At 63.4% G+C, this 55,076-nt stretch carries 46 protein-coding genes (1 of these 46 only partly in view); 13 read left to right on the top strand and 33 right to left on the bottom strand.

What is annotated here, in order from left to right; genetic code table 11:
• From F6X39_RS20610 to nirB, 5 genes are all read right to left on the bottom strand, one after another.
• On the bottom strand, positions 1 to 358 hold the 5' portion of the coding sequence (locus F6X39_RS20610) for an SRPBCC family protein (protein ID WP_187617912.1). The gene continues 104 nt to the left of window position 1, outside the view; the window shows 358 of its 462 coding nt (coding positions 1–358); the start codon lies at positions 356 to 358; its stop codon lies off the left edge, out of view.
• 118 nt (positions 359 to 476) lie between these two features.
• Positions 477 to 1,844 carry an MFS transporter gene (locus F6X39_RS20615; protein ID WP_184074054.1) on the bottom strand — a complete coding sequence of 456 codons (1,368 nt, stop codon included), beginning with the start codon at positions 1,842 to 1,844 and terminating at the stop codon, positions 477 to 479.
• Between the two features lie 169 nt (positions 1,845 to 2,013).
• Entirely contained in the window at positions 2,014 to 6,198 is a 4,185-nt protein-coding gene (locus tag F6X39_RS20620; RefSeq protein ID WP_187617913.1) for a bifunctional nitrate reductase/sulfite reductase flavoprotein subunit alpha, read from the bottom strand.
• Between the two features lie 56 nt (positions 6,199 to 6,254).
• Complete coding sequence (gene nirD / locus F6X39_RS20625) at positions 6,255 to 6,620, bottom strand: nitrite reductase small subunit NirD (protein WP_187617914.1); 366 nt, start codon at positions 6,618 to 6,620, stop codon at positions 6,255 to 6,257.
• A gap of 39 nt (positions 6,621 to 6,659) precedes the next feature.
• Positions 6,660 to 9,200 carry a nitrite reductase large subunit NirB gene (gene nirB / locus F6X39_RS20630; RefSeq protein ID WP_187617915.1) on the bottom strand — a complete coding sequence of 847 codons (2,541 nt, stop codon included), beginning with the start codon at positions 9,198 to 9,200 and terminating at the stop codon, positions 6,660 to 6,662.
• 592 nt (positions 9,201 to 9,792) lie between these two features.
• On the opposite strand from nirB, the gene cobA reads away from it, so the two are divergent.
• Positions 9,793 to 10,593 (top strand): uroporphyrinogen-III C-methyltransferase, encoded by an 801-nt coding sequence (gene cobA / locus F6X39_RS20635; protein WP_187617916.1) that lies wholly within the window; start codon positions 9,793 to 9,795, stop codon positions 10,591 to 10,593.
• A 38-nt stretch (positions 10,594 to 10,631) separates the two neighbouring features.
• On the opposite strand, the gene F6X39_RS20640 is transcribed toward cobA, so the two are convergent.
• Positions 10,632 to 11,513, bottom strand: coding sequence for an MOSC domain-containing protein (locus F6X39_RS20640; protein WP_187617917.1), 882 nt, complete (start codon positions 11,511 to 11,513; stop codon positions 10,632 to 10,634).
• A 238-nt stretch (positions 11,514 to 11,751) separates the two neighbouring features.
• On the opposite strand from F6X39_RS20640, the gene F6X39_RS20645 reads away from it, so the two are divergent.
• The 3 genes from F6X39_RS20645 to petA all read left to right on the top strand — a co-directional run bounded on the left by F6X39_RS20645 (position 11,752) and on the right by petA (position 14,464).
• On the top strand, positions 11,752 to 13,209 hold the full coding sequence (locus tag F6X39_RS20645) for a PDZ domain-containing protein (protein WP_262414754.1): 1,458 nt from the start codon (positions 11,752 to 11,754) through the stop codon (positions 13,207 to 13,209).
• A 64-nt stretch (positions 13,210 to 13,273) separates the two neighbouring features.
• Positions 13,274 to 13,705 (top strand): carboxypeptidase regulatory-like domain-containing protein, encoded by a 432-nt coding sequence (locus F6X39_RS20650; RefSeq protein WP_187617918.1) that lies wholly within the window; start codon positions 13,274 to 13,276, stop codon positions 13,703 to 13,705.
• A 135-nt stretch (positions 13,706 to 13,840) separates the two neighbouring features.
• Positions 13,841 to 14,464: a ubiquinol-cytochrome c reductase iron-sulfur subunit gene (petA, locus tag F6X39_RS20655; RefSeq protein ID WP_187617919.1), complete on the top strand. Its 624-nt coding sequence runs from the start codon at positions 13,841 to 13,843 to the stop codon at positions 14,462 to 14,464.
• 142 nt (positions 14,465 to 14,606) lie between these two features.
• On the opposite strand, the gene F6X39_RS37630 is transcribed toward petA, so the two are convergent.
• Positions 14,607 to 15,224, bottom strand: a complete 618-nt coding sequence (locus F6X39_RS37630; RefSeq protein WP_187617920.1) for a hypothetical protein — start codon at positions 15,222 to 15,224, stop codon at positions 14,607 to 14,609.
• A 279-nt stretch (positions 15,225 to 15,503) separates the two neighbouring features.
• Positions 15,504 to 15,635, bottom strand: coding sequence for a hypothetical protein (locus tag F6X39_RS20665; RefSeq protein ID WP_262414755.1), 132 nt, complete (start codon positions 15,633 to 15,635; stop codon positions 15,504 to 15,506).
• 1,095 nt (positions 15,636 to 16,730) lie between these two features.
• On the opposite strand from F6X39_RS20665, the gene F6X39_RS20670 reads away from it, so the two are divergent.
• The gene (locus F6X39_RS20670; RefSeq protein ID WP_184033654.1) at positions 16,731 to 17,135 is read left to right on the top strand and encodes a heme-binding protein; all 405 of its coding nucleotides are present in this window, start codon (positions 16,731 to 16,733) and stop codon (positions 17,133 to 17,135) included.
• A gap of 80 nt (positions 17,136 to 17,215) precedes the next feature.
• Positions 17,216 to 19,390, top strand: a complete 2,175-nt coding sequence (locus F6X39_RS20675; RefSeq protein ID WP_187617921.1) for a malate synthase G — start codon at positions 17,216 to 17,218, stop codon at positions 19,388 to 19,390.
• Between the two features lie 71 nt (positions 19,391 to 19,461).
• On the opposite strand, the gene galU is transcribed toward F6X39_RS20675, so the two are convergent.
• Together galU and F6X39_RS20685 are read right to left on the bottom strand one after the other, a co-directional pair.
• Positions 19,462 to 20,379, bottom strand: a complete 918-nt coding sequence (galU, locus tag F6X39_RS20680) for a UTP--glucose-1-phosphate uridylyltransferase GalU (protein ID WP_184033648.1) — start codon at positions 20,377 to 20,379, stop codon at positions 19,462 to 19,464.
• Between the two features lie 284 nt (positions 20,380 to 20,663).
• Entirely contained in the window at positions 20,664 to 20,807 is a 144-nt protein-coding gene (locus tag F6X39_RS20685) for a hypothetical protein (protein WP_013089470.1), read from the bottom strand.
• 259 nt (positions 20,808 to 21,066) lie between these two features.
• Between F6X39_RS20685 and F6X39_RS20690 the strand changes: the two genes are divergently transcribed.
• On the top strand, positions 21,067 to 22,314 hold the full coding sequence (locus tag F6X39_RS20690) for an acyltransferase family protein (RefSeq protein WP_187617922.1): 1,248 nt from the start codon (positions 21,067 to 21,069) through the stop codon (positions 22,312 to 22,314).
• A gap of 47 nt (positions 22,315 to 22,361) precedes the next feature.
• On the opposite strand, the gene F6X39_RS20695 is transcribed toward F6X39_RS20690, so the two are convergent.
• The 5 genes from F6X39_RS20695 to F6X39_RS20715 all read right to left on the bottom strand — a co-directional run bounded on the left by F6X39_RS20695 (position 22,362) and on the right by F6X39_RS20715 (position 25,254).
• The gene (locus F6X39_RS20695; protein WP_187617923.1) at positions 22,362 to 23,126 is read right to left on the bottom strand and encodes a hypothetical protein; all 765 of its coding nucleotides are present in this window, start codon (positions 23,124 to 23,126) and stop codon (positions 22,362 to 22,364) included.
• Between the two features lie 300 nt (positions 23,127 to 23,426).
• Complete coding sequence (locus F6X39_RS20700; RefSeq protein WP_187617924.1) at positions 23,427 to 23,876, bottom strand: hypothetical protein; 450 nt, start codon at positions 23,874 to 23,876, stop codon at positions 23,427 to 23,429.
• Positions 23,863 to 24,279 (bottom strand): lysozyme, encoded by a 417-nt coding sequence (locus F6X39_RS37635; protein ID WP_187617925.1) that lies wholly within the window; start codon positions 24,277 to 24,279, stop codon positions 23,863 to 23,865. Before F6X39_RS37635 ends, F6X39_RS20700 begins: the two co-directional genes overlap by 14 nt.
• A 427-nt stretch (positions 24,280 to 24,706) precedes the next feature.
• Positions 24,707 to 24,838, bottom strand: coding sequence for a hypothetical protein (locus F6X39_RS37395; protein WP_316251704.1), 132 nt, complete (start codon positions 24,836 to 24,838; stop codon positions 24,707 to 24,709).
• Positions 24,839 to 24,939: 101 nt separating this feature from the next.
• A complete protein-coding gene (locus tag F6X39_RS20715; protein ID WP_187617926.1) occupies positions 24,940 to 25,254 on the bottom strand; it encodes a hypothetical protein in 315 nt (104 codons plus the stop codon).
• 70 nt (positions 25,255 to 25,324) lie between these two features.
• On the opposite strand from F6X39_RS20715, the gene F6X39_RS20720 reads away from it, so the two are divergent.
• Positions 25,325 to 25,795, top strand: a complete 471-nt coding sequence (locus tag F6X39_RS20720) for an RNase A-like domain-containing protein (protein WP_187617927.1) — start codon at positions 25,325 to 25,327, stop codon at positions 25,793 to 25,795.
• Positions 25,796 to 25,977: 182 nt separating this feature from the next.
• The gene (locus F6X39_RS37400) at positions 25,978 to 26,118 is read left to right on the top strand and encodes a contact-dependent growth inhibition system immunity protein (protein ID WP_316251705.1); all 141 of its coding nucleotides are present in this window, start codon (positions 25,978 to 25,980) and stop codon (positions 26,116 to 26,118) included.
• Positions 26,119 to 26,238: 120 nt separating this feature from the next.
• Here F6X39_RS37400 and F6X39_RS20730 read toward each other — a convergent pair whose 3' ends face one another.
• From F6X39_RS20730 to F6X39_RS20740, 3 genes are all read right to left on the bottom strand, one after another.
• Positions 26,239 to 28,692 carry a glycosyltransferase family 4 protein gene (locus F6X39_RS20730; RefSeq protein ID WP_187617928.1) on the bottom strand — a complete coding sequence of 818 codons (2,454 nt, stop codon included), beginning with the start codon at positions 28,690 to 28,692 and terminating at the stop codon, positions 26,239 to 26,241.
• Positions 28,689 to 30,155, bottom strand: a complete 1,467-nt coding sequence (locus tag F6X39_RS20735) for a flippase (protein WP_187617929.1) — start codon at positions 30,153 to 30,155, stop codon at positions 28,689 to 28,691. The genes F6X39_RS20730 and F6X39_RS20735 overlap by 4 nt, the downstream gene beginning before the upstream one ends.
• Before the next feature lie 62 nt (positions 30,156 to 30,217).
• Complete coding sequence (locus F6X39_RS20740; RefSeq protein ID WP_187617930.1) at positions 30,218 to 32,419, bottom strand: hypothetical protein; 2,202 nt, start codon at positions 32,417 to 32,419, stop codon at positions 30,218 to 30,220.
• Between the two features lie 33 nt (positions 32,420 to 32,452).
• Between F6X39_RS20740 and F6X39_RS20745 the strand changes: the two genes are divergently transcribed.
• The 4 genes from F6X39_RS20745 to gmd all read left to right on the top strand — a co-directional run bounded on the left by F6X39_RS20745 (position 32,453) and on the right by gmd (position 35,905).
• The gene (locus F6X39_RS20745; RefSeq protein WP_187617931.1) at positions 32,453 to 32,719 is read left to right on the top strand and encodes a hypothetical protein; all 267 of its coding nucleotides are present in this window, start codon (positions 32,453 to 32,455) and stop codon (positions 32,717 to 32,719) included.
• Between the two features lie 257 nt (positions 32,720 to 32,976).
• Positions 32,977 to 34,059 carry an acyltransferase family protein gene (locus F6X39_RS20750; protein WP_187617932.1) on the top strand — a complete coding sequence of 361 codons (1,083 nt, stop codon included), beginning with the start codon at positions 32,977 to 32,979 and terminating at the stop codon, positions 34,057 to 34,059.
• The gene (locus F6X39_RS20755; RefSeq protein ID WP_187617933.1) at positions 34,056 to 34,805 is read left to right on the top strand and encodes an SGNH/GDSL hydrolase family protein; all 750 of its coding nucleotides are present in this window, start codon (positions 34,056 to 34,058) and stop codon (positions 34,803 to 34,805) included. The genes F6X39_RS20750 and F6X39_RS20755 overlap by 4 nt, the downstream gene beginning before the upstream one ends.
• Positions 34,806 to 34,861: 56 nt before the next feature.
• Positions 34,862 to 35,905 carry a GDP-mannose 4,6-dehydratase gene (gmd, locus tag F6X39_RS20760; protein ID WP_090804840.1) on the top strand — a complete coding sequence of 348 codons (1,044 nt, stop codon included), beginning with the start codon at positions 34,862 to 34,864 and terminating at the stop codon, positions 35,903 to 35,905.
• A 42-nt stretch (positions 35,906 to 35,947) separates the two neighbouring features.
• On the opposite strand, the gene F6X39_RS20765 is transcribed toward gmd, so the two are convergent.
• From F6X39_RS20765 to F6X39_RS20835, 15 genes are all read right to left on the bottom strand, one after another.
• Positions 35,948 to 36,313 carry a response regulator gene (locus tag F6X39_RS20765; RefSeq protein ID WP_018418019.1) on the bottom strand — a complete coding sequence of 122 codons (366 nt, stop codon included), beginning with the start codon at positions 36,311 to 36,313 and terminating at the stop codon, positions 35,948 to 35,950.
• 31 nt (positions 36,314 to 36,344) lie between these two features.
• Positions 36,345 to 37,325, bottom strand: a complete 981-nt coding sequence (locus F6X39_RS20770) for a chemotaxis protein CheX (RefSeq protein WP_187617934.1) — start codon at positions 37,323 to 37,325, stop codon at positions 36,345 to 36,347.
• Positions 37,326 to 37,358: 33 nt separating this feature from the next.
• Positions 37,359 to 37,898 (bottom strand): hypothetical protein, encoded by a 540-nt coding sequence (locus F6X39_RS20775; RefSeq protein ID WP_090804836.1) that lies wholly within the window; start codon positions 37,896 to 37,898, stop codon positions 37,359 to 37,361.
• Positions 37,895 to 38,626, bottom strand: coding sequence for a methyl-accepting chemotaxis protein (locus tag F6X39_RS20780; RefSeq protein ID WP_187617935.1), 732 nt, complete (start codon positions 38,624 to 38,626; stop codon positions 37,895 to 37,897). The genes F6X39_RS20775 and F6X39_RS20780 overlap by 4 nt, the downstream gene beginning before the upstream one ends.
• Before the next feature lie 40 nt (positions 38,627 to 38,666).
• On the bottom strand, positions 38,667 to 41,045 hold the full coding sequence (locus F6X39_RS20785) for an ATP-binding protein (RefSeq protein WP_187617936.1): 2,379 nt from the start codon (positions 41,043 to 41,045) through the stop codon (positions 38,667 to 38,669).
• Positions 41,046 to 41,375: 330 nt separating this feature from the next.
• Entirely contained in the window at positions 41,376 to 42,542 is a 1,167-nt protein-coding gene (locus F6X39_RS20790; RefSeq protein ID WP_018418024.1) for a glycosyltransferase family 4 protein, read from the bottom strand.
• 70 nt (positions 42,543 to 42,612) lie between these two features.
• Complete coding sequence (locus F6X39_RS20795; protein ID WP_184033600.1) at positions 42,613 to 43,842, bottom strand: glycosyltransferase family 4 protein; 1,230 nt, start codon at positions 43,840 to 43,842, stop codon at positions 42,613 to 42,615.
• Positions 43,839 to 45,341, bottom strand: a complete 1,503-nt coding sequence (locus F6X39_RS20800; RefSeq protein WP_187617937.1) for a glucose-6-phosphate isomerase — start codon at positions 45,339 to 45,341, stop codon at positions 43,839 to 43,841. The genes F6X39_RS20795 and F6X39_RS20800 overlap by 4 nt, the downstream gene beginning before the upstream one ends.
• A 3-nt stretch (positions 45,342 to 45,344) precedes the next feature.
• Positions 45,345 to 46,505 carry a glycosyltransferase family 4 protein gene (locus F6X39_RS20805; RefSeq protein WP_187617938.1) on the bottom strand — a complete coding sequence of 387 codons (1,161 nt, stop codon included), beginning with the start codon at positions 46,503 to 46,505 and terminating at the stop codon, positions 45,345 to 45,347.
• Positions 46,502 to 47,443, bottom strand: coding sequence for a glycosyltransferase family 2 protein (locus F6X39_RS20810; protein WP_187610089.1), 942 nt, complete (start codon positions 47,441 to 47,443; stop codon positions 46,502 to 46,504). The genes F6X39_RS20805 and F6X39_RS20810 overlap by 4 nt, the downstream gene beginning before the upstream one ends.
• 56 nt (positions 47,444 to 47,499) lie before the next feature.
• Entirely contained in the window at positions 47,500 to 49,698 is a 2,199-nt protein-coding gene (locus F6X39_RS20815) for a polysaccharide biosynthesis tyrosine autokinase (RefSeq protein WP_187617941.1), read from the bottom strand.
• A 136-nt stretch (positions 49,699 to 49,834) separates the two neighbouring features.
• Positions 49,835 to 51,040 carry a polysaccharide biosynthesis/export family protein gene (locus tag F6X39_RS20820; RefSeq protein ID WP_187617939.1) on the bottom strand — a complete coding sequence of 402 codons (1,206 nt, stop codon included), beginning with the start codon at positions 51,038 to 51,040 and terminating at the stop codon, positions 49,835 to 49,837.
• Positions 51,034 to 51,489 (bottom strand): exopolysaccharide biosynthesis protein, encoded by a 456-nt coding sequence (locus F6X39_RS20825; protein WP_090804816.1) that lies wholly within the window; start codon positions 51,487 to 51,489, stop codon positions 51,034 to 51,036. The genes F6X39_RS20820 and F6X39_RS20825 overlap by 7 nt, the downstream gene beginning before the upstream one ends.
• Before the next feature lie 33 nt (positions 51,490 to 51,522).
• On the bottom strand, positions 51,523 to 52,968 hold the full coding sequence (locus F6X39_RS20830; RefSeq protein WP_184063491.1) for a UDP-glucose dehydrogenase family protein: 1,446 nt from the start codon (positions 52,966 to 52,968) through the stop codon (positions 51,523 to 51,525).
• Positions 52,969 to 53,048: 80 nt separating this feature from the next.
• Positions 53,049 to 54,446, bottom strand: a complete 1,398-nt coding sequence (locus tag F6X39_RS20835) for an undecaprenyl-phosphate glucose phosphotransferase (RefSeq protein ID WP_184033583.1) — start codon at positions 54,444 to 54,446, stop codon at positions 53,049 to 53,051.
• Positions 54,447 to 55,076: the final 630 nt, after the last annotated feature.

Here is a 55,076-nt window from a genome sequence, read left to right on the forward strand (position 1 = left end):
AGCCCGATTCGACGACGCGCAGCAGCGTGCCCGACTCGACGTCGCTCAGATCGAATTCCACGAGCGTGGTCGGCTCAGGCGTGTAGTCGATCGTGATGTCGATCGCGGCCGGATGCCAGCGCCACGACAGATGATGCTCGGGCTCGACACGCTCGACCAGCACGTTCATCAGCAGATGCTCGTAGCCTGGATAGGTGATGTGCCCCTGCGTGGATTGCCCCGCGACGAACTGCTTGCCGGTGAGATTCACGCCGAACCATTTGCCGAATTCCTCGGCGTTGGACAGCGCACGCCAGACGCGCGAGCGCGGCGCCTTCAACAGAACCTGCTTTTCGATGCGATCGGTCGATGAGTTCATATGCAGCCTCCTGACTGCATATTAGAAGCACCGCCTCCGATATGCAAGCATTCGACTGCGCTTTGTTCAGAGCGCGATGCGTGCGGTGCCGGCACGACCGGACGCCGCGCGCCGCGCCTTACTCCGTCGCATGCGCGTGCATGACGCCGGTTTGCATCGACCACGCCATCCACGGCCGGCGCAGCGCGACGATCGCAAGGAACGCGCAAGCCGACAGCGTGCCGAACGTCGCGAAGCCCATCTGGTAGCTGCCGGTGCTTTCCTTCGCGATGCCCATCACGACCGGCAGATAGAAGCCGCCGATGCCGCCCGCCGCGCCGACGATGCCGGACATCAGCCCGGTGCGGCCGGCCCAGCGATGCGGCACGAGCTGGAACGTCGCGCCATTGCCGAGTCCGAACGCGACATAGAGGCACAGCAGCAACGCAATGCCGCCCGCGAGCGACGGCATCGCCGCCGCGAACAGGAAATCGCAAACCGCGATGATCGCCAGCAGCACGGTCAGCGCGCGCACGCCCGACACGCGGTCGGCAATCAGACCGCCGAGCGGGCGCACCATCGCGCCGGTCGCGGCGAGCAGCGCCATGAACAGGCCCGCGTCGATCTTCGACAGTTGATACAGGTTGGTCAGCAGCAGCGACACATACGAGGACATGCCGACGAAACCGCCGAACGTGATGCTATAGACGAACATGATGACCCACGTATCGCGCTCGGCGAGCACCGAGCGGTAGCGTTGCGGCAGCACCGCGATCGCCAGCAGCGCACCGATCACCGGCAGCAGCAGCACGCCGGCCTTGCCCGCGCCGAATAGCCCTGCTTCGACGAGCAGCACGAGCGCGATCAGGCCGACCAGCGTCGTCGCGAAACTGCCGAAGGCGCGCAGCACGCTGCCGGTTTTGACGCCCGCGTCGTTAGCCCAGAAGTACAGCGTGATCGCGGCGATCGCGAGCAGCGGCAAGGCGCCGCCCGCGGCGAGTTGCCAACCGTAGCGCGTCGCCAGTTGCGGGAACAGGAAGCCGTCGAGCACCGCGCCGATGTTGCCGGCCGCGGCCAGCCCCAACACGAGGCCCTGCACTTTCGGCGGATAGTTGCTGCCGGCCATCGGCAGCGCGACCGCGAAGCTGGCGCCGCCGACGCCAAGGAACACGCCGAGCACCAGCAGCATTTCGTACGACGGCACCGATTGCAGCAACGGCAGCACGATCGTCGGCACCGCCGACAGCAACACACCCATCAACGCAATGCGTTTGCCATGCGCGGACTGATACAGATTGCCGAGCGTCACGCGCAGAATCGCCGCGGACAACACCGGCACCGCGACGAGCAGACCCTGCTGCGCGGGCGTCATCGCGATGCTCTTGCTGATGAACGGCGCGAGCGGCCCATACAGCACCCAGACGGTGAAGCCCGTGTCGAAATACAGAAAGCAGGCGACGAGTGCGCGCCAATCACCGCTTCGCAGGGAGTGCATCACGTTTTTCATCAGAGATCCTCAGTAAATAAAATGCCTGGTAGTCCAGTTGCTGCGTTACTTGTGTTTTGCACCGACACGTCGCCCGGAGTTTTCACCGGGATCGACACGCAAGCGTCATGCCATCATGCTGTCTGTTACGAGGCCTTTTTAAAGGCATCTTCTGAAACGCATCGGCGGCTCAATACACGTCGCGTGCATAACGCTTTTCGCGCGTCAGACGGCTCACGTATTCGAGTGCTTTCTCTTCGCTCATGCCACCGTGAGTCGTGATGACGTCCTTCAGCGCCGCATCGACATCGCGCGCCATCCGGTTCGCGTCGCCGCATACATAGAAATGCGCACCGTCTTCGAGCCATGCCCACAGTTGCGCACCGTGTTCGCGCATGCGGTCCTGCACATAGATTTTGTCGGCCTGGTCACGCGAGAACGCGACGTCGAGCCGGGTCAGCAGACCGCTCGCGCGCATCGCTTCGAGTTCGTCGCGATAGTAGAAGTCGGTCGCGGCATGCTGTTCGCCGAAGAACAACCAGTTGCGTCCGCGCTCGCCGCGAGCCTGCCGTTCGTGCAGAAAGCCGCGAAACGGTGCGATGCCGGTGCCCGGCCCGACCATGATCATCGGCGTGTCCGATTGATGAGGAGGACGAAAGTGCGCGGACTTCTGCACGAACACGGGCACGTCGGTGTCGCGTGCGCGATCCGCGAGAAACGTCGACGACACGCCCTTGCGGTGCCGCCGCCCATTCGTATACCGCACCGCCGATACCGTCAGATGCACTTCGCCCGGATGCGCCTTCGGGCTCGATGCGATCGAATACAGACGCGGCTGCAGGCGTTTCAGCATGCCGGTCAGCTCGGCGGCCGAGAGGCTCACCGGAAACTCGTGCAATACGTCGGCGAGCTGCTGTCCCCATAGCCATTGCTTCAGATCCGCCTTGCGTTCGGGCGCGAGCAGATCGCCCAGCGCGCCATTGCCGCTGCGCGCGGCGACGAACGCGAGCGCCTCCGCGCTCGGCCGCGCGATCTCGTAGTGCTTGCCGAGCGCATCGGCGAGCCGCATGTCGCCGATACCCGCGACGTGCACCGATGCCTCCGCGTGCAAACCGCTCAGCGTGATCAGTTCGTCGACGAGTTCGGGGCAGTTGCTCGGCCACACGCCGAGCGCATCGCCCGCTTCGTATTCGAGGTTCGTCTCGCCCGTTTGCAGCGACACGTAGCGCGTATCCTTCGCGGCGCCCTGCCGGTTCAGGCGCAGATTGCCGACGACGCGCGACGCGGCCGGCCGCGCCTTGGTCGGCACCGCGCCCACCACCGCGTTGATCATGCCGCCCGGCGGCACCGCGTACAGCGCGGCATCCGCCTGCTTGATGCAGACGATCACGCGTTCGAGCCATGCATCGGCGCTTTGCTGATATTCAATATCGCAATCGACGCGCTCGGTCAGACGCAGCGCACCCTGCGCGGCGAGCCGCTCGTCCAGACGGCGGCCGTGACCGCAAAACTGATCGTAGTTGCGATCGCCGAGCGCGAGCACCGCGAAACGCACGCCGTCGAGGCGCGGCGCCGTGGCGGCGTTCAGTTGCGTCCAGAAGTCCTGCGCGTTGTCGGGCGCATCGCCGTCGCCGAACGTGCTCGTCATCAGCAGCACGTACTGCGCCTTCGCGAGCGTCGCGAACGAATAGTCGGCCATGCACGCGGTGCGGATTTCGAAGCCCGATTCCATCAGACGCGTCGCGTAACGCTCGGTCAGCGATTCGGTGTTGCCGGTTTGCGAGGCCCACAACAGCGTGACCTTCGGCCGCGCGCGCACGATGCGCACGCCCGATTCGCGTGGCTCTTCCTGTGCGAGATTCGGCCGCAAGGCAGCGGTCGACGTCTGGGCTGTCGTCGCGCTGCGGCTATACAGTCCCGCAAGCAGACCATCGACATAGAGCCGCTTCACCGCATCGAACGGTGCGCTGTGCGGCAGCACCGGCACGTTGACGAGACCTTGCGCTTCGGCCGAACGCAGGCCACTGACGAAACCTGCCAGATACGCGCGCTCCGCATCGCTGAGCGACGGCATGGGCGCGGGCTCGGGCGGCAGTTGCAGCAAAGTGGTGAGGGCTTCGATACGAGGCATGGGTTGATCCTTGGCGCTAGGCGCTAAAACCGCTGCGTCGGCGGGGGTAGAGAGCGCATCGTCGTCATTGCAAGCGCTCGCGTCGCGATCCACCGTCACCAAACTCAGCGCGACCGCGCAGACTTTCAGTTCGGGCTGCAGAGAAACCGGATCGACCGCGTCGTTGGTCACCGCATTGATGCACAGTTCGTCGCCGAACACGTCGTTCCAGTGCATCGGCGCGAAGCACTGACCCGCGCTCACACGGTCGGTGACGACGGCGGGCAGGACCGCGCGGCCGCGCCGCGAACGGATCTCGACCGCGTCCTTCGCGCGAATCCCGAGTTCGGCCGCGTCGTCCGGATGAATTTCGACGAAGGGTCCCGGGTTCAGCTTGTTCAGCATCGCGACCTTGCCGGTCTTGGTCATCGTGTGCCACTGATGCTGCAGACGGCCCGTGTTCAACACGATCGGAAACTCGCGATCGGGCAACTCGGCCGCGGGCTGATACGCATGCGCGAAAAACTTCGCCCTGCCGCTCGCGGTCGGAAAAGCAATGCGCGGGTGGCCGCCATCTTCCGACTCCCTGAGTGTCTGGCTCACGCCGTCATTCAGATAGCGAAGCGGATTGCGCTCGGACGAATCGGCCGACGCGATCGGCCACTGCAGTGGCGAGTCCTTCAAGCGGCGATGGCTCGCGCCGCGCAGGTCGTAGCCGGTCGCCGGATTCGCCGCGCGCGTGAGTTCGGCGAACACTTCGTCGGCGCTCGCATAACTGAACGCATCGGCAAAGCCCATTTCACACGCGATGCGCGCGATGATCTGCCAGTCGGGCAGCGCCGCGCCGGGCGGTTCGATGGCCTGCTGCATCAGCGTCAGATTGCGCTCCGAATTGACCATCACGCCTTCGGCTTCGGCCCACAATGCGCCCGGCAGCAGCACGTCGGCGTAGCGGTTCGTTTCGGTATCGAGGAACGCGTCCTGTGCGATCACGAGTTCGGCCGCGCGCAAACCGGCGATCGCGGTCTGCCGGTTCGCGACGGTCGCGACCGGATTCGTGCAGATGATCCAGCACGCCTTGATGTCGCCCGCGGCCATGCGCGCGAACATGTCGATCGTGCCGTTGCCCGCGTCCGCTTTGAGCGTGCCCGGTGCGATGCCCCACAGTGCTTCGACGAACGCGCGATCTGCGGCGACCAGCGCCGAACGCTGCCCCGGCAGACCAGCGCCCATATAGCCCATTTCGCGACCGCCCATCGCGTTCGGTTGGCCCGTCAGCGAGAACGGTCCACTGCCGCGCCGGCAGATGCGGCCCGTCGCCAGATGCAGATTGCACAGCGCGTTGGTGTGCCACGTGCCGTGCGTGCTCTGGTTCAGGCCCATCGTCCAGCAACTCATCCAGTCTTTGGCTGACGCGATCATCTGCGCGGCGCGACGGATGTCGTCGGCGGCGAGGCCCGTGATGCGGGCGACGTTCTCCGGCGTGTACCCGGCCAGAAACGCGGGCATCGCGTCCCAGCCTTCGGTGTGTTCGGCGATAAAAGCCGCATCCGTTGCGCCGTTTTCGTGCAGCAGATGCAGCAGACCGTTCAGCAGCGCGAGGTCGGTGCCGGGTTTGATCTGTAGGAACAGATCGGCTTTCACGGCGGTCGTGTTGCGGCGCGGATCGACGACGATCAGCTTCGCGCCTGCCTTCACGCGATCCATCATGCGCAGGAACAGGATCGGGTGGCAGTCGGCCATATTCGCGCCGCTGACGAAAAACAGATCCGCGTGATCGAAGTCTTCGTACGAGCCGGGCGGGCCGTCCGCGCCGAGCGACAGCTTGTAGCCGCTCGCCGCGCTCGCCATGCACAGGCGCGAATTCGCTTCGATATTGTTCGTGCCGATAAAGCCCTTCGCGAGCTTGTTGACCAGATACTGCGCTTCGAGCGACATCTGCCCCGACACGTAAAACGACAGCGCATCGGGACCATGCTCATCGAGCACACGCCGCAGACGCGCGGCGGTATCGCTCAGCGCCTGCGCCATCGGCAGCGGCACCGGGTCTTCGTCGCGCGCACGACGCACGAACGCGCCTTCGAGACGCCCCGACTTGCGCAGCGCGACGTGGGCCGACTGCCCTTTGGTGCAGAGCCGGCCCAGGTTGGCCGGATGCTCCTTGTCGCCAGCGATCTTCACGACCTGGCCGTCCTCGACGTGCAGCACCATGCCGCAGCCGACGCCGCAATATGGACACACGCTCTTTACACTGGTAGCAGACATGCGCGAATGATCGGGTTGAAATATCTGAACGATGGACAAAGACAAAGGCCGCTACCTCAAACGGCGACCCACACCTGGCCGTTTTCGACGCGCGTGGCAAATGCGCTGACCGAATACGACGGCGTTTCGAGGCATTCGCCGGTGCGCAGATCGAAGTGATGCTTGTAGATCGGCGACGCGACCACGATGCGCTCGCCGAGGCTGCCGACGAGTCCGCGCGACAGCACCGCCGCGTGCGAACCCGGATCGAAGTTTTCGATCGCGTAGACCGTGGGCTCGGCCGGCGACTCGACTTGGCCGCCATCGACGTGAAACACGGCCACCTGTTCGCCATTGACGAGCGCGCAAACGCCGGTGTTCGGCACGATGTCGTCGAGTGCGCAGACCGCGGTCCAGGCGCGGGGCAAGCGTTCGTTCTTCATGACTGGGCTCCTTTTGAGTTAAGCGGGAATCGGATGAGGTCAAACCGTCTCGACGACAACGGGAATCCCGATGCGCTGCACCTGCCGCTCGGCGAGCGTTGCCGGCCGGATCTGTCCGCGCTCCTCGACGAACGCGACGTTGCTGTCGGACTCGACGCTGTTGACGAAATGGCGGAAGCGCTTGCGCGTTTCGGGATCGGTGACGGCCTTTTTCCATTCGCACTCGTACGTGTCGACCACATGCTGCATCTCCACTTCGAGCTCGGTGGCGACGCCAAGGCGATCGTCGACGATCACGTCGATCAGATAGTCGAGCCCGCCTTCGAGGTTGTCGCGCCACACGCTGGTGCGTTGCAGTCGGTCGGCGGTGCGCACGTAGAACATCAGGAAGCGGTCGATATAGCGCACGAGCGTCGCCTTATCGAGGTCCGCGGCGAGCAGTTCCGCGTGACGCGGCTTCATGCCGCCGTTGCCGCACACGTACAGATTCCAGCCCTTCTCGGTCGCGATCACGCCGACGTCCTTGCCCTGCGCTTCCGCGCATTCGCGGGTACAGCCCGACACGCCGAACTTGATCTTGTGCGGCGTGCGCAGGCCCTTGTAGCGATTCTCGAGTTCGACCGCGAGACCGACCGAATCGCCGACGCCATAGCGGCACCACGTCGAGCCGACGCACGACTTCACCGTACGCAGCGATTTGCCGTACGCGTGACCCGATTCGAAGCCGGCCGCGATCAGCTCTTCCCAGATCGACGGCAATTGCTCGACGCGCGCGCCGAACAGATCGACACGCTGGCCGCCGGTGATCTTCGTGTAGAGGCCATATTTCTTCGCGACCTGCGCGACCGCGATCAGGCCGTCGGGCGTCACTTCGCCGCCCGGCATGCGCGGCACGACCGAATAGGTGCCGTCGCGCTGGATGTTCGCGAGGTAGTAGTCGTTGGTGTCCTGCAGCGACGCGTGCTCCTTCTTCAGCACGAATTCGTTCCAGCACGACGCGAGAATGCTCGCGACCGCCGGCTTGCAGATGTCGCAACCGAGCCCGCGGCCATGCTTCGCGAGCAGCGCGCCGAAACTGCGCACTCCCTCGACGCGCACGAGGTGATACAGCTCCTGGCGCGAATACGGGAAGTGCTCGCAGACGTGGTTGTTCACCGCGAGGCCCTGCTTCTTCATCTCGGCCTTCATCACCTGCGTGACGAGCGGCACGCAGCCGCCGCACGAGGTGCCCGCGCCGGTCGCGCTCTTCAACGCGCCGATGTCGGTCGCGCCCGCGCACACGGCTGCGCACAGCTCGCCCTTCGACACGTTGTTGCACGAGCAGATCTGTGCGGCCGCGGGCAACGCCTCGACGCCAAGCGCCGGCTTCGCGCTGCCGTCCGCTTGCGGCAGGATCAGGAATTCGGGGGACGCTGGCAGCTCGATGCGGTTCAGCATCATCTGCAGCAGCGTGCCGTATTCGCTCGCGTCGCCGACCATCACGCCGCCGAGCAGATGCTTGCCACAATCGGACACGACGAGCTTCTTGTAGATCTGCTTGCGTTCGTCGCTGAACTGGTAGGTGCGGCTGCCCGGCGTATTGCCGTGCGCGTCGCCGATGCTGGCGACGTCGACGCCCATCAGCTTCAGCTTCGTGCTCATGTCGGCGCCGGCGAATTCGGCCGGGTCGCCGAGCAACTGCTTCGCGACCACGCGCGCCATCTCGTAGCCGGGCGCGACGAGCCCGAACAGCTGGCCGTGCCACAGCGCGCATTCGCCGATCGCATAGATGTGCGGATCGCTGGTGCGGCACGCGTCGTCGATGGCGATGCCGCCGCGCGCGCCGAGTTCGAGGCCGCATGCGCGCGCGAGATCGTCGCGCGGACGGATGCCGGCGGAGAACACGATCATGTCGGTGTCGAGATGGCTGCCGTCGGCGAACTGCATGCGGTGCGTGCCCGCTTCGCCGTCGACGATCGCCGTCGTGTTCTTCTGCGTGTGCACCGTGACGCCAAGCTCTTCGATCCGGCCGCGCAATACGCGGCCGCCGCCGTCGTCGACCTGCACCGCCATCAGGCGCGGCGCGAATTCGACCACGTGCGTTTGCAGACCCATGTCGCGCAGCGCCTTCGCGCATTCGAGACCGAGCAGGCCACCGCCCACGACCGTGCCCGTTTTCGAGCGCGCGCCGCATTCGCGCATTGCTTCGAGATCGTCGATCGTTCGATAGACGAAGCAGTCGCCGCGCTCGCGGCCCGGCACCGGCGGCACGAACGGATAGGAGCCGGTCGCGAACACGAGGCGGTCGTACGGCAGCGTTTCGCCGGTCTCGACCGTCACCGTGCGCGCGTCGCGATCGACCGCGACCGCCCGCGCGTTCAGCTTCAGTTGCACGCCGTGGCGCTCGAAGAAGCCCGGCTCGACGAGCGACAGGTCATCGGCGGTCTTGCCCGAGAAGAACTCGGACAGATGCACGCGATCGTAGGCCGGTCGCGATTCTTCGCCCAGCACCGTGATGTCGAGATCGTGCGCGGCCCGTTGCGCCAGGCATTCGACCAGTTTGTGGCCGACCATCCCGTGACCGATAACGATGATTTTCATGAGCGCGCTGTCCTCTGGTGTCTGGCGAAAGCGATTGCGGAAATAAAAACGGCGTCCCGCGAATTCAGCCGAGGGGCCGAATTCGGGGGACGCCGTTGTCCTGTTGGGTGCTGCGGGGCGCGTGCAGTTGTGCTGCAAGCGCGACGAACCCACGTTGGTCCGATGGCAACGCTTATTGCAAGGGCTGTGCCAATTTCGATAAATGCGCCCGAAAGCGCGGTGTGGCCGGGATTTGCGGCAAGTCGCGCGGCGTCGGACCGGATCCCCCGCGCGACGCGTTTTGAGGCGGCCAGGCACAGGGATGGTGCGACGCAGCACTGTCGACGTGCGAAACGAAGGCGCACGGGCGTGCGATCGCCGTCATGTTTTCCGCGTGAATCGCAATGTGTGCAACGGCTTGCGCGCCTTGATCGGATCGATGGCGTGGTCCTTGCCTTGCTCTTGCGCAACGTCATCGCGGCAACGTCGTCGCGACGCGCAGACTCAACCGTCGACAGGCAATGCAATGGACAACGGCGTCCCCTCGTGATCTTCACGGGCGGGCGCCGTTTTCGTTTCGGGCCACGGAAACCAACGGCATAAGGACACCAACATGAACACCAACACCGGCAAGGTCACGCTGCTGAGTGCGGGCCCGGGCGACCTCGACTTGCTGACGCTGAAGGCCGTCAAGGCGCTCGCGGCCGCCGACGTCGTGCTGCTCGACGACCTCGCGAATCCCGACATCGTGACGCTCGCGCCGCAGGCGCGCGTGATTCGCGTCGGCAAACGCGGCGGCTGCCGCTCGACGCCGCAGGCGTTCATCGAGCGGCTGATGCGGCGTTATGCGCTCAAGGGTCTGCACGTGGTGCGCGTCAAAGGCGGCGAAGCGCTGCTGTTCGGTCGCGCGGGTGAGGAACTCGCGGTGCTGCGCGATGCGGGCCTCGCGGTCGAGATCGTCAACGGCATCTCGTCGGGCTTCGCGGCCGCCGCAGGCCTCGGCATCTCGCTCACGCATCGGCGGCATTGCCACGGCGTGAGCTTCGTCACCGCGCACACCGAAGATCACGGCGAGCCGGACTGGGGCGCCCTTGCCGCGACGCGCACGACGCTCGCGATCTATATGGGCATGCGGCGCATCGACGGCATCGCCGCTGCGTTGCTCGCGCACCTGCCGGCCGAAACGCCGGCCGCGGTCGTGCAGTGGGCCGGCGGCGGCGGCGAGCGGCGCCTGCTGACGCGGCTCGATCGGCTCGCCGCCGATGCGCTCGGCGCGGGCTTCGGCAGTCCGGCGGTGATTCTGGTGGGCAATGCGGTTGGCGAGAGCGCTGAAGCGCCTCGCTGGGAACGCGAAGCTCGCGGCAATCGAGATGGGCAAACACTATCCGCGTCGGCCATGGCGCGGGCAGCCTGATCGGCGCTCGAAGCGGGCCTCGCCCGCCTTTCATCCCATCAATCGCCGAACCCGAGCTCCGCGTCGACCTGCTGCCCGACACGCAGCCAGGCCCCCGCCCCGCTCGCGACCAGCGCGTTGTTGCCGAACGTGACCGCGCCGTCGAAGCGCTCGCTGACTCGGTAACCGAGCATCGTGTCGGTCGGCTCGTTCGGCCAGTCGGGATCGGGCGCGCCGCGCGCCTGATCGATGGTCGGCATCGGACAGCGCGAGCACAGCTTGACGAGCCGTAACTCGACGCGCGCGCTCGAGTCCGCATTCGCGCCGACGGCGAGTGTCTCGACATAGTCCTCTTCATAGGCATCGAGGCCGCTGAGCACGATATTGGGCCTGAAGCGATCGATTCTGATCGACGGTGCGCCTTTGCCGTTCAGGCGCGCGTTCAGATCGTCGAGCGAGGCCTGGCCGACCACCAGCAGCGGAAAGCCATCGGCAAAAAAGGTCGTGGCGCCCCCCGTGCTGTCCGTATAGTCCGGATCGACGACGCGTTCCCGCTCGGGATCGAAGCGCAGCAAGCGCGCGGGCAGACCGAGGAACTCCGTGAACCAGGCCGCCGTTTCCTCGCCGGTGTCGAGCCCGTAGGCCGCGTCGCGCCACACCGCGGTAGCGACCCTGGGTGCCGCGGCGAGCCGCGCGGCATCGAGCGGCGTGCGCAGCTCACGCATGCCCGGCGCGCTGACGATCAGCTCCTCTGCGCCGAGTTCGACCTTGATCAGCGCCATGCGCGGATACGCGCGCTGCGTGAACATCGCGCCTTCGGGATCGACGATCATCCAGTTGCGGTCGTATTCGAGGCCCGTCGCCAACAGCCGCGCCTCGGTGAGCGCGATGCCCGCGCAGGATTTGATCGGATAGACGAATAGTTCGTTGATGGTAGGCATGGTTGCACGCGCGTCGGGAGCGCAGTTCCGGCGAAAATCGGGGACTGAAAAGTAGATCCGTATAGTACCGAAATTAGCGTTGACGTGGACGTGCGAGCCGGACCCTCTCATCGGGCTTTTTTTAAGCTTGTTTTAAAAGTGGCGACCTAGAGTCGAATCACAGCAGCATGGAGAACGCATCGGACAGACGCGTTACTCCGACTCAACCGACTCAGCTGCTCGTGTCGGGGGGCATGTGATGCGACGCGACAACCTCAAGTACTTCCTGATCGTGGAATGTCTGACCGTGGCGGTGTCCGCGGGCTGCATGGCGCAATCCCCTCCGAACAACGTAAGCTCTGGCGCGAATGTGCCGGCTGCCAGGCTTCCAGGCCACGACACGGCGCCCGCGATAGTGACGGACTTCTCGCGCCTCGTCAGCGAAGAAGGCAAAGCAGTCGTCAATATCAGCGTGACAGCGGCTCAACCCGTCGCCACCTTCACTCCCCTCTGGCCGCCGGCCGGCAGCGAAGACGATCCTTTTACCCGGCAGTTCCAGCCGTTCGCCTACGCCCCTTCTGGCGCGACAGGCCTGGCTTCGCAACGCAGCGGCTCTGGATTCATCATCGCCGCCGATGGTTACATTCTCACCGACTCCAGCCTGATAACCAAAGCAACCCGAATCAGCGTGACGCTAAAGGACGGTCGCAAGTTCAAGGCCACGGTGGTCGGCGACGACCCAGCGAGCGGTATCGCGCTGCTCAAGACTGCCGCCACCAAACTGCCGACAGTCAAAATTGGCTCACCGTCCGCGAACAAGGCCGGTCAGTGGGTCGTCTCGATCGGCTCCCCTTATGGACTGAACGACACGGTGACGGCAGGCATCATCAGCAACATGTCGCGGCCTTTGCCAGGCGAGTCGTATGTACCGCTTATCCAGACTGACGTGACCGAAAATGCGGGCGATGCAGGCAGCCCGGTGTTCAGTCTGAACGGCAACGTCATTGGGATCGAAATGCCTATCACGAAAGAGATCGGCGACGTTGAAGGAGCCGCGTTCGTGCTGCCGATCGATGAAGCGATGAAAGTTGCCCGACAGTTGCAACTGCATCACGAGGCGGAACACGGACGCCTCGGCATCACGATTCAGGATGTCAGCTGGCCGCTTGCGCAATCTTTCGGTCTGAACAGGCCGCAAGGGGCGCTCGTCAGCTCGGTCGACCCGCGAGGACCGGCTGCCAGGTCCGGTCTCAGACCAGGCGACGTCATCATGAAGATCAATGGCGTTGATATTCCAGATTCGACCCAGTTGCCCGTCACAGTAGCCGATCTCAAACCGGGCACATCCGTCCATCTCGTGTACTGGCGCGATAACGCCACGCACGATACGACAGTCGCGCTTGGCAGTCTGAATGCCACTCCTGCCGAGACCCCGGCCATTGCGCAGGTCGCAGCTCCCGATGGGCTGACCGTGCGCGGTTTGACCGCACAGGAGCGACACGACGCAGGTGTCGAAGGTGGTGTCCTGGTCGAAAAAAGCACGGGGGCCGGCGCGCTCGCCGGCATCGAACCGGGAGACATCATCCTGATGGTCGACAGCACTCATGTAGCAAGTCCCGCCCAGTTCCGGCGGAAAGCGGCGAACAGCGGTAACGCGGTCGCGCTATTGGTCCAACGCGACGGACAGCGCATGTTCGTCACCATCGACATGGGCTAGGGACAGACCTTGACAGCGCAGTGGCGACGCGTACCTCATCGCCACACTTTACGAGGAGCTCGAAATGAACCAGCACGCAATCGTCAAAGTTGGCTTGACGGCACTCGCACTGAGTGCAAGCGTCCAATACGCGTTCGCGGCAACTCAGCCTTTACCCGCGGTACAGCACGAGGGTGAGGTTACGTTCCTGAGCGGCGGGATCGGCCTTGGCCAATCCACCGCTATCAAGGAGGTCATGCCAAGGTATCCACTCACGCTCGAGTTTGCGGGCAAGGCGACTAGCGGCAACGAATACCTTGCGAATATCCCGGTGACGCTATCCGACATGCACGGCAATACGATATTGCAGACCACCGCAAAGGGTCCTTTCCTGTTGGCGTCGCTGCCTCACGGCCGGTATAGCGTAAGCGCCACATATAACGGCAAGACGGAGCGCAGGGACGTGAATATCGCTCCGTCGTCGCATGTGCATGAAGTGTTCCTGTGGTCGATGTAGACCGGCGTTTCGCCTTTCTGGCCGCACGCGATCCGATTCGCCGGCTTTCCAGCGCGTGACGATCGCGGCGGTGCATTCGGTAACCGGTACTCGTGAAAAGTCGCGATGGGCAACCGAACCGACTCGGAGCTTGCCATGAAAAACGGTTCCAGCGAGCCTCTCGACGAAACCCGCCGCAGATGGCTCATCGCCACATCGGCCGTCGGCGCCATAGGAGGCGTGGCGGTCGTCGTTCCTTTTGTCGACTCGTTTGCGCCGCCAGCGAGTGCGAGGGCAGCCGGAGCGCCAGTCAGCGCCGACATCGGCAGACTCGAGCCCGGCAGCATGATGACCGTGGCGTGGCGCGGCAAGCCGATTTTCATCGTCAACAGAACCAACGAGATGCTGGCGGCCGTGCTCAAGGCCAACCCGATGGTCGCCGACCCGCATACCGCGCATCCGTTCTCGATACCGCTGCCGGCCTACTGCAACAACGAATACCGGTCGCGCCCGGATCATCGCAACATACTCGTTGTGATCGGCGTGTGCACCCATCTCGGCTGCACCCCGCTGCCCCGCTTCCAGCCCGGGCCGCAACCCAGTCTGCCCGACGATTGGCCCGGGGGCTTTCTGTGCCCTTGTCACGGCTCGACTTACGACCTGGCCGGTCGAGTGTTCAAAGACAAACCCGCGCCCCAGAATCTGGATGTGCCGCGTTATATGTTTGCGTCGTCGACGAGCATCGTGATCGGACAGGATGAAAAAGGCGAGGAGGCATAGCCGCGGCATACGGTCGAGGACGCCGGAAGTTCCTGCTACGGTCACGCAATACCAGCCCGCCTCGCTACCGCTACATCGATCCGTGGCGGGCGGTCGAGCGCGCGATGTCGCGCCGGTCGCCTATCACCTACCGAGATCGAGATCACCAATTGATGCGCGAAGCCGCGAAACCCAAGGCGCTGAGCGCGAAACTGCCTGCGCCGAAAGAAGTGCGCGACTTGAAGTGCTCCTCGGCGCGGTCCGCATACCATCGCGCCATGGGACACGCAACGGCCGCCGCGCACGAGCCGCTCGACAAGCTCATCCCGGCCCAGGGACCCGATGAATCCGGCGGCATCAAGTCCTCAGCAATCCGATCGCCCACCGTTGCATTCACGCTACCGCAAATGAACGCCGCCGACAGGCCTGCGGCGGCACCGGCGAGGGCGAGCCTGCGTTCGAGATCGAACCCGCGGATTGCCCGAAAGCGCGCTGGATAGGAATGCCGCTGCCTTTCGCGCCGGGAATGGAACCGCCTCGTGATCCATACGCTGGCCGCGCCGATAGCCGGCGTGAGCAGGAAAGGCAGCCACCAGCGGACGGCGGTAACGCGCCGAAATATATCATAACATGCGTCAATAAGGTGCGCGTAAAGAACTGCGACGAGACCCGTGGCCACCGCGCCCAGCCAGAAAATCCCATAGCGGAACGACAGCCGCCGAGCATGTTGCAGCGTTCTTCTGTCAAGGAATCGAAAGAAAGCGGCGAACGGATTCACCATCACGTATGGGTCAATTTAAAAAAAAGCCCAGCCGTGAAGCTGGGCGGAGGGAATCGCCTTCTGTCGCCTGAAGACGAGTGGACGTTCTCTCGGACCCTATGCAACAACCAGCAATATCGCCGTACGGTGTTCCGCACCACTCGCCGCGAGGATAGGCATGTTGTGACATAAATTCAAGTGAATCCTGCATTCTTCGATAAAACGTCAATCGGGGCAGTTCGACACCAATTCATTCAGACGAAGGCCTGCAATCGCGCAGCGCACGACGCGCGGACCAGTTCAAAGCCCGAAGTACCAGAGCCGCACGTCCTCTTCCTCCGACCATATCTGCACGTCCAGCATCTCGTCGAATTCGACCGGCTCGCCCCGGTACATGCAGCAGAACCCGCGCTCGGTGCGATAGACGATCACCCACTCGCGCGGGTCGAGGTCGCGTCGGGCGAACGGTCAGGCACCTGCCACAAGGCGTCCCCGCACGGTGGAGAGAACGGGCGATCATCATCGTGCCGGCACGGGGAAAGCCTTTAAGCCTGCTTTAATCGCCACTGCATAGATTGAAAGCGTACCAGGCCTGTCGTGCCTTCAACGAGCCAACGATCGATCCGCCACTGCCGACGCGGAGCAAGGTTGATCGCTGCAATGCCCCACTGATCGAAGCTGACAGACAGTTGACTGGCACTCTACTGGTTCTCTCGCACAAGGAGGACACACCATGCGTACGCTGCCTGCACTATGCGCTGGAATATGTTTGGGCTTCGCCCACCTTGCCATCGCGCACCCGACCTCGGACGTCGCCCCGAAAACTGGGTGCAAGGATTTCTCCGCGATCGCCATTCATCAACGCCCCCCGCTCGCTGACTGGGTCGCACCGCCGAGCCGTCATCGTGTGGTCCGGACTGACAGCGCGATCATAGTCAATGCTGCTGCCCCGGTTGGCCTCATTGTCGGCGAGTGCGGGAAACCGACCTGAACAGGTCGAACGCAGATCGAACGTTTCTTCGGGCGTATCAGCCAGTTTCGGCTGCCTTCCACTGGTTTCGGCTGGTTCGTGGGCGGCTAACCGGTGTTCGCGTCCCCCATGCGCGGGTCTGGATCACTCGTGAAAGCGTGAACCGGGCCTGGTCCGCTTGCCGCTGTCATCCAACGATGAACCGAAGCCGTCGCCCCCGCTACGGCTCGCGGCGCGACCATTGTCTGGCCGCAATGAATGCTTCGAAAACCAGCTCATCTGCTGGTCTACCTCGTTATTTCTGAACCAGGCCGCGCTTGTGGACCGCCCGGCGCGTGGCGTTGCGGCGGCACTGTCGAGCGCACGGGCAGAGCCGCCTGACGAGGCCGCCGTTTCGCGCTGCCTCGCGCCGAAGTAAAATCGTCGAATCAGGCGCGCGCCGGAGAGCCGCAAGAAGGTTGCAACGCAGCCCCGAGGATCTCCTGAAGCGCCGCATCGCCGGTTACCGAAAGAAGCTGTAGAAGCCACCTTCCCATCACCGAGACAGGAAATTCATTATGTTGACCAAACCCATGTTGACCGTCGCCGAGACGACCCGCATTGTCGATGCCGCCCGTGCGGAAGCCGAGAAAAACAAATGGCCTGTCGCGATCGTCGTCGCGGACGACGGCGGCCATCCGCTCGCGGTGCTGCGTCTCGACGGCGCGGCGCCCTCCACCTCGTATATCGCGACCGAAAAAGCGCGCACCGCGGCGCTCGGCCGGCGCGAAACCAAGGTCTATGAAGACATGATCAACAACGGCCGCACCGCGTTCCTCAGCGCACCGCTGCAGGGCACGCTCGAAGGCGGGGTGCCGGTGATCGTCGACGGCCACGTGGTCGGCGCGGTCGGCGTGTCGGGCGTCAAGTCGGAGCAGGATGCGCAGATCGCGAAAGCCGGCATTCAGGCGCTCGGCGTGTAAAGCGCCGAGCGCCAAAGCAATCCCGAGACACAACGCGGACCGATGCCCCCTCGTCGGTCCCATAACAGATGGAGCAGTCGATGACTCAGATGAACCCGCGCGGCGGACTGCAGGTCGCCGCCAACCTCGACCAGTTCGTTGAATCCGAAGCCCTGCCCGGCACCGGAATCGACAGCGCCGCCTTCTGGTCGGGATTCGACGCCCTCGTGCACGAGCTGGCGCCCAAAAATCGGGCGTTGCTCGCCGAGCGCGACCGCCTGCAACGCGAACTCGACAACTGGCATCAGGCCAATCCCGGCCCGGTGCGGGATCTGCGCGCGTATCGTGCGTTTCTCGAAGGCATCGGCTACATCGTGCCCGTGCCCACCAGCGTCCAGGCCGCGACCGACCACGTGGACAGCGAGATCTCCGGACAGGCCGGCCCGCAGCTCGTCGTGCCGCTGTCGAACCAGCGCTACGCGCTGAACGCCGCAAACGCGCGCTGGGGCAGCCTGTACGACGCGCTGTACGGCACCGACGCGATCCCCGAAACGGACGGCGCGGAAAAGCAGAAGGGCTTCAACCCGGTGCGCGGCGCAGCTGTGATCGCGTACGCGCGCAAGTTCCTCGATCAGGCTGCGCCGCTCGCGAACGGCTCGCACGCGGACGCAACGCGCTATAGCGTCGAGAACGGCCAACTGGTCGTCGCGCTGAAGAGCGGCACCACGGCGCTGAAGACACCTGCGCAGTTGGTCGGCTATCAGGGCGACGCGAGCACGCCGTCGGCGGTGCTGCTCAAGCACAACGGCCTGCACGTCGAGATCCAGATCGATGCGAACGATTCGATCGGCAAGACCGATGCCGCCCATGTGAAGGACATCGTCGTCGAAGCGGCGGTCACGACGATCATCGATTGCGAAGACTCGGTCGCAGCCGTCGACGCCGATGACAAGGTGCAGCTCTATCGCAACTGGCTCGGCCTGATGAACGGCGACCTGACCGAACAGGTCACGAAGAACGGCAAGACCTTCACGCGCCGGCTCAATGCCGATCGCGAATACATCGGCGCCGACGGCAAGTCGCAGGTCAAGCTGCATGGCCGCTCGCTGCTGTTCATCCGCAACGTCGGCCATCTGATGACGAACCCGGCCGTATTGACGAAAGACGGCCACGAGATTCCGGAAGGCATTCTCGACGCGGTGATCACGACGCTGTGCGCGCTGCGCGACCGCCAGAACAAGCTGAACTCGCGCACCGGCTCGATCTATATCGTGAAGCCGAAGATGCACGGACCGGCGGAAGTCGCGTTCGCGAGCGAACTGTTCGCGCGCGTCGAAGACCTGCTGAAGCTGCCGCGCAACACGATCAAGATGGGCATCATGGACGAGGAGCGCCGCACCAGCGTGAACCTGCTCGCCTGTATCGCCGAAGCGTCGGCGCGCGTCGCGTTCATCAACACGGGCTTCCTCGATCGCACCGGAGACGAGATGCACTCGGCGATGGAAGCGGGCCCGATGATGCGCAAGGGCGACATGAAGTCGAGCAAGTGGATCACGTCGTACGAGCGCAGCAACGTGCTGGTCGGTTTGAGCGCTGGCTTGCGCAGCCGCTCGCAGATCGGCAAGGGCATGTGGGCGATGCCCGACCTGATGCACGCCATGCTGGAGCAGAAGATCGGCCATCCGAAGGCCGGCGCGAACACCGCGTGGGTGCCCTCGCCGACCGCGGCGACGCTGCACGCGCTGCACTATCACCAGGTCGACGTGCAGGCGGTCCAGCAGGAACTCGAACGCACCGACTATGCGACGGTGCGCGACGAACTGCTCGACGGCCTGCTGACAATTCCGGTCGTCGAACAGGCGCAATGGAGCGACGACGAAATCCGCGCCGAGCTCGACAACAACGCGCAGGGCATTCTCGGCTATGTGGTGCGCTGGATCGACCAGGGCGTCGGCTGCTCGAAAGTGCCGGACATTCACAACGTCGGCCTGATGGAAGACCGCGCGACGCTGCGTATTTCGAGCCAGCACATCGCCAACTGGCTGTATCACGGTGTGATCAAGCGCGAGCTCGTCGAGGAGACGTTCAAGCGCATGGCCAAGGTGGTGGACGCGCAAAACGCCGGTGATCCGCTCTACCAGCCGATGGCGCCGGGCTTCGACACGATCGCGTTCAAGGCCGCGCAGGCGCTCGTCTTCGAGGGGCGCCAGCAGCCGAGCGGATATACCGAGCCGTTGCTGCACAAGTTCCGGCTCGAGGTGAAGAAGCAGGGTTGAGGCCGTCCGGCCGAAACGACGACGGGCGCCGTGCAATGCGGCGCCCGTTTTTCCTTCCAGGTCGTGTCACTTCACGCGGCTTCTGCCGTCAATTGCGCCGCCTCGCCACCTGACGCTTCGTTCTTCATATAGGCTTGCAGATATGCCTCGAATTCAGCCTTCACCTCGGGATGGCGCAGTGCGAATTCGACGGTCGCCTTCAGATAGCCGAGCTTGCTGCCGCAATCGAAGCGCGTGCCGAAGTAGCGATACGCTAGCACCTGCTCCTCGGTCAGCAACGACTGCACCGCGTCGGTCAGTTGCAGCTCGCCGCCCGCGCCCGGCTTCAGCGCGCGGATATGCTTGAAGATCGTCGGCATCAGCACGTAGCGGCCCACCACGCCGAGATTCGACGGCGCCTCGTCCGGCGCTGGCTTCTCGACGATGCCCGACAGCTTGATCACGTTGTCTTCCCACTCGCGGCCATCGACGACGCCGTACGAGCGGCTGTCCTCGCGCGCGATCGTTTCGACGCCGATCACCGAGCTGTGATAGTGGTTGAAGGTATCGACGAGCTGGCTCATCACGGGCTTCGCGCTATGCAGCAGGTCGTCGGCGAGAATCACCGCGAACGGGCTGTCGCCCACCAGTTTTTCGGCGCACAGCACCGCATGGCCGAGACCGAGTGCTTCGGCCTGGCGCACGTAAAAGCAGTCGACGTTGGCCGGCTTGATGCTGCGCACGAGGTCGAGCAGCTTCTGCTTGTTGCGCGCTTCGAGTTCGGACTCGATCTCATAGGATTTATCGAAGTGATCTTCGATCGCGCGCTTGCTGCGGCCCGTCACGAAGATCATTTCAGTGATGCCGGCGTCGATCGCTTCTTCGACCGCGTACTGGATCAGCGGCTTGTCGACGATCGGCAACATTTCCTTCGGACTTGCTTTGGTAGCCGGCAGGAATCGTGTCCCGAGGCCCGCTACGGGAAACACGGCTTTGGTGACTTTCAGCATGGTAGGCATTCCCACATCGGTTAGAAATTGGTGTGTTCGCGGACCTGGCGGCCAATCAATGCCGGCGCAAGACTAGCAGAAAAACTGCGAGGTTCACGGAAGCGGTTTTTCTCCGATTTAATTCGGATAATTTACGCATTAATCGCAATGCGATATTGTGAAAAATTGAGGAAATTATTACGTATCTATTGCCAGTTGGTGATCGAGCAAATCCGAAAGTCTTACCTTTCGGACGCCCCTGGCACGGGTACCTGGCGACCCGATGACCCGGCTTCGGCAGCACGTCATTCCTGTTCGTCGACCGGTGGCAGCTTGCCTGGGTTCATCCGGAAACGACGGATCGGCTCGTTGCGCAAGGCATCGCGGTAGGCGGAGGCGGCCACCAGGATCAGCAGGACGGCCACGCCGGCCAGTAAATGCAGGTTCATGACTTCACCTCGGGGTGAGAAAATCCTTGCTTTAAATTAGCACGACAAAAGCGATAAATAATTCGATACCCCATACGTCGACTCGCAATTACAATTCGTCACAAAATCGATGTCGGATTCAATGCGAAATGGAATTTTTTAATCATTTTTCAGGATTGCGGTGCTCTAGCATGGATGCGTCGCGGGTGCGCAAGACGCCCGCTCGAAGGCCTGTTCCGCGTCAATTTTTTCTCTTTTCCGCTTCAGATAAGGACCGCGTATGAGCGACCCAGCACTGGATGCCGCCGGCTCATCCCTGCCCCTCTCCCCGCTGCCGCGCCCGGAGAAAAACCCGGCCGCGGCGCATGCGCGCAGCGACGCGCGTGTCGATAGCGCCAGCAAGGAGCACGCGATCGACGCGATGCGAGGTTTCGCCGCGCTGCTGGTCGCCTACTTTCATTGCCGCCAGATCGTGTGGGTCGGCATGCAGGCGTTTCATCAGAGCGTCGGACATTCGTTGAGTCCCAGTAGTCTCGCCGCGTATCTGACGTTTCCGATCGCATGGGGCTCGGCCGGTGTGCCGATGTTCTTCGTCATCAGCGGCTACTGCATCCATCGCGGCGGCGCGCTGCGGCTCGCGGGCAATCCCGCTTACCGACTCGATGGAGGCAACTTCTGGCTGCGGCGCTTCGCGCGCATCTACCCGGTGCTGCTCGCGGCGCTCGTACTGACCTTCGCGCTCGATTCGTTGAGCCTGCAATTGCCGCCCGTCAGTCACAAGATTCGCGACATCGGCTGGCATCCGTTTCTGGTCAACCTGTTTTCGCTGCAGGGTGTGGCGGGTAAAACGTATGGCTCGAACGGCGCGCTGTGGACGCTGTCGCTCGAAGTGCAGTTCTATGCGATTTATCCGCTGCTGTTCGCGCTACGCAGACGCATCGGCATGAACGCTGTGCTCGCGCTCGTCGGCGCGATCAACGTTGCGTCCGCGTACGGGCTGGAGCACCACGATCTGCAGTTTTTCACGTCGTACTGGTTCTCCTGGACGCTTGGTGTGTGGATCGCCGACGCCAAAGCGCGCAGTGTGCGAGCGGCGCGTGCGCCGGCATTGCTGTATGTGCTCGCGGCGGCCTTGATCGCGGCCGGTTGCGTCGCGTTTCACTTCGGCCAGTACGGCGCGTTCCAGATATGGGCGCTCGGCTTCGCGTGCTATCTGTACAAGACACTCGATGCGCGCAAGGACCCGCAACGCGAAGCGAGCGGCGTGCTCGCACTGCTTCGCGCAGGGTCGCACGCGCTGTCGCGCCTGCTGTCGCGCGTCGGCGACTTCAGCTTCTCGCTGTATCTGATCCATCTGCCGATCTTCGTACTGCTGTCGGCGTGGCTGTTTCGTTCGTCGCTGCAGATGTCGATCTGGCCGTCGTTCGGCTATATGCTGGTCGCGGTGCCGGCCGCCTATGTGTTCTATCGGCTCGTTGAGTTGCCTGCGATGAAGTGGTCGGGGAGTTTTAAGCCTAAAGGGCGCTGATAGAACGTTGACATTGGATCAATCCCGCGCGTTCGGGTGCTTCACCATCATTTGATCTCGTTGAATAGCAACGTCGATACCTGGTGCTCGTCCTGAACGGAAAATTGAAACGGTATCTCTGGATGCGTAAATTTGAGCCGGAGTTGCTTTAGAGCCGGGACCGGGACAAATCGCTGATTCTTAAACGTGTAGTACGACACTGACAGGCCAACGCGGGATGCCTGTGCATCGTCGAATACGTAACTGTTATTCGGAAAGGCAAGCTTCCCTTCCTTCGTCGCCACGACGGCCCGACATGACGAAAGTAAACTCGGCAGATGAAGAAACGTCGGCTTGCGCGCTAGAGGGTTGACCAGCAGCGAGATCTGCCGGTATCGACTTCCGGCTTCGCCCGAACCGTTGCCGTGCCCTTCCACGCAGAGTAAGGGCGGATGCGGATCGGTTCGCGCTGCAATGAATACGTTGGCTGATTGCGGAACGATTTCCGACACATGCTCTCCGGGGAATGTCGTAGCGTGCGCAAAGCGATAGGATTTGCCGTCGACTGCCAGGCGATCCTTCCAGAGCTCAATGTTTAGCGTTTTCCGTTCCAGTTTGGCTTGCAGCTTCATAAAGGTGCCTGGCTCGCCTGGGTAGGAATAGACCACGCCGGCGTTTTGATCGGTCGGGTCACCGTTTTGTTTGATCGGGTCGCCAAACACTGCCCCCGCTTGGGCAACGTACAAGGCTTCGTAGCTGTCGTAAGCCTGAGCCGCATGTGCGCTGCCAGATAGGGCGGCCATAGCCGCCACCAGTATCGTAGTGATTCTCATCGGTATGCTTTGGCGCCTGTCGCTTTCAGATAGTCGGGGTTAAGCGTCCAGAAAATCGTGCTTCCGCGGGCAGCACTGGAAAAGCAATCGCAGATCCTTATTGATCGGATCACTCATCGCCCATCCCCTGCACGCCAAGCCACGACGATCAAATTCGGATGATCCTTCACCGGAAATGAACGCGTTTTCCCTTCTGCAAGCGGCACGTCCTCAACGAGCGTGCGTACGCAGTTCAACAGCTTGTAGCACATCCACGCGCAGTTCCCTCTCGTTACAGATCGGACTCAACTCAATTTCGATTTATTTCTTGCGTCCAAGAATCGTTTTAACCGTTAAGCATTTCGGATGCTCCGACGATTCCATATCGTCCGGACAAGACAACCATTCATAAAATTCGAGCCTCTGTTTTGCTGCATCCTGCCTGCAGGCCGCCACCTGGAAGTTTGTATCAGGCATATAATCGCCTTTCCAGTCGTTGAATGCCATCCCAAATAACTTGCAATCGGATTGCAATTTTTCTTCCCACAGCTTGTGATTTTTCGCGAGTTCCGCGAGCGCTTCGCCCCTAGCGTTGGCGTGGAGATTTCGATAGAGTTTTTCAGCGTCACTTAGCATGCCCTTCGTGTCTGCATTTGTACACGCCAGATAGTCATCGCGCGTTTTCGCGGATGCCTCGCAAGTCGCGTCTGCAAAGGCGGCCGACGTGCCGCATGATAGGATCACTGCAACCGTTATCTTAGTGAGTCGCATCATAATTCCCCGTAGCAAACAGTCGGCCCTCAGCACGACGGCGCCTGACCAACCCCAGTGGATGTTTGCCATGCGCCGCTGTGTATTGCAGAAATTTCGACGGCGCTTGATCGTAATGACCGGTATTAACGAGCGCGAAAAACTCGTTATTTCCACTTCTATGATTGAAGATGAAATCAACAACCACATCGTACTCGTACTGAAACAACGGAACAAAAATTCTGCTATTTACAATTCGCTCGGCTTTGCGTAGATCATGATGAAGCAGTTTCAGCGCCTGCGGTTCGGTAATTCCATTTACGTAAAGCGCTTCGGAAGGTGCACCGGATATTGGTCCGATATGGACCAGATGTCCGTATCCGATCGTGGCATTTCCGCCGCCACCTCCATCCTTATCGTACAAATGCGACCGAAAGGCCTCCCACTGCGCATTGAACTGAACTCCAGCCTGGGAAACATTCCACGCTTGCCGATCCTGTCCGACTGGAGAATTACAAGTGAATTCGGGTTTGTATCTGTTAGTGCTGCTCCCAGTGCATCAGGCATTACGCCTCCCTATGACCAATAAAGACGTGAATGGATCGCGCGCCATGTGTCTGATAGCGCTTGGAGCGTCCCTGCAAATCGGTAATGCCGTGAACAAGTGCGCCCGATGGAAGTTGGGCGGTGTAATACGTATTAGGGAGTGCATTACCTCCAGCATCGGTTAGCGTGAACCGCTGATCGAAACGATTTCGTGAGCGTCCGCGACAATCGCACACCCGTGCGTAACCGAGGGCTTCGGCCATGTCGTAACCGTTTGAATACGACTTCAACCTATCGAACGGAAATCATTCGCCGGTTTCGGCGTTCAGCGCCATTGCACACGGCATTGGCGAGAAGCTTGAGTAGATTGAATAGGTGATACGGCAAACTTGGCACTCTTTTTCGTCCATGGCACTTTTCTGATTCTGTTGTTCCATTTGACCTCTGCTGATTTTCCAGAACACACCCGACGAATTAATCATCCAAAGCAGCCACGGTCAACACCTTTAATTTGAGATTGAGTCTTTTTGACAAATGTTCACGATGATTTCGCGTATCTCATTTTCAATGCATATTTTCGCAATCGCGGTTCAACAAAAAAGGGCGGCGTTGAGCCACCTTTACCGTCAGGAATCGATGCCGGCCGGGGTTCGGCCGGTGTGCCGGTGTTCTGCGTGATCAGCGCTATTGCATCCATTGCAGCGGCGCGCTGCGGCTCGCGGATAATCCTGCGTGCCAGCTTGATGCGGGCAACTTGTGGCTGAGGCGCTTCGCGCGCATGCCGAAGTCTCGATTTCGACCGCCACTCGCCGCGCGCCGTTTGATTGACACAGGCAAAGCCCCCTAAAATCATCCGTCGCCCATTCCATCTCCCTGTAGTCGCCTGCTAGCGTGGCAGCCCAACAACTCCAGGGGACATCGTAATGTCGTATCAACACGATCCGGATGGCGTGCGAGTGGTACTCAGTGCGCCTCAACTGGCGGCGGTGCTCTCCCGGCAGTCGATCAGCTCCACCGAAATGCCTTCCAACCGGCTATGGGGCGGTTTGCAGGCCATTAATCCAAGGCTCGGCGGGCATACCATTCTGAAGCATGTTGAGAAGGATGAGGCATGGCTACGGGAGCGCCTTAAACGGGAACCCCAAAAAAAGGTTGTTTCATCGTTTTATAATCTTCAGGTGGCAGAGTTGGCGATATCTGATGTAATGAACTCAAATTCCTTGAAAATACAGAGCTGGATACAATCTCCGAAAAACCGCATTCCCTTTACATTGGTCAAGAAGGTTTGTGGCGATATAGGATACGGGGTAACGAGAAAAACCAACGAACTGACCAAGATGAACGAAGTCACCGTAATTTTGAAGTTTCACGAATATAATAAGATGCCGTATTAAATATTAACCGCCCACGTGGGCTAAGGATAGCCAATGCTATCAGATCGCTACCCTAGAATGTACGAGCTTTTCGGTGCGTATTTCAATGAGGATTTTGATTTGTGGGGAAACGCAATCCCTGAATTGTCTCATGCTATAGAAATGATAGCCCACTGGAATATCAAAAGGAAATAGTTGATGAAATAAATTCATTCATGAATGAGCATCCGTCCGACCTCGATTCTGCGTTCGAAAGAGATTACGGCGCAGGGATTGATCCCAATCTGTGGGGCCACACTACTGCTTCATTCCTTGACGAACTCAAGCGCCTTCTGAGCGAGTAATTAACCTGTCGCCGCGCGAGGAATAAAAAAACGGAGCGAAAGTCGTTCGAGACTTTCGCTCCGCTACGCCAAGCAAGGACTGGCCAAGCCCTCGTCTATCCTCGCGTAAAAATCACCTCGTCACCGCGCTGCCACGCCGGTCAGAATCTGCGCAACCCCATCCACATAGCTGCGCGTGCCGAAGCGCTCCTGCGCGGTCCGATAGCCGTTCCTGACCAGTTTGTCGCGCAAATCGCCGTTCGAGCGCAATTCGGCGAGCGTATCGGCGAGCGCATGCGCGTCGCCCGGCGTACACAGCACGCCGTTCTCGTAGTCGTCGATGATTTCGAGCACGCCGCCTGCGCGCGACGCCACGACCGGCCGCTGCGCGAGCATCCCCTCGACGATCACGCGACCGAACGGCTCCGGGGTGATCGACGTATGCACGACCGCGTCGACCGCGCACATGCAGGCCGGAATATCGTGCTGGAAGCCGAGAAAATGCACGCGCTCGCCAAGCTTGTGCGCGGCGACGAAGGCGCGTAGTTCGCTCTCGTACTGGTCCTCGCCGAACAGCGCCGCGCCGACCAGCACCGCATGCATCTGCGGATTGAGCACCATCGCTTCGAGCAGCACATGCTGCCCCTTCCAACGCGCAAGCCGGCTGAACGAGCCGACGAGAAACGCGTCGCGCGGCAGACTCAGGCGCTCGCGCAGCACCGCTTGGGGCACCGTGCGCAATGCGTCGAACGGTTCCGCGGCGATCCCGTTGAACACGACGTCGATGCGCTTGCTGTCGAACCGCGTAAGCTTCGCAAACGCCTGCGCCGACGCAGCCGAATTGGCGATCACGTGCGTGAGGCCGAGCCGCGCGCACCACTTGATGATCGCAAGCTGCTTGCCGCCGAAATGCTCGGCGCTGACGATGTCGCGCAAATGCCAGACCACCGGCCGTCTCGCGAGCTTGCCGGCCACGGCGCCGATCACCATCGCACGCTGCGTGTTCGCGTAGATCACATCCACCTTGCGCGCGCGTTTCGCGGTGGCACGCACGAGCGAGATGAGTCCCTTCAACGCCTGACCTCTCGGCATCGAACCGCCCTGCTTGCGCACATTTTTGAGCGCGCCGGCATCGAGTACAGTGACCTCGACGCCGGTTTTCGCGAGTGCGGTGTTGAACGGCCCGTCGTCGAACAGCACGACCTCGATGCGCGAGCGCAGCGCCTTGACGATTTCGAGCAGCGACAGTTCGGCGCCGCCGAGCACGCCGCTCTGATCGACGGCGAGAATGCGCGGCACGTTCGCGGCGCCCTGCACGGCCGGCCGATACGGCGTATAGGCCGGCAGCGTCGCCGTGCGCAACGCGGGCACCGCCGCGCGCACCTGCGAGAAAAAGCGCTCGCGGAAATGCGCGGCCGAAAACTGCTCGGCGTTGCCGCGGCAATTCTCCGGCAGGAACCGGTGCCGAAGCTCGTCGAAACGATTCACGGCAGCGATGATCGAGTCGGTATCCTGTTCATCGAAGAACATGCCGGTCGGCTTCGGCTCCGACAGATCGCGCACCGTTTCGAGCGCCCCACCCTTGCCGTATGCGATCACCGGCGTGCCGCAAGCCTGCGCTTCGACCACCGAAATGCCGAAGTCCTCTTCGGCCGCGAACACGAATGCCTTCGCGCGGCTCATGCGGTCCTTCAGCACCTCGAACGGTTGATAGCCCATGATCTCGACGTTCGGCCCCGCCTTCGCGCGGATCTTCGCCATGTCGGGTCCGTCGCCGATCACGACGAGCTTGCGCTCGGGCATCCGCGCGAACGCCTCGACGATCAGATCGATTTTCTTGTACGGCACCATGCGCGAGGCGGTCAGATAAAAGTCTTGCTTCTCCGTGCACAGCGTGAACGCCTCGACATCGACCGGCGGGAAGATCACCTGCGCGTCGCGCTGATACACCTTCTTGATGCGTCGCGCGATGAACGCCGAGTTCGCGACGAAGCCGTCGACCGAGTTGGACGTGCGGATATCCCAGTTGCGCATGTAATGCAGAATCAGCCGCGCCAGCGCCGACTTCGGGCCGTTGGTCAGCTTCGACTGCTGCAGATACTGATGCTGCAAATCCCACGCATAGCGGATCGGCGAATGCACGTAGCTGATATGCACCTGATCGGGACCGGTCAGAATGCCCTTGGCGACCGCGTGACTGCTCGAGATCACGACGTCGTACGCCGACACGTCGAGTTGCTCGATCGCGAGCGGCATCAGCGGCAGATACGAGCGGTACTTGCTGCGCGCGAGCGGCAACTTCTGGATGAACGAGGTCGTCACCGGCTTGCCGCGCAGGAAGCGGCGATCGTCGAGAAAGTCCACGAGGCTGAACAGGTCCGCATCGGGAAAGCACGCGATGATCTGCTCGAGCACTTTCTCCGCGCCCGCGTAGGTGACGAGCCAGTCGTGCACGATCGCGATGCGCACGCTTTTGCTCGCGCGCGGTGCGGTACGGCGCGGTGCCGGCTGGATGCCGGGCACGCTCGTCAGTTCGTCGAGCGCGCTGCGCGTCGCGGGCCTCAACAGTTTTTTTTCAAGGACGTCGTGATTCATGCGCTTTTCCTCGGATTCAGTCGCAATAGCAGTGAACGCGCAAGATTGCGCAAGGCGGGCGTCATCGTGATCGACCACGCGACGTTCGCGCCGACCATCAGCACACCGGCGGCGATCGCGAGCGCGAGGCTCGGCAGGAAGCTGGCGAGCCACAGGCTGGCGAGCAGGAAGGCGAGATGGGCGAGCATGTCGAGCACGATCTGGCGCGCGCGGATCGCGGCGAAACGCAGCAGCACCGCGTAGTCGAACAGCGCGCGGGCAGCGACCGCGACCGCCGCGCCCGTCAGCCCGAAATGCGTGATACCGAGCCACAACGCGCCGGCGAAAAGCGGCAACTCGACGAGGCCGATGCGCGCGGCGGTGGCTGGATTGACCTGCGACTGAATCAGGATGCGCGTCACGTTCGCCTGGCCGACGAGCCACACGGCGACGATCATGATGCGGCCCACGGGCGCCGCGACCGTCGCGATCTCGTTGCCGACCCACAGATGCAGGAACGGTTCGAGCACCAGCATCGCGATGAGCGCGACCGGCGTGAACACGCCGTTCAGAAATTCGAGCGATTGCTGCGTGATCGTGTCGGCGTCGGCGCGGCCGACTGCGGAAAGCCGCGGAAACAGCGTGCGTACCAGCGCGGTCGGCACGATGTTCAGACGCGTGACGAGGTTCTGCGGCACCGTGTAGTACGTGACGAAACGCGCGCCGAGCCGTGAACCGAGCATGACGCGATCGAGCGAATCGGCGACCATCGTCGTCATGCTCGCGATCAGCATCCAGCCACCGAAGTTGAACAGCCCCTTTGCGACGCCGAGCCGCGGCGGCTGAATGCTGCGTATTTCAAGCACTTTCAGCGCGTAGCGGCCGAGCAGCAACGCCGCGAGAATCCGCGCGACGACTGCCGCGGCGAGTACGTTCTGCAAAGTCGCGCCGAGCCACAACGCGGCACCGAGCGGCAGCAGCTGGAACAGGAACGTGCCGATCGTCTGGTTCGTGTTGTAGACGCCGAAGCGTTCCGCGCCATTGATCGCGCCCGCGAACACCCACGACACGTTCGCGATCGGAATCGCGACCGCGAGCCACGGCAGCGCCATATAGACTTCGTGCTGCAGCTCGGGCGATACCTTCGTGAAATACGCGGTGTACAGGAACGCGCCGAAGTAGATGATCAGACCGCCCACCACGCCGGTCGTCAGATTGAGCCAGGTTGCGCTCCAGAACACGCGCGCGCTTTCCTGCTGATCGCCCGACGCGCGCGCCTTCGAAATATGGTTCTGCGCGGCCATGCTCATGCCGAGATCGAGAATCCCGAAGTAGCCGATCAGCGTCCACACGAGACTGATCACACCGTAGCGCTCCACGCCGAGCAGCCGGATATACGACGGCACGGTCACGAGCGACACGAACGTCGGCAGCACGAGCCCGAAAAAGTTGATCGCTACGTTCCTGAGAATGCCCTTGTCCATCGAATCCCTTCGGTTTTGCGGTTAGATTGCGTGCGGGGCTGCGTCAGCGAGGCCAACGCACCTCAAGGCTTCCAGCGATACATCAGCACCTTGCCGCGCGCGTCTTCCTCGACGAACACGAGGTACTCGCCATCGCCGCGCTTCGTCGCGCTGATACCGTTCGGCACGTCGACCCAACCCGACGCGCGGCCCACTTCGGGGCCCGGCCGGATCACGCCGAGTTCCTTGCCGCTGTCCTTGTCCCACACGTGCACCGCGCCGACCGGCTCGACGCCGAACACGTATTGCCCCTCGACCGTGACGCCGATGATCGTCGCGATGGGCTTGCTCTGCGTCTGCCACGGCAGCGTGATCGCGTAGCGCTGCACCGGCTTGCCGCTCGACCACTTGTCATAGCGCACCAGCACGCGCCCCACTTCCTTCCAGAAGCCCTGCGCGGTCGGCATATCGGCCGTATAGCCGCTCACGTACATCGTGTCGGTGTCCGATTCATAGATCGCGCGATGCAGTTCGCTGAACGGTGCCGGCACCGGGTACTGCGTCAGGTTCGAGTACGAGTAGACCGGGTTGCCCTTCGCATCGAGTCCGCCGAAACGGAAGCGATAGATGCCCTTCGTATCCCGGGTACGCCAGATGTCGCCGGCCATATCGACCCACCAGCCCCAGCCTCCGGCGAGCTTCGTGCCGCTCGTGTTCAGCGCGTATTCGTCGCGATCGAAGCGCCCGTCGCCATTCGTGTCGCGCCAGATCCAGTCACCGCCTGGCGGTGCATTCGGCACCTTCGCGACCGCGCGCTCGCGACCTGCGATAAATCCCGAGGGAATCGCGGTCTCGCCGTCATGCTGCGGATCGAAGCGATAGATCTTCAGATGATCCGCATACATGTCGGTCAGATAGAGGAACGTGTGCCCCTTCAACCGCCGCGCGATCGGCAGACCCGGATACTGGTCGGTATGGAACACCGGATCGTCCGGGTACTTGAACCGATTCGACAGGAACCCCGCGTATTTCCAGTCCTGTCCAGACGGCTTCGACAAATCGAGTTCGAAGCGCTTGTTGCCGGTATAGACGCTGTCGGGCCGGGCCGGATCGATCCACGCGCCGTCGACGAACAGCAGCCCCTCGACCTGCCAGTTGCGCTTGCCGTTCGGCGCATAACTTTCGAGCGTCGCGCCGAGGCCCGCGCCGATCGGCTCGTAACGCGGACCGATGCCATTGGTCGACACGTACACGTTGCCGCGCGCATCGACACCCACGCCGGTCAACCCGTTGAATCGCAACGGTCCGGGCTTGCCCGCGACGCCGCTGAAAATGCCGCCGCGCTCGCCGAGCGTGCCCGACTCCGTGTAGCGGCCGTCGCGCTTCGTGAAGAACAGCACCTGCTGGCGCGGCCCGTTATCGGCGATCAGGAGGCGGCCTTGCGCATCGACGGCGAGGCCGACCGCGACCGTATCGGCCGGCAGCGTGATGGGCTCGTCGATGCGCTGACCGGTCGCCGTGTAATGCTCGATACCCGGCGCGCGATCGCCGCGCGTGCCGCTGAGCACCCATAGCGTGCCGTCGGGCGCGAGCGCGATACGTCCAGGCTCGTGCACGTTCCACGTCGCTTTCTGCTGCATCGATTCGGCATCGTAGACTTCGATGCGATTGCGCGCGGTATTGGCCGCGAACAGCGTCGTGTCGTTCGCGGCGAGCCCGCCGATCTCGGCGTTCGTGCCGGTCGGCACTTCGTTCATCATCAGAAAGCCGGCCGCGAGCTGCGCGTGCGGGTCCGCGTTTTTAGCCGCGGGCTGAAACGGTGCCACGCGCTTCGGCTCGTCGATCAGGCGCCGCGAGATACCAAACCATTGCTTGCCTTTGTCCGGCCACACGCCCGGCTCGACCAGATGCCCCTTCTCATTGCCGACCGCGATCGCAACGAACGCATATTTGCGGTTGACCGCGATCGCATTGCCGCCGGCGTTGCCCCAGCCATGCGTGCCGCCCGCGAAGCCGAACATCTTGCCGTCCTGATAGACGCTCGCTTCGGCGCCGCTTTCGTCCCACGGCGCGTTCGTATAGACCTTGCCGTCGGGCGTGACCGCGATCGCGGTGATATTGATCTGCGTCCATGTGCCATCGCCAAAGCCGAAGCTGTTGCCGATCCATGAGGTCTTCGCGTTCAAAGCGGTTTCGGCGCGAGCCGGCAGACTGGCCGATGCGGCGACGACACCGGCAGCGCAGGCCGTCAGGGCGAACCAGCTTTTGAACGTGATACGGCGCAAGGCGGAACCTCCAGTCGATGTCCGGTCAACGCGATGCACGCGGACCCGCGCCCGCTCGGGGCGAAATTCAGTGATGTGGCAAAGCGAAACGAAGCGCAGCCGATTGAAGCGCGGCGCCTGAAGGCAGCCGTCCGCACGGCTAAGTTACGCGGAAAAAATGCGGTGACGAAAATCGAAAATAATTCAAAAATATTCGTCCGCTTATACGTCGCAAAAGAAACGATTTTAAAAATCGATAAAAGCGCAAGGCTCGCCGTCAGTCGCCTCTGTCGCGACGATCCCCCGTTCCTACCGATGTGATATCACGCAATCCGCATTTATTACGGATTGCCGATGCTCACCACATAAACATATAAATCTTTCGAGAATGGCCAAAGAAATACCCTGTTTCAATCTGATTCAATTAGCCCATTCCAACGGGTTTTTTCTCGAGTTTCTTTTCCCTAGAATCGATTGCACTTCAGTTGCGACGCGAAGCGCGCGGCTGTTCGCTGGCAATCCGTGGCGAACCGCGCGGCCCTTCGCCCGGCTCATCCGCTTTACACCATGGACGGTTCATGACAGCCAGCGCATTGCCCCTCGCGCCCTCCCATTCCCGCATCGTGCAGCTCGACGGTCTGCGCGCGATCGCCGTGCTCGCGGTGTTCGCGCAGCACGCGTTGAAAGCGCCGCTATGGATGGGCGTCGATCTGTTCTTCGTTTTGAGCGGCTTTCTGATCAGCGGCATCCTGCTCGATCGCAAGTCGCGCCAGCAGTCGTATTTCAGCTATTTCTATGCGCGGCGCGCGCGCCGCATCCTGCCGCCGTACCTGCTGCTAATGGCCGTGTCGTCGCTGCTGTTCGGCCTCGCGTGGGCGCAGCACTGGTACTGGTACGCGTTCTTCGCGACCAATATCGGCGATGCGCTCAATCAAAGCGGTCATGACAGCCTCAACGTGCTGTGGTCGCTCGCGGTCGAGGAGCAGTTTTATATCTTCTGGCCGTTCGTGATCCTGCTCGTGCCCGAGCGTCTGCTTGGGCTGGTGGCGGCCGCGCTGATCGTTCTGGTGCCGCTGCTGCGCGCGCTCGCGACGCCGTGGTTCGATTCGTTCTGGCCGATCTACTACCTGACGCCGTTCCGCATGGATCTGCTCGCGGCCGGCGCGCTGCTCGCGGTTGCCGTGCGGCGCGATCGCAATGCGCTCGAACCGTTCAAGGGACTCGCGGTGCTCGGCGCTCTGGCCGCGCTCGCGGTGCTGGCATGGCTGCATCTGCACTACCCGCGTTTTCGCGCAGCGAATACCCCGTTGTCGAATGCCGGGCTGTATAGCGTGTCGCTGGTGCTGTGCACATCGATCGTCGTGATCGCGCTGCAGAGCAAGGGCATCGTGAAGCGGCTGTTGTGCAATCGCGTGCTCGTTTATATCGGCACCATCAGCTACACGATCTATCTGATCCACCTGAGCGTGCTGTACATGGTGTGGCCGCTGCATCTGAATCGCTATCTGAGCGCCGCGATCGCGCTCGCTATCACGCTCGTGTACGCGAGCATCACGTGGTTCGCATTCGAGAAGCGCCTGATTTTCGGCGCGCGCGGGTCGGGAGCGACGACCCGCGCCGGCGCCAACGTTGCACGGCAAGCACCGCAAGGCCGCGCATGAACCGCCTGGCCGTTGTTGCTGCCCACGTGCTGGGTGTCGTGTCGGCGCTGCTGCTGATCGCGCCGGCAACGCGCGCGGCCGTGGCCGGGCCGGCGGTGTCATCGCCGACGCAACTGCTGATCGACGCTTACGGCGACTCGACCACGCTCGGCATCACCTGCAGCGATGGCCACTGCGGCCCGCAAGCCCGCAACGCCGTCACGTATCTGCAGCAAGCGTTGCAGGCGCATGACGGCGAGCGCGTGCGCGTCACGAACTACGGCGTCGGCGGCACGATGGCCTGGCAGTTGCGCGACGGCACCGGCAATCGTCGCGCGGGGCCGACGGCGGGACTGCCGTGGCGCGAACGTCTCGCCGCCTCGCCCGCGCGGATCGTGTTGATCAACTACGGCATCAACGAAGTGATGCACAACCAGACGCCCGAGCAGTTTTACGCGGCCGAGACGTCGCTCGTGCAAACCGCGCGAGCGCTCGGCAAGGAGCCTGTTTTGCAGACCTCGAACCCGATGCCCGATGACCGGCTCAATGCACGGCTCGCCGCGATGATAGCGATGACGCGACGCGTGGCCGCCGAACAGCAGGTGCCGCTCGTCGATCAATACGCGTATGTGAGCAGCCTGCCCGACTGGAAGTCGCTGATGTCGGACGGCGCGCATCCAAAGCCGGAGTTGTACCGGCTGAAGGCCGAACAGGATTATCGGGTCGTCGAACCGTTGGTGCGGCGGCTGCTGGACAACGCGCATTGAGTCAGGCCTTTACGCGCGTTCCGTTCTCTTTTCACTCACAAACTAGAAGGCAAGCTATGAGCCAACCACGCAAAGCGATCATCACCGGCGTATCCGGACAGGACGGCGCCTATCTGACCCGGCTGCTGCTCGACAAGGGCTATCACGTGACCGGCACCTACCGGCGCACGAGTTCGGTCAACTTCTGGCGCATGCGTGAGCTTGGCGTGCTCGATCATCCGAATCTGCGTCTCGTCGAACACGACCTCACCGACCTCGGCTCGACGCTGCGCCTGCTCGACGGCACGCAGGCCGACGAGCTGTACAACCTCGCCGCGCAGAGCTTCGTCGGCGTGTCGTTCGACCAGCCGGTGACCACCGCCGAAGTGACCGGCGTCGGCGCGCTGAATCTGCTCGAAGGCCTGCGTATCCTGAGCCCGAAGACACGCTTCTACCAGGCGTCGACCTCCGAGATGTTCGGCCTCGTGCAGGCGGTGCCGCAACGCGAAAGCACGCCGTTCTATCCGCGCAGCCCGTATGGCGTCGCGAAGCTGTTCGCGCACTGGTCGACGATCAACTATCGCGAGTCGTACGACCTGTTCGCGAGCAGCGGCATTCTGTTCAATCACGAATCGCCGCTACGTGGCCGCGAATTCGTCACGCGCAAGATCTCGGACACGGTCGCGAAGATCAAGCTCGGCAAGCAGGACGTGCTCGAACTCGGCAACCTGAGCGCGCAGCGCGACTGGGGCTTCGCACTCGAATACGTCGAGGGCATGTGGCGCATGCTGCAGGCCGACGCGCCCGACACCTTCGTGCTCGCGACCGGCCGCACCGAAACGGTTCGCGATTTCGTGCGCATGGCGTTCACGGCGGCCGGCTATCAGCTGGAATGGTCGGGCAAGGACGAGCGCGAGACCGGCATCGACGTCGCGACCGGCAAGACGCTCGTGCGCGTCAATCCGAAGTTCTATCGTCCGGCCGAAGTGGACCTGCTGATCGGCTGCGCGGACAAGGCGCGCGACACGCTCGGCTGGCAACCGCAAACCTCGCTCGAACAGCTGTGCCAGATGATGGTGCAGGCGGACATCGCGCGCAACGAGCACCACGAGACGTTCTAACACGGCATCCATGTGCGGCGGCGCTCGCCGCACACTGCCCCGTCAACCCGCCAGTTTCCGGAACGTCTCCAGCACCGCATCGCCCTTGAACGGCTTGACGATCCAGCCCTTCACGCCGGCGGCCTTGCCGCGCTCCTTCATCGCGGGGCTGCTTTCGGTCGTCAGCATGATCACATTGACGGTCTTGTTCGCGAGTTCGCCGCGGATTTTTTCGACCATCGTCAGGCCGTCCATATTCGGCATGTTCACGTCGCTGACGATCAGGCGGATATTCGAATCCGTTTTCAGCTTCGCAAGGCCATCCTTGCCGTCGATGGCCGTCGCGACGTCGAGACCGTTTTTCGCCAGAAAACCCGCCACTTCATCGCGTACCGTGCTCGAATCGTCCACCACCAGAATCTTTGCCATAACCATTCCCTTGCGTCACCGACGCGTCGTATCAAAACAGATCGAGTTCGCCGGACTCGACGAGATCGTCGACATCCACCGCGTTTTCAGAAAAATCCTCGGGTGACCAGCTCAGGTTGAAAACGAAGCGCTGGTCGATCGACACCGACTGTCCGCTCGCGGCGTCGCTCAATCGATATTGAAACCGCAACTGCGGATTGTCCGAGCCGAACGAGATGTAGCGATGCTTGTGATTGACCAGCAGTGGCACCTGCACCTGACTTGCTTCGCGAGCATTCTGCTGACCGAGGAAGCGGTTTTTGAACGCTCCCCAGATCAGATTGGTCAATTCGCCGAGCACGTCGTTCAGATCGCGAAAGCCCGGTTGCCCCGCGCCCATGCCGGGGTCGCGTGCCGCGCGATCGCGATCGATCATGCCGAGCAGCGGCTCCTCTTCGGCCTGCATCAACATATAGCCGCGACACCAGCTGCCTTCGAGCGGAATCAGGCTGAAGACCTCGCCGAAGATGATTCGATCGCGCACGATACTGGGCGTGTCGCGTTGCACCGTGACGCCGTCGAACAACGTGGCGAGCCGCGCTTGCGTGATCTCCGCGATACCGCGCACGAGCGCGTTCGGGAAGTCGAGGCTGAAGATGTATCGATCGACGGCTTCACGCAGCGCCGTCAGATCGGCGGCATTGAAATGCGCGCATGCCGCGTTCGTCAACGGCTTCGGAAGCCGTTCGAGCGGCGCGTTGCCGCTCGAACGCAGGATCACCGGCAGTTCGGGGCGCAAGGCATTGATGCGCGCAGCGGTCGTCGCCGCCTGCTCGACCGAGCCCCCGTAGCTATCCGCCAGCAGAACGCCGCCGAGATCGATATTGGTGGCCAGTACCGAGCCGAGGCGGTTGCTGTCGCGCACCTTCAGTGCGATCAGGTTGTGTTCGTCGAAAAAGAGCTTCAGCGCTTGCGCGTGTGCCGGACAGTCGTCGAGCACGAGCAGCTTGCTGACGGGCTTGCTGGTATTCATCGTGTTTCAGTCTGCGAATGCAGTGTTGAGGGGCTAGAAAAGTTCGAGCTCGCCTTCGGCCTCGTCGGCCGTGGCGAGTTCAGCCTTGAAATCGAGGGGCGCCTGCGCGCATAGACATAACGTGACACCCAGCCGGGCCGCACCGCCGATCGTCAGCTCGTACGCCCACACGTGATCGGGCCGCAACTCGTCCAGATACTCGACACAGGCGCTGTTCAATTCATACGGCGTCGACATGCCAAGATCGGGGAAATGATTGACCAGTTGCTGGTTCATGTAGCCGCAGCACAGGTTGCCGAGTTCCATCAGCGTTTCCGACAGCGAACGCGTCGTGTCGCCGCTGGCGTAGTAGGCGTGCGTCGCGTCGTCCTTGCCGAAATGCAGCACGAACAGCAGACGAAAGCCGATCGACGAGATCGTCAACGCCATCGCGCAAGGTCCGGCCGGATGATCGCGATCCCACCTCGGCACCGCCGTGATCTCACACGAATCGCCCGGCGTCGCGGGCAATCTCGCGCGGGCCGCGTGACAGAAGATGTCCGCGATGCTTTGCTTCGCCTGATCGGTAATCACGCTGCGGCCTGCTCGAGCCGGGATTGGAACTGGGTCGCCAGCACTTCGACGCCGCCGAGCGACGCCGTGATCATCTTGCCGCCGGCCTGGATGTCCTGGAACGTCGCCGCCGTCGTCAGGTCGTTGCGATGCAGGCTCTCGCGATAGCTCTTCGACAACTCCTGCGAGCGCGACGCCAGCGAGCGCACTTCGCCCGCGACGATCGAAAAGCCGCGACCCGCGGTGCCGGCGCGCGCCGCTTCGATCGACGCATTCAGCGAAACGATCAGCACGTGCTGCACGATCGACGACAGCTCCTGGTTCTTCTTGTGCATGTCGCGGTTCTGCGACATCAGCGAAATCATCTGCTCGTGCCAACGCTCGAACGTGATGGTCAGCGTCTTCAGACGGCCCGCCTCGTGCGCGATCCGCGTCGCATGCTGCAGCCATTCGTCGCTTCGCGAACTCGCGGCGTCGAGCGACGCCTGCAACGCTTCGCGATCGTGCGCGCACTGTTCGGCTTGCGCGCGCAGATCGGCGAGCATCGACTCCAGTGCGGCGCGCTCGCTGTTGGCCTGCTCGCCGAGCCGGACCGCCGCGTCGAGTTGCTGCTCGAGGGCCTGCCGCGCGAGCGCGTCGACACGCTGCGCCTGCGCACCCGCGCGAAGCTTCCGACGATAAAAAATTCCCGTCGCGAGTGCGCAGAGGATACCGCCAACGCCTGCGGCCAAAAGATAACTTTCAAGCACAACCTGCTCCCATCGCTTCGTTCAATCCATCAGGCCGTCATCAGCCTGCTAACGCATCCGCGTCACGCTCGCGCGCTGCATCGGCGGACGCGTCGAGACTGTCCACCGCCCAGTCCTCGGGGAACGACACGACGGTCTGAAAGCGGCGATAGTCCGCGCCGCGCCGATCGTCGGTGAAACGCAATTCGATGCGCCCATGCTCGCGCCGCACGAAATCGCGCACGGCATCCATGCCGACGCCGCGGCCCGAAATCTCGCTGACGGTCTGCGCGGTCGAGAAGCCGGAACGGAAAATCATCTCGGCAATCGCTTCGTCGCTGAGCGCGGCATCGGCGTCGATCCAGCCGCGTTCGATCGCGGCCCCACGGATTTTCGCGAGCGCGAGACCGCGGCCGTCGTCGCTGATGGTGATCTGCAGCGCGTGATGGTCGACGCCCACTTCCAGTTCGATGACGCCGGCCGGGTCCTTGCCGTTCGCGACACGCTCGGCGGCAGGCTCGATGCCGTGGTCGACCGAGTTGCGCAGCAGGTGCGTGAACACATTGCGCAGCGTATGGCTGACCTCGCTGCGCACGCGGTAGCCGTTGTTGTCGATGCTGACGACGGGCGCCTCCTTGCCGAGTTCGGCCGCCAGAGACGGCAGCGAGTCGAGCACGCCCGCGAGCGCTTCGTAGATCGATTCGGTGCCCAACAGACGCAGTTCGCGCTGCAACGATGCGCGCATCGACACGAGCGCGTCCCGGTCGGCCGGATCGGCGCTTTCGAGCAGATCCAGCTGCTTCTGGATCGACTCGCGATCGACCATCAGGTAGCGATCCACCGCGCCGCTCTGGCCCGGCCCCTTGCGGCCGAGGCTCACTTCGTTGATCGTCGCGTAGGTTTCGAGCGCGGCCTTCACGCGCTGCAGATCCTCGATCAGAAGCTGCTGGTCCCACGCTTCGCTGCTGTCAGCGCGGCGCAATGCGTCGTAGCGCTGTTCGGTTTCGTGGACGATGCCGGTCAGATGCTGAAGGCTGTACGTGCGCGCATTGCCCTTGACGGTGTGCATGTTGCGGAACAGCTCGGCGACGGCTTCGTGACTCGGCTCGTGATGCTGACGGATGATCCGTTCGTTCTCGCTGATGAAGCCCGTCGCGCTTTCGACGAAGTGATGGAACTTCTCCTGACTCACCGCGAGAATCTCGCCGATCATTTCCAGCCGGCGCTTCTGTTCGCCGGCCTCGGCGGCGAGCGCGCGCAGTTCGGTCACGTCGCGCACGCACAGCATCAAACGCAGCACGACGTCGTGTTCGTCGGTGATCGCCGACCAGCTCAGATCGAGCGTCTTCACGCGACCATCGGCCATCGGCCTGGCGATCTCGTTGACGAGCAGGTGCTGATTGAACTCGAAGTTCATGCTGTCTTCACCGATGCATGCCTGCAGCGCCGCTTCGATCTGTGAGAGCGCATCGCTGTTGATCCCGGTGCCGCCGAACACGAGATCGAGCAACGGACGGCCCGCAATCTCGCGCGTCTCGAAGATGGCCTCGAGATACGCGGAGTACTCCGGATGCACGACCACGCCTTCGACCACCGTCAGAATCCCCTGCTGCATGTTTTGCAGCATCGCCTGGATATCGGCGGTCTTCTGCTTCAGTTGCAGCGAGCTTTGCTGGATCTTCTCGATCATGCCGTTGAACGCGACGATCGAATGACCGATCTCGTCCATGCGTCCGACCGGCACGCGGCGCGTGAAGTCCTGGCTCGCCGCGATCTCGCTCATCTCCACCTGCATGCGGCTCAGCGGCCGGGTGATCTGGCGATACAGCAGCGCGCTGATCAGCAACAGCACGACGATGGCCGCGCCGGTCGCGGCGCCGATCGCCGTCGTCGTGGTGGCGAGCGCGCTGTTCAGTTCGTCGATCGCGGCATCTTTCTGGCGGTTCTTTTCGATCCGCAGCGTCTCGACGATGCCTTCGAGTTCATCGCGGTATTGCGCGACGTTCGCGAACAGATAGGCCTGCGCCAGTTCGTTCTTGCCGTCGGCCTTCATCTTCGCGGTGTCGTTGACCGCGTTGAAATAATTCGCGAGGCTGTCGCGCGCCTGGCTCACGAGCCCGGTTTGGGCCTGACCTTGCGCGGCCTTCGCCTGCACGTCGAGCGCCGCCTGCAACGACGCTTCCTTGCTCTTCAGCAGGTCTTGAGCCTGCGAGATCATGTTCGCGTCCGGCGCATAGACGAGCGTCATCATCGCGAGCTGCACGTCCTTGACCTGCGATACGAGGTCTGCCGACGCGAGCGCGCTCGGCACGACGCCCTGGGTGACCTGCCTGACGTTGGCGGCGCTGTTGCGGGTCTGAAGCACGGCGTATCCGCCAATGGCGGATAGCGCGACAAGCATCAGAATGACGAGAAGCGTGATGCGGTGGCGGATGGTCATCTGAGAATCCCCGAGATCTGAAAATACAAGGTCCCCGCTTTCTGGCGGGACGCCCGTGTGTTTTTGTACTTTCGGGCGCGGGGATTATCGTCGCGGATGTGTGACGTAAACGTGACGAAGTCGACGCCGGGCGCCACGTTTCAGGGATTTGAAAAATAAGGTCGGAAAATCGCGGCCAAGGGCTGATCCGGGCTCAAGTTCAACAGAAAAGTGCCGTTATTGGTGGCCTATTTTTTTTGCCGGTCTTGCGGCGACATGAACGCGAGGCCCGAACGCAGCGATCCGAGCCTCGCCCCTTTTTTCATTCGATTGAACCGCCGCCGCTGCGCGTCAATGCAGCACGTTCCCCGCAATCGCTTCGGCATACACCGCCGCGACCCGCTTCGCGATCACCGCGTTATCGAAGCGTTCGCGCGCATAGCGGCGGCATGCATCCGCATCGGGCAACTTCAGCGTACCGTTCAGCGCGCCGGCGAGACCCGCGGCGATCGCAGCTGCGCCGGTCTCCGGCAACACCAGATCGGGCGACAATCCCGCCACCGCCTCGGGCAATCCGCCGACCGGCGTCACCAGCACCGGCGTGCCCGACGCAAGCGATTCGACCGTGATGAGCCCGAAGCCTTCCAGCGCGACGGTCGGCACGACGCTGAGATTGGCCGCGCGATACAGCGCCGCCAGATGCTGATCGGGCACGAAGCCGAGCAGCTTCACGTTGTGTTCGAGCCCCGCGTCGGCGATGCGCGCCTCTAGCTCACCTTCGAGCCGACCCTTGCCCGCGATCAGCAGCAGCACGTCGGGCGCGCTGCGTTTGAGCAGCTTCACCGCATCGATCAGATCTTCGAGACCCATGCGCCGCACCAGCCGTCGCACCGCCAGCACGATCGGTCGGTCCTGCGGCAATTGCAGACGCAGACGCGCCTCGGCCTGCGTGATCGGCAGATTGAACTGCTCGACATCGACGCAGCCCGGCACCACGCGCACGCGCTCCGGCGAGATGCCGTAGCGCGTCGTGAGAATCTTGCCGAACGCGTCGGACAGGACGATCAACCGCGACGAACGCGCGTATACCGACTGCTCCAGATAACGCTTCGCGCGCTGGCCGAACGAATCGGCGCCTTCGACGTGGCTCTCGTCGGCCCACGGTCCCTGAAAATGCGACACCTGCGGAATGCCGCGCGTCACGTCGAGCCCCGGAAACGTATAGAGCGCGAAGTGCGACGAAATCACATCGGGCCGCGACGTGCGGATTTCGTGGCGTAGCGCGCGGCGGGCCGCCATTAGCCGCAGCGGCAGCGATTGCGCGGCGGGGCCGAAGCCGTTGATCGCGCCACCGGTATCGGCCGCGACTTTCGGCGAGCCGGCGACGACGCCGCGCACCGCGACGCCCGCGCCCGGCAGCGCGCCGACCAGCGAGTAGTACATGCGGTCGAGGCCGCCCGCGCGTTCGGGAAACCAGTGCATCCCGATCTGCAGTGATTTGATTGAGCCAGTCGTCATGATGGTGTGCCCCTGTGTGTTGCTTGCGGTGAGTTGCTATGTGTAGACGTGGATGGCGCGCTTCGCGCGGTCATTCCACGCTCTTCTGTCCGGCGAGATGGTTCAGCGTCAGCGCATCGTTCTGCGCGACGACCGTCGCTTCCGTCTGGCTGCGCCGGCGGTTTTCCTGCTGCCCGGCCAGCTGCCGGTACAGCGCGATGTATTGCGCGGCCATGCGCGCCCAGCCGAAGCCGGTCGCGAGTTCGCTCGCGGCTTTGCCCATCGCGTGGCGCGCGCTGTCGTCGCCGGCGAGTTGCGCGACCGCGCGAGCGAGCGCTTGCGGGTCGTCGGGATCGTCCAGCACGATGCCGCACTCGGGCGTGATGATCTCGGCGCCGCCGGCCGTGCGCGCGGTCACGACGGGCAGCCCCGCCGCCATCGCTTCGAGCAGCGACAGACTCATCGCTTCGTAGCGTGACGGGAACACGAACGCGTCGACCGAATGCATCAGCACCGGCATCTCCTTCACGAGCCCGAGAAAATGCACGCGATGCGCGATGCCGAGCGCCTTCGCCTCGTCCGGATACGGGCTGCCCGGCAGAAAGCCGGCCACCGCGATCTGCACATGCTCGGGCAGATGCTTCAACGCGGCGAGCACGGTGCCGAGATTCTTGCGCGGCGTGCGCAGGTCGCCGACGAACAGCAGCAGGAACACATCGTCTGGTAGCTGGAACTTTGCGCGATCGCCGCTCGCTGCCGCGAAGCCCTGTGTGTCGACGCCGTTGTAGATGACGTCCACGCGGTTGCGCGGCGTGAGACCGATCGCGCGGATTTCGTCGGCGACCTTCTGCGACACCGCGGTGATCACCTTCGAGCGCCGGTACGCCCAGCGCTCGAGCAACGCGTTGCAGCGCGTATAGACCGACTGGTACGCGGACCACACACCCTTCGTGAGACCGAACGGGTAGTACTTGCTCGCGAACCAGCCGCTATGCACGAAATGCGAGGTATTGACGTCGGCGCGCATCCAGGTGATGAAGCCGTTCACGTGCAGCACGTCGTAGTCGCGGCGATGCGCGCGCAGCCACAGTGCGCTCTTCGCCGCGAACACCTGCTGGCGCAGCAGATTGGTGGGCCACCAGCGGCCGATCTTCACCGGCGCCCAGCGCACGTTGGGATGCGCGAGCAGCTCGGGCGCCACGTGCGACGCGACCAGCGTCACGCGGATGTTCTCGTCGAGCGCCGCGCGCGCGATCTCGTGGTTGACGCGCCCCTGGCCGTCGTTATGGCGCACTACGTGCGTGACAATGGCGACTCTCAATCCGTGCCTCCGTGGAGAAATAGCGTGCGTGCGCGGTTCATTTTTTCGTGGTGAACCGCGGAAAGAATCGAAAAAGCGCCCATGAAAAGCAGCAGGCCGCCGGTGCCGACCAGCGAGTTCGTGAACACGAGCATCGCGAAGGTCGCAAGACACAGGCTCAGGCACGCGGAGACGAACTTGTCGTCGCGCAGCCTGAACGAGCCGAGCACCGCGCGCGTCAGCAGCCACACGATGCCGGACATGTACAGCAAGGTGCCGGGCCAGCCGAGCACGAACGGAATGTTCATCACGCCGCTGTCGAAGTTGCCGTACTGGCCGAGCTGGCCGCCGTCGTTGGACAGTTTCGTCGAGGTGCCGGTCGCGCCCATGCCCTCGCCCGAGACGTCGGTAAACGCGGTCTTCGCGAAGGTCGCGTAGAACTCGTTACGCGCCGCGTAGCTCTGGTCGTCGTGCAGATTGACGATCGTGTTTAGCCGCGCCTGCATCCGCTCGGCCACCGGGCCGACCGCCAGCAGCGGCACGCACAAGCCGGCGAGCAGTACCGCGCTCGCGACGATGCGCACGCGCACCTTGTTGTTCGACTTCACGAGCTGGATCAAGAGCGCGATGACCCAGCCTCCCCACGTCGAGCGCACGAGGCTCAGCGCGAACGAGAAGAAGCCGAGCGCGGCGGCGATCCAGCGCACGCGATGCTGCGCGGCCATCACGAACACCATCGCGCCCATCATCGCGAACGCGAACGGGCCCGACGAGTTCATCGTGCTGAACACGCGTACGCCCATCGGCACCGGGTCGCCCTGCGAGTTCATCTGCGAGCCGAGCATCCACAGCGCGTCCCACGGCGGCATGATGAAAAACTGGATCAGGCCGTAGCCGCCCATCACCAGCATCCCCCAGATGAACGTGTTGATGATCGTGTCGCGATACTGCGGATACTGGCGCGTGTGCGCCATGATGTGAAAGCCGATCAGGATCGGGTAGAGCCAATTCGCGAGGTCGTAGGTGGCCGCGAGCGGGCCGCTCGACATCACGCCGATCAGGAACGCGTAGATCAAGCCGAGCAGGATCAGCAGCACCGGCAAGCCTCGGCGCTGCGCGAGCAGCCGGTAGTAGCGCAGCAGCGACAGCCCGCTGATCATCGTGACGGCGAGCGGCGCGACCTGGATCAGGCTCGTCGGCGTGAACGCGCCCTTCGACCAGTCGGCGAGACGCCGCACTTCGGGGCTCAGGAACCACAGCCACCACATGAAGCCGATGTAGCGCGCCGGGCTCTTGAAGTAGAGCCACAGACCCGTGAGGATCGCCAGCACCGGGAACGCCAGCGTGAGCACCGTGCCCTGATGCGCGAGGATCAGCACCGCGGCGATCAGCCACAGCAGGAGCGGCGGCAGCCATTCTCGCGGGCCGCCTGACAGCAGCCCGCTCGCGGCGTGTTTTGCAGGGCCGGCGTTGGCCGCGCCTAGCGGCGGCAACGGGTTCGCGCGCGGAATCGTCGACATCGCTTATAGGCCTCCGCGCGATTCGCGCCCGGGTGCGGCGGGCTGCGCGTGCGTGGCCGCGCCGGCATGCGCGCTCGCCTGGCCGCGCGCGCTCAGCATCTCGCGCGTGATCCGCACGTGCTGCATCGCGTAGTGCTGGGTGGTCAGATCGCGCGCGAGCAGACCGGCCGCGGCTGCCTGCGCCTGGCGCAGCGCCTCGTCAGGCTCGGCGGCGAGCCGGTCGAGCGCATCGCGCAGTGCCTGCGGCTTGAACGGCGGCACGTAGGCGGCTTCGTCGGCGGGGAAATAGTCGCGCAGCGCGCCGACGTCGGTCGCGACCATCGGCTTGCCGAGCGCCGCCGCTTCGAGCATCACCGTGATACCCGAGGCGTGCGAGTTCGGCCGCAGCGGCACGACGATCACGTCGGCCCAGTCGTACAGCTCGTGCTGCTTTTTGATGCCGGAAAACAGCGCGATCTCGACATTCGACGCGCGCAGCGACGCGGGAATGCGCCGCCGCGTCGCGAGCTTCACCGTGTAGCGCGGATCGTTGCCGACCGCCTTGATCAGCGTCTCCCAGTCGCGGTCGCGATCGTTGCCGATCGCCGCGATGCGCAGCGGCGTGCGCGGCGTCCAGTGCGTCGGCGGGGTGACCGGGAAGTCGCGCGTGTTCAGGCCGTACAGCAGCGGCGTCGCGTCGCGGTGGAAATAGCGTTGGCACAACCCGGCGTTTTCGCTAGCGAGTGTGGTCAAGCGATCCGCGCGCGTCAACAGCTTGCGATACAACCAGCTGCGCACGATGCCGTACGACGGCCACTTGTCGAGCAGCCACACGCTTTGCGCGAGCAGCAGCGGCGACGCGCCCGGCCCCGCCTTGCGCCCGCACAGCAGCAGCATCAGCGCGGCGGACAGCCACTCCTGCTCGGTATGCGTCCAGATCACGTCCGAGCGCAGCATCTCCGCGCGATTGCGCCACGTATGGATGAAATCGAAGCCGAGCGCGGCCTTCAGCGCGCGCCGTACGAGCCGCACGGGCCGGCTTTCGCGCGCGTCTTGCGAATAAGTCAGCGCGAATGCTTCGGACTGCGCATGGTGATAACCGTACAGGCAGCCGATATCGTCGCCCTTGCGATAAAAACGCGGATCGGCGCCGTAAAAGAGATGAACGTGAACCTTCGTGCTCATGCGGACACTCCGCTCTTCGACAGCGCGCGCCGCGCCTCATGGGCGCCTGCGCGAACCTCGCGCCAGCGCGACAGCTTCAACTGCGCCTGCTTCGACAGCAGCGCGAGCGCCGCATGCGTGAGGCCCGGATAAAGCCGTGTGCCCACCAGCGTCCACCACCACCACGCGGCTTCGCGGCGCAGCGGCGGCAACTGGTCGCGCAGGATCAGATGGAAGTTGAACGCGGCGTTGCGCAGCGCGGCCATCGTCTGCGCGTCGCGTTTGTCGTCGTCGAAACGCTCGGCCGGGAAATGATCGACCGCGATCTGCGGGTCGTACACGAGCTTCCAGCCCGCGTTTTTCACCGCGAGGCTGAACGCCATGTCGTTGTGCACCTGCGCGCCCGCGCCGCGCAGACGCGCGTCGAAGCGGATCGTGCGCACCGCTTCGCGCCGGTAGCTCATGTTGGCGCCCTTCAGGATGTCGACCTCGCGCGCCGCACCGACACCCAGATGATGATTGCCGATGATCTTGCCGTGCGCGGTCACCTTGCCGACCAGCGGCCGCTCGCCGTCGAGCACGCGGCCTTTTTCGTGCACCCAGTCGCGCCCGCCCAGCGCGCCGAGGCGCGCATCGGCTTCGAACGCGGCCGCGATGCGCTCGACCCAGTCGCGGCGCGGCGCGGCGTCGTCGTCGGTGATCGCGATCACGTCGCCGCTCGCGGCGTCGAGCCCGCGATTCAGGGCCGCGACCTGGCCCGGTATGTCCACCGGCGCGATCACGAGCGGCAGGCGGCCGCCCGTGGACGGATCGCGCAGGCACGCATGCGTCGCGTCGTCGTCGACGCGCGCGACCACGATGACTTCGTCGGGCGCGCGCGATTGCCGCTCGAGCGCCGCGAGGCAGCGCGCCAGATCGGCCGGGCGGCGATAAGTCGGTACCAGTACCGTCAATTTCATCGTGATGTCCTCTGTTCCTGTCGTGCAGAAGTCGGTGCTCGAGTGCGGAGCCCGCCTCACGTGCTCAGGTATGCCTGAGTCGCCGCGTAGCCGCGGTCGTAGCCGACCCGCGAGCGCGCCGGCATGCCGTTGAAGATGCCGCCCTGCACGTGGACGCCCGCCGAGCGCAGGCGTTTCAGCGCATCGGCCAGCTCGAGCTCGCTGTGCATGCCCGAGCGCATCACGAAGAACGTCGAGCCCGCATACGCGCCGATGATCGACGCATCGGTCACCGCGAGCACCGGCGGCGTGTCGATCAGGATCACGTCGTAGCGTTTCGCGAGGCCGTCGAGGTACTGCGGCAGTCGCGGCGACATCAGCAGCTCGGACGGATTCGGCGGACGGCGGCCGCACGAGATGAAGCTCAGGCCCTCGATGCTCGAACCGCGAATCGCTTCCTCCAGCGAGATCTGGCCGCTCAGCAGCTCGGACAGGCCGTTTTCCTGCAAGCCGCCCACGTAACGTTCGAGCGTGCCGCGCCGCATGTCGCCGTCGATCATTAACACGCGCTTGCCCGAATGGGCGAGCAGCATCGCCAGGTTCACGCTGAGGAAGCTCTTGCCGACGCCGGCCATCGGCCCCGTCAGCATCACGATGCGGTTGCGCGCGTCCATCAGCGTGAACTGCATCGCGGTGCGCAGGCTGCGCAGACTTTCGATCGTCACGTCCTTCGGCCGCGCGTTCGCAAGCACCGGACGCAGCCGTTCGCCGCCCCGCGCATAGCTGTTTTCGAGCTGCACCTGCTCGGCGCTTTGCGGCACGAGGCCGAACACCGGCAGACGGAACGCGCGCTCGACGTGATCGGGGTCGTCGATGCCCTTGAACAGATTGCGGCGCAGGAACACGAAACCGGTGCCCGCGATCAGCCCGAGAATCACGGCCGCCGAGATGATCAGCATCTTCTTCGGCTTGACCGGCGCGCCGGGGCGCAGCGCGGCGTCGACGATATGGACGTTGCCGCCGGTGCCCGCCTTCTGCACCGACAGCTCCTGCACACGATTGAGCAGCAGCACGTAAATGTCTTCGGCCACCTTCGCGTCGCGCTGCAACTGCACGGCCTTCACTTCGGTGGCCGGCAGATCGCGGAAGCGGTCCGCGTATTTGGTGCGCTGCGCCTCCAGCTCGGCCATCTGCTGACGCGCCGCGACGAGCGTCGGATGGTCGTCGCCGTAGCGCTCGGCGAGCTGCGTCATCTGCAGACGCAACGCGGCGATCTGCTGCTCGTATTGCACGCTGCCTTCGAGGTAGACCTTCGCCTCGTCGCTCGCGTTGATCGAGCCGGACTGACGTTGATAAGCGGTCAGCGCGGCCTCCGCGCGTTCGAGATCGGCCTTCAGGCGCGGCTCCTCGCTCTTCAGGAAGTCGAGCATCCTGCTTGCGTCGGCCTGCTTGGTCGACACGTGCTCGCGCAGATACGACTGCGCGAGCGCATTGGCGACGAGCGCCGCATGCTCGGGACTCTTGTCCTCCAGCGAGATCTGGATCACGCCGGTCTGCTTGCCCTGCTCCTGCACCGTGATCGCCGACTGGAACGCGGTGATCGCATCGAGATCGTTCGAGCGCACGATGGTGAACTCCTGCCCGGGGCGCGCGATCAGCGTGTTGACGACCATCGTCACGCCCCCGCCCTGCGCCTGCTGCCCGACCTGGCCGCGCAGCAGCAGCGAGCCGTTCGGCGCGAACAGTTCATAGTGCTGCGCGTCGATCACGCGCAGCAGCAGCTTCTCGCCTTCGAGCGACGGCGTCACGTCGATCGAATCGACGTCGACTTTTTCTCCGCCCCATGCGTAGGACGTGAGCCCCAGCCACGCGCGCGCGGGCTGGCCCGGCGTCGCGAGGCGCGCGGCGATGCTGCCGAGCAGCGGGATCGTCTTCGGCGTAACGCTGAAGTTCAGCTTCAGCTGCTGCACGACCGGCGCGACCACACCACGGCTCTTGATGATTTCGATCTCGGCGTCGGTCGGCAGCGACGTCGAGCCGCTGGTGATCGCGGCGCCGGTCTGCGTTTGCGTGAGCGCCTGCGACATGCTGTCGGACTGCTCGACGCGCACGTGCGCATCGGCCGAATAAGTCGGCTTGGCGAGGTAGCAGTACGCGACCGCCATCGCGACGATGATCCCGGTGATCGCGAGCAGCCACCAGATGTCGTCGAGGATCACCTGCACCAGTTGTCCGAGGACGACGTCTTCTTCTTCGGTCTTGATCGGACCAGCCATCTGTGGAGAGAGTTGATTGCTCACTGTTCCATCCCGTGTCGTTGGCTTCGGCTTTCGCGTCAGCGGTACTTCTGCTTTCGTTGCACGTCCCGCACCGCCCGGACAACAGCGGCGCGGGACGTTACAGGCCAACCGTTCAGCGCGTCAGCTGCTTCAGATAGAACAGCGTCTGCACGCTCGGCAGCACCTGCTGCAACACACGGTTGAACGTGGTCGACGCGGCGGTGCCCACGTACACGACGTCGAGCGGCTGCAACTGGAACTGCGAGGACAGCATGATCGAGTCCGGCTGCGTCATGTCGAGGCGGAACACCTCGGGCGTGGTCGGATGCTCGCGCATGCCGCGCATCACATAGATCTGGCGCGGATTGGCGTCGGTGTTGAGGATGCCGCCCCCTTGCGTGAGCGCGTCGGCGATCGTCATGCGGCCGCGCGCGATCGGCACCTGGATCGGCGTCTTCACTTCGCCCAGCACGAAGATGCGGCTGTCGGTGCGGTCCGGCACGTTGACCACGTCGCCGTTCTGCAGCATCACGTCCTGGGTGGTATCGCCCTGATCGAGCATGCGATCGGCATTGAGCACATAGAGCTTGTGGTTGCGCGTGAGTCGCACGCGCTGGATGTCGGCGTCCGGGTTCGTGCCGCCCGAGCGCGTGATCGCGTCGACCAGCTTCAGCGGCACGTCGCTGACCGCGAGCGGTCCCGGCTGCTTCACTTCGCCCGTGACCTGCACCTTCTGGCCGCGATACGACAGCACGCGCACGTCGACCTGCGGATTGCGGATATAAGGCACGAGGCGGGCGGCGAGCTGAGCGCGCAGCTCGGTCGTGGTCTTGCCCGCGGCCTGGATGCGGCCGACGAACGGGAAAAAGATCGTGCCGTCGGCGGCGATGGTCTGGCCGTACGGATCGGCCTGGCCCGGCAGCGCGGCCGTATACGGCTGCTGCAACGCACCCGCGATCGTCTGCGTGGTATTGCCGCCCGAGGACAAGGTACTGCCCTGCGGCGTGGTCAGCTCGGGGTGATCCCACACGGTGATGCCGAGAATGTCCTGCGGCGCGAGGTGGTACACGTACAGCGACGGATCGGACAGCGCCGCTGGCGGCAACGGCTGGGTTTTCGCGGCGGCGGCTTGCGCCTGCGCCATGATCAGGTTCGCGTCGATCAGATGGACCGGATAGGTTTCGCTCGGCGCCTGATCGTTGTCCTTGAGCCGCGACGTGTCGAGGTAATTGCCCGGTGCGGTCGCGCAGGCCGACAAAAAGGACGTCAGCAGAAGTGAGGCGGCGAGCTTCGTGCGCAAGCTCGCGAATGAATTTTCGATGCGGGGTTTCTTCAGCATATTTTCTTCAGCCATCCCATGACCAGATGTTCGATGAGCACGAGACTCTCCCTATATTCGTCTTCCGCGCCGCCGTGCGGATCGGCGACGTCCGAATCGGCTTCCCACTTGCCGAGCGGATAGACCTTGCCGCGCGCGGACGGATCGAGCGCTTCGACCTCGCTCACCTGCGCGCGCTCGGTCACCAGCACGAGATCGGCCGCGCGCACGAGCGAGCGCTCGAGGCGCCGCGCGTGGTGAACGCCGGCCGCGACGCCGCGCTCTTCGAGCAGGCGCCGCATCACCGGGTCCATGCCGTGGCCGTTCACCGCACGAATGCCCGCCGAATGAAACGCGATAGGTGCGGCCCCCGAGCGCGGCGCGCGCGCCTGGCTCGCCTTGAACAGCATCTCGGCGGCGGGCGAGCGGCACACGTTGGCGTGGCACACGATCAGAACGTTGTCGAACATGGCGGACTCTCTCGCGCGGCGATCGCGGCGGCTTCAGCGGCCGGAGGCTGCCGTCGCGGCGAGGTCCGCCGCCTGCATCGAACCTTTCGCGCCGACACGCGCCGGCGCGTTGCGCAACGCATGCCGCCGGCCGATCGCGTGATACTCGATGCCGAGTTCGAGCAGCACGTCCGGCTCGTACAGATTGCGGCCATCGAAGATCAGCGGCGTCTTCAGGATGCGCTTCAGCGCATCGAAATCTGGACTCTTGAAGACCTTCCATTCGGTCAGGATCACGAGCGCATCGACGCCGCTCGCCGCTTCCATCTCTTCACTCACGAACGAAAGTCGCGCATGCTGCTGCGGCACGTCCTTCAGATCGAGCGCGAGCACGCGCTTCGCTTCGTCGATCGAGACCGGGTCGTAGGCCTTCACGCGCGCGCCGCGGCCCAGCAGCCCGGCGATCAGCTCGCGGCTCGGCGCCGCGCGCATGTCGTCGGTATTCGGCTTGAATGCGAGACCCCAGACGCCGAACGTGCGGTCCGACAGATCCTCGCCGAGACGCGCGACGATCTTCTGCGCGAGGATCTGCTTCTGTGCATCGTTGACCGCTTCCACCGCTTCGAGAATGCGCAGGTTCGCGTTGTGGTCGGCCGCGGTGCGGATCAGCGCCTGCACGTCCTTCGGAAAACAGGAGCCGCCATAGCCGCAACCCGCGTAGAGGAAGTCATAGCCGATGCGCGGATCGGAACCGATGCCGCGGCGCACCGCCTCGATATCCGCGCCGACGCGATCGGCCAGATTCGCGAGCTCGTTCATGTACGAGATGCGCGTCGCGAGCATTGCGTTGGCCGCGTACTTGGTGAATTCGGCCGAACGCACGTCCATATACAGCGTGCGCTCGCGATTGCGGTTGAACGGCGCATACAGGCGCTTCATCAGTTCGCGCGCCTTTTCGCCGGGCACGTCCTCGTCGCAGCCGAGCACGATGCGATCGGGCCGCGTGAAGTCTTCGACGGCCGCGCCCTCCTTCAGGAACTCCGGGTTCGACACGACCGAGAACATCTGCTCGACGCCGCGCGCGGCCAGCTCGGCGGCCACCACTTCGCGCACGCGCGATGCGGTGCCGACCGGCACCGTCGATTTGTCGACGATCACCTTGAAGCCGGTCATATGGCGGCCGATGTTGCGCGCGGCCGCGAGCACGTATTGCAGATCGGCGGAACCGTCCTCGTCGGCCGGCGTGCCGACCGCGATGAACTGGATGTCGCCGTGCGCGACCGCGGCCTCGACGTCGGTGGAGAACGTCAGGCGCTTCGCGCGGCGATTGCGCGCGATGATCTCCTGCAGCCCCGGCTCGTGGATCGGCACGCCGCCGTTGTTGAGCACGTCGATCTTGCGCGCGTCGACGTCGAGACAGAACACGTCGTGGCCGATGTCGGCCAGACACGCGCCGGTCACGAGGCCGACATAGCCGCTACCGATGATCGTCAGGTTCATGGATTGCACCTCGGTAAAAAAGTTGATTCAGGAATGCGCTCGCGCGATGCGTGGCATCGGCGCGGCCCGGCACCCCGCGTTCAATAGGCGTTGCTGCCCGCGAAGCCCTTCCACAGCGTCAGCACGACGATCTTGATGTCGAGCCAGAAGGTCCAGTGCTGCATGTAGTACAGATCGAGCTTTACGCGGCCCATCATCTTTTCGATGCGATCGGTTTCGCCGCGATAACCGTTGATCTGCGCCCAGCCGGTAATGCCCGGCTTGATCCGGTAGCGGTGCATGTAGCCCTTCACCAGATCCTTGTAGATGTCGTCGTGCTCGAGCGCATGCGGACGCGGACCGACCACCGACATCTCGCCGCGCAGCACGTTGATGAACTGCGGCAGCTCGTCGAGGCTGGTGCGGCGCAGGAACGCGCCGACTGCGGTAATGCGCGGATCGCGCCGCGTCGCCTGGGTGATCTTGCCGGCCGCTTCCGTGTGGACCTTCATCGAGCGGAACTTGAAGATCTCGAACTCGCGGCCGTCGATCCCCTTGCGCCGCTGGCGGAAAAACACCGGTCCAGGCGAGCTGAGCTTCACCATCAGCGCGATCGCGAGCATCAGCGGCGCGAGTGCGGTCAGCGCGCCCAGCGCGAACACACTGTCGAACACGCGCTTGGGCAGCACGCGCAGATCGGTGATCGGCGAGGCGGCCAGATTGATCGCGGGCACGCCGAGCAGCTCGACCATCGGCTGATTGAACAGCGTCAGGCTGCCGACGTCGGGGATGAAACGGATGTTCACGAAGTCGTTGCGCAGATCCATCACGAAGCGATGGATCGCCTTCTCCTTCGAGATCGGCAGCGCGAGCCACAACTCGCGGATCGCGCGCTGCCTTACCAGTTCGATCATGCGCTGATAGTCGCGCTCGACCGGCACGCCCGCGACCGCGTGCGCCGCGTCCGGGTCTTCGTAGGGATTGATCGTGCCGTCCTCGTCGAACACGACGACGGGCTTGAAGCCCGCTTCGGGACGGCCGCGCATCTGTTCGATCAGGAAGCGGCCGTACGGCGCGCCGCCGACGATCGCGACCGCGCGCTGATTGAAGCCCTCGCGGCGCAGCCCGCGCAGGATCGAATAGACGATCACCTTCGTGACGACCAGCAGCACGATCGACGCTAGCGCCCAGTAAACGAGCCACAGCCGCGACAGGCTGTCGGCGCGGTGCACGCTGAAGCTGATCAGCACGCCGGTCACTTCGACCATCAGCCAGCCGCCCGTGACGCGCGACAGCAGATCGTAGAGCGGCTTGCCGCGCCACGACTGATAGATGCCGAGCGGCGGGAAGAACACCACCACGAGCAGGCAGCCGAACGCAAGCGACACGCTTTGCATATCGTCGAGCCATACCACTCTGCCGCTGTGCACGCCCGCCGCCAGCACCGCGGCGAGCGCGACCATGGCGATGTCGATGATTCTCGCTAGAACGCTCAGCATGCGCCGCCCCTCTGTTCGTCAGTCAAGTGCGATCCGTCGCTTGGTTGAAATGGCTGTTGCATGCGGGTTTCATCGTTGGGCTTTTTTATTTCCGATCTGCCTGGCGGCGCGACTGGACTGAATCAGCCTGAATGACCAGACCGCAAAATCCGATTGCGAATGAGTGAATACCCTTGTTCATACCTCAATAAAGCGGTATTAAAATTCCCACGACAAGACCACAAAAAATCTCAAATTGTATCGGTCAAAATTTCGGCATTTTTTATGCATTTTGTGCGGCAATTGTTGCCGCAATGCGGCCCGACAGAAGGTTCCGGGCAGCCCATTCGAGCGCTTTCACATGGAAGCTTTCGCTTTGCCAACAGTCCTGGCGCGAAGCTCGGGCCCCACTCGTGCTGTCATTCTTGCGCATCATTAAGCGAAAAAAATGCTTGCTGATTTTTTCAGGTAATTTTTATTTATAAATAAATCGACGAGACATTTTTTGGTGAATTTCGAATGAATGCGACGCGCCTTTTATCGGAATTGTATTTAACGCGCTTTTATTGATTCGCGACTTCGTGATAAAACTCGACGCATTCATCCAGCCTCGAGGAGAGTTCACCATGACAGCTCCGGCCCCGGTCACGC

Source organism: Paraburkholderia sp. UCT2 (genome assembly GCF_014397665.1).
GTDB classification, from domain to species: domain Bacteria; phylum Pseudomonadota; class Gammaproteobacteria; order Burkholderiales; family Burkholderiaceae; genus Paraburkholderia; species Paraburkholderia tuberum.

Excerpts from the sequence above, each read along its gene's own strand:
- cobA (WP_187617916.1), top strand. The coding sequence starts at position 9,793 with ATGAACACCAACACCGGCAAGGTCACGCTGCTGAGTGCGGGCCCGGGC.
- F6X39_RS20810 (WP_187610089.1), bottom strand. The coding sequence starts at position 47,443 with ATGAAATTGACGGTACTGGTACCGACTTATCGCCGCCCGGCCGATCTG.
- F6X39_RS20735 (WP_187617929.1), bottom strand. The coding sequence starts at position 30,155 with ATGGACAAGGGCATTCTCAGGAACGTAGCGATCAACTTTTTCGGGCTC.
- F6X39_RS20745 (WP_187617931.1), top strand. The coding sequence starts at position 32,453 with ATGCACGCGGACCCGCGCCCGCTCGGGGCGAAATTCAGTGATGTGGCA.
- F6X39_RS20765 (WP_018418019.1), bottom strand. The coding sequence starts at position 36,313 with ATGGCAAAGATTCTGGTGGTGGACGATTCGAGCACGGTACGCGATGAA.
- F6X39_RS20835 (WP_184033583.1), bottom strand. The coding sequence starts at position 54,446 with ATGCTGAGCGTTCTAGCGAGAATCATCGACATCGCCATGGTCGCGCTC.
- F6X39_RS20675 (WP_187617921.1), top strand. The coding sequence starts at position 17,216 with ATGACTCAGATGAACCCGCGCGGCGGACTGCAGGTCGCCGCCAACCTC.
- F6X39_RS20650 (WP_187617918.1), top strand. The coding sequence starts at position 13,274 with ATGAACCAGCACGCAATCGTCAAAGTTGGCTTGACGGCACTCGCACTG.
- F6X39_RS20620 (WP_187617913.1), bottom strand. The coding sequence starts at position 6,198 with ATGTCTGCTACCAGTGTAAAGAGCGTGTGTCCATATTGCGGCGTCGGC.
- nirB (WP_187617915.1), bottom strand. The coding sequence starts at position 9,200 with ATGAAAATCATCGTTATCGGTCACGGGATGGTCGGCCACAAACTGGTC.
- gmd (WP_090804840.1), top strand. The coding sequence starts at position 34,862 with ATGAGCCAACCACGCAAAGCGATCATCACCGGCGTATCCGGACAGGAC.
- F6X39_RS20785 (WP_187617936.1), bottom strand. The coding sequence starts at position 41,045 with ATGACCATCCGCCACCGCATCACGCTTCTCGTCATTCTGATGCTTGTC.
- petA (WP_187617919.1), top strand. The coding sequence starts at position 13,841 with ATGAAAAACGGTTCCAGCGAGCCTCTCGACGAAACCCGCCGCAGATGG.
- F6X39_RS20645 (WP_262414754.1), top strand. The coding sequence starts at position 11,752 with ATGCGACGCGACAACCTCAAGTACTTCCTGATCGTGGAATGTCTGACC.
- F6X39_RS20800 (WP_187617937.1), bottom strand. The coding sequence starts at position 45,341 with ATGTCGACGATTCCGCGCGCGAACCCGTTGCCGCCGCTAGGCGCGGCC.
- F6X39_RS20750 (WP_187617932.1), top strand. The coding sequence starts at position 32,977 with ATGACAGCCAGCGCATTGCCCCTCGCGCCCTCCCATTCCCGCATCGTG.
- F6X39_RS20715 (WP_187617926.1), bottom strand. The coding sequence starts at position 25,254 with ATGATTTTAGGGGGCTTTGCCTGTGTCAATCAAACGGCGCGCGGCGAG.
- F6X39_RS20640 (WP_187617917.1), bottom strand. The coding sequence starts at position 11,513 with ATGCCTACCATCAACGAACTATTCGTCTATCCGATCAAATCCTGCGCG.
- F6X39_RS20700 (WP_187617924.1), bottom strand. The coding sequence starts at position 23,876 with ATGCGACTCACTAAGATAACGGTTGCAGTGATCCTATCATGCGGCACG.
- F6X39_RS37630 (WP_187617920.1), bottom strand. The coding sequence starts at position 15,224 with ATGGTGAATCCGTTCGCCGCTTTCTTTCGATTCCTTGACAGAAGAACG.
- F6X39_RS20825 (WP_090804816.1), bottom strand. The coding sequence starts at position 51,489 with ATGTTCGACAACGTTCTGATCGTGTGCCACGCCAACGTGTGCCGCTCG.
- F6X39_RS20685 (WP_013089470.1), bottom strand. The coding sequence starts at position 20,807 with ATGAACCTGCATTTACTGGCCGGCGTGGCCGTCCTGCTGATCCTGGTG.
- F6X39_RS20755 (WP_187617933.1), top strand. The coding sequence starts at position 34,056 with ATGAACCGCCTGGCCGTTGTTGCTGCCCACGTGCTGGGTGTCGTGTCG.
- F6X39_RS20815 (WP_187617941.1), bottom strand. The coding sequence starts at position 49,698 with ATGGCTGGTCCGATCAAGACCGAAGAAGAAGACGTCGTCCTCGGACAA.
- F6X39_RS20820 (WP_187617939.1), bottom strand. The coding sequence starts at position 51,040 with ATGCTGAAGAAACCCCGCATCGAAAATTCATTCGCGAGCTTGCGCACG.
- F6X39_RS20770 (WP_187617934.1), bottom strand. The coding sequence starts at position 37,325 with ATGAATACCAGCAAGCCCGTCAGCAAGCTGCTCGTGCTCGACGACTGT.
- F6X39_RS20695 (WP_187617923.1), bottom strand. The coding sequence starts at position 23,126 with ATGAGAATCACTACGATACTGGTGGCGGCTATGGCCGCCCTATCTGGC.
- F6X39_RS37395 (WP_316251704.1), bottom strand. The coding sequence starts at position 24,838 with ATGGAACAACAGAATCAGAAAAGTGCCATGGACGAAAAAGAGTGCCAA.
- F6X39_RS20615 (WP_184074054.1), bottom strand. The coding sequence starts at position 1,844 with ATGAAAAACGTGATGCACTCCCTGCGAAGCGGTGATTGGCGCGCACTC.
- F6X39_RS20670 (WP_184033654.1), top strand. The coding sequence starts at position 16,731 with ATGTTGACCAAACCCATGTTGACCGTCGCCGAGACGACCCGCATTGTC.
- nirD (WP_187617914.1), bottom strand. The coding sequence starts at position 6,620 with ATGAAGAACGAACGCTTGCCCCGCGCCTGGACCGCGGTCTGCGCACTC.
- F6X39_RS20790 (WP_018418024.1), bottom strand. The coding sequence starts at position 42,542 with ATGACGACTGGCTCAATCAAATCACTGCAGATCGGGATGCACTGGTTT.
- F6X39_RS20830 (WP_184063491.1), bottom strand. The coding sequence starts at position 52,968 with ATGAACCTGACGATCATCGGTAGCGGCTATGTCGGCCTCGTGACCGGC.
- F6X39_RS20690 (WP_187617922.1), top strand. The coding sequence starts at position 21,067 with ATGAGCGACCCAGCACTGGATGCCGCCGGCTCATCCCTGCCCCTCTCC.
- F6X39_RS20730 (WP_187617928.1), bottom strand. The coding sequence starts at position 28,692 with ATGAATCACGACGTCCTTGAAAAAAAACTGTTGAGGCCCGCGACGCGC.
- F6X39_RS20720 (WP_187617927.1), top strand. The coding sequence starts at position 25,325 with ATGTCGTATCAACACGATCCGGATGGCGTGCGAGTGGTACTCAGTGCG.
- galU (WP_184033648.1), bottom strand. The coding sequence starts at position 20,379 with ATGCTGAAAGTCACCAAAGCCGTGTTTCCCGTAGCGGGCCTCGGGACA.
- F6X39_RS20805 (WP_187617938.1), bottom strand. The coding sequence starts at position 46,505 with ATGAGCACGAAGGTTCACGTTCATCTCTTTTACGGCGCCGATCCGCGT.